This window comes from Anaerosporobacter faecicola, assembly GCF_012070565.1.
Lineage (GTDB): Bacteria > Bacillota > Clostridia > Lachnospirales > Lachnospiraceae > Anaerosporobacter > Anaerosporobacter faecicola.
Map to the genome: position 1 here is coordinate 57,672 of NZ_JAAQRO010000042.1, position 46,656 is coordinate 104,327.

The 46,656-nt window shown below is 37.0% G+C and carries 39 protein-coding genes and 1 tRNA gene (1 of these 40 cut by a window edge); 6 read left to right on the forward strand and 34 right to left on the reverse strand.

From position 1 onward, the window contains the following. Together HBB17_RS17325 and HBB17_RS17330 are read right to left on the reverse strand one after the other, a co-directional pair. Positions 1-682 carry the 5' portion of an aminoglycoside phosphotransferase family protein gene (locus HBB17_RS17325; RefSeq protein ID WP_167958749.1) on the reverse strand. 29 nt of this gene lie to the left of the window's left edge, so 682 of the gene's 711 nt are visible here — the first part of the coding sequence; it begins with the start codon at positions 680-682; its stop codon lies off the left edge, out of view. Further along, positions 660-836 carry a hypothetical protein gene (locus HBB17_RS17330; RefSeq protein WP_167958750.1) on the reverse strand — a complete coding sequence of 59 codons (177 nt, stop codon included), beginning with the start codon at positions 834-836 and terminating at the stop codon, positions 660-662. Before HBB17_RS17330 ends, HBB17_RS17325 begins: the two co-directional genes overlap by 23 nt. 170 nt (positions 837-1,006) lie before the next feature. Between HBB17_RS17330 and HBB17_RS17335 the strand changes: the two genes are divergently transcribed. The 3 genes from HBB17_RS17335 to HBB17_RS17345 all read left to right on the forward strand — a co-directional run bounded on the left by HBB17_RS17335 (position 1,007) and on the right by HBB17_RS17345 (position 3,480). Continuing rightward, positions 1,007-1,090: transfer RNA gene (locus HBB17_RS17335), tRNA-Leu, on the forward strand. Positions 1,091-1,387: 297 nt separating this feature from the next. Then, a complete protein-coding gene (locus HBB17_RS17340) occupies positions 1,388-2,479 on the forward strand; it encodes a PfkB family carbohydrate kinase (RefSeq protein WP_167958751.1) in 1,092 nt (363 codons plus the stop codon). Positions 2,480-2,553: 74 nt separating this feature from the next. Then, entirely contained in the window at positions 2,554-3,480 is a 927-nt protein-coding gene (locus HBB17_RS17345) for a pseudouridine-5'-phosphate glycosidase (protein ID WP_167958752.1), read from the forward strand. A 218-nt stretch (positions 3,481-3,698) separates the two neighbouring features. Here HBB17_RS17345 and HBB17_RS17350 read toward each other — a convergent pair whose 3' ends face one another. Beyond that, positions 3,699-4,130: a DUF523 domain-containing protein gene (locus tag HBB17_RS17350; protein ID WP_167958753.1), complete on the reverse strand. Its 432-nt coding sequence runs from the start codon at positions 4,128-4,130 to the stop codon at positions 3,699-3,701. Positions 4,131-4,616: 486 nt separating this feature from the next. Here HBB17_RS17350 and HBB17_RS17355 point away from each other — a divergent pair, with 486 nt between their 5' ends. Together HBB17_RS17355 and HBB17_RS17360 are read left to right on the forward strand one after the other, a co-directional pair. Further along, positions 4,617-6,677: a sulfatase-like hydrolase/transferase gene (locus HBB17_RS17355; protein WP_167958754.1), complete on the forward strand. Its 2,061-nt coding sequence runs from the start codon at positions 4,617-4,619 to the stop codon at positions 6,675-6,677. Between the two features lie 500 nt (positions 6,678-7,177). Continuing rightward, a complete protein-coding gene (locus HBB17_RS17360) occupies positions 7,178-8,062 on the forward strand; it encodes an AraC family transcriptional regulator (RefSeq protein WP_167958755.1) in 885 nt (294 codons plus the stop codon). Between the two features lie 131 nt (positions 8,063-8,193). On the opposite strand, the gene HBB17_RS17365 is transcribed toward HBB17_RS17360, so the two are convergent. The 24 genes from HBB17_RS17365 to HBB17_RS17480 all read right to left on the reverse strand — a co-directional run bounded on the left by HBB17_RS17365 (position 8,194) and on the right by HBB17_RS17480 (position 32,696). Beyond that, a complete protein-coding gene (locus HBB17_RS17365) occupies positions 8,194-8,664 on the reverse strand; it encodes a cupin domain-containing protein (RefSeq protein ID WP_167958756.1) in 471 nt (156 codons plus the stop codon). Positions 8,665-8,739: 75 nt separating this feature from the next. After that, entirely contained in the window at positions 8,740-9,831 is a 1,092-nt protein-coding gene (eutH, locus tag HBB17_RS17370) for an ethanolamine utilization protein EutH (RefSeq protein WP_167958757.1), read from the reverse strand. Then, positions 9,828-10,400, reverse strand: a complete 573-nt coding sequence (locus HBB17_RS17375) for a BMC domain-containing protein (RefSeq protein ID WP_167958758.1) — start codon at positions 10,398-10,400, stop codon at positions 9,828-9,830. The genes eutH and HBB17_RS17375 overlap by 4 nt, the downstream gene beginning before the upstream one ends. A gap of 63 nt (positions 10,401-10,463) precedes the next feature. After that, the gene (locus tag HBB17_RS17380; RefSeq protein ID WP_167958759.1) at positions 10,464-10,739 is read right to left on the reverse strand and encodes a EutN/CcmL family microcompartment protein; all 276 of its coding nucleotides are present in this window, start codon (positions 10,737-10,739) and stop codon (positions 10,464-10,466) included. 15 nt (positions 10,740-10,754) lie between these two features. Continuing rightward, positions 10,755-11,435, reverse strand: coding sequence for a hypothetical protein (locus HBB17_RS17385; protein ID WP_167958760.1), 681 nt, complete (start codon positions 11,433-11,435; stop codon positions 10,755-10,757). Between the two features lie 14 nt (positions 11,436-11,449). Then, entirely contained in the window at positions 11,450-12,082 is a 633-nt protein-coding gene (gene eutD, locus HBB17_RS17390; protein WP_167958761.1) for an ethanolamine utilization phosphate acetyltransferase EutD, read from the reverse strand. 86 nt (positions 12,083-12,168) lie between these two features. After that, positions 12,169-12,963, reverse strand: a complete 795-nt coding sequence (locus HBB17_RS17395; protein ID WP_167958762.1) for a cobalamin adenosyltransferase — start codon at positions 12,961-12,963, stop codon at positions 12,169-12,171. A gap of 6 nt (positions 12,964-12,969) precedes the next feature. Continuing rightward, a complete protein-coding gene (gene eutM, locus HBB17_RS17400) occupies positions 12,970-13,269 on the reverse strand; it encodes an ethanolamine utilization microcompartment protein EutM (protein ID WP_167958763.1) in 300 nt (99 codons plus the stop codon). Positions 13,270-13,410: 141 nt separating this feature from the next. Continuing rightward, positions 13,411-14,895, reverse strand: a complete 1,485-nt coding sequence (locus HBB17_RS17405) for an acetaldehyde dehydrogenase (acetylating) (protein ID WP_167958764.1) — start codon at positions 14,893-14,895, stop codon at positions 13,411-13,413. Positions 14,896-14,906: 11 nt separating this feature from the next. Further along, on the reverse strand, positions 14,907-15,638 hold the full coding sequence (locus tag HBB17_RS17410; protein ID WP_167958765.1) for a BMC domain-containing protein: 732 nt from the start codon (positions 15,636-15,638) through the stop codon (positions 14,907-14,909). 3 nt (positions 15,639-15,641) lie between these two features. Beyond that, positions 15,642-16,298, reverse strand: coding sequence for an ethanolamine utilization microcompartment protein EutL (eutL, locus tag HBB17_RS17415; RefSeq protein ID WP_167958766.1), 657 nt, complete (start codon positions 16,296-16,298; stop codon positions 15,642-15,644). A 123-nt stretch (positions 16,299-16,421) separates the two neighbouring features. Then, a complete protein-coding gene (gene eutC / locus HBB17_RS17420; RefSeq protein WP_167958767.1) occupies positions 16,422-17,309 on the reverse strand; it encodes an ethanolamine ammonia-lyase subunit EutC in 888 nt (295 codons plus the stop codon). A 14-nt stretch (positions 17,310-17,323) separates the two neighbouring features. Continuing rightward, complete coding sequence (locus HBB17_RS17425; protein ID WP_167958768.1) at positions 17,324-18,688, reverse strand: ethanolamine ammonia-lyase subunit EutB; 1,365 nt, start codon at positions 18,686-18,688, stop codon at positions 17,324-17,326. Between the two features lie 82 nt (positions 18,689-18,770). Beyond that, the gene (gene eutA, locus HBB17_RS17430) at positions 18,771-20,204 is read right to left on the reverse strand and encodes an ethanolamine ammonia-lyase reactivating factor EutA (protein ID WP_167958769.1); all 1,434 of its coding nucleotides are present in this window, start codon (positions 20,202-20,204) and stop codon (positions 18,771-18,773) included. 42 nt (positions 20,205-20,246) lie between these two features. Then, positions 20,247-20,693 (reverse strand): EutP/PduV family microcompartment system protein, encoded by a 447-nt coding sequence (locus HBB17_RS17435; RefSeq protein WP_167958770.1) that lies wholly within the window; start codon positions 20,691-20,693, stop codon positions 20,247-20,249. Between the two features lie 12 nt (positions 20,694-20,705). Continuing rightward, a complete protein-coding gene (locus HBB17_RS17440) occupies positions 20,706-21,062 on the reverse strand; it encodes a BMC domain-containing protein (RefSeq protein ID WP_334297192.1) in 357 nt (118 codons plus the stop codon). A gap of 18 nt (positions 21,063-21,080) precedes the next feature. Beyond that, complete coding sequence (locus HBB17_RS17445; protein WP_167958771.1) at positions 21,081-22,211, reverse strand: 1-propanol dehydrogenase PduQ; 1,131 nt, start codon at positions 22,209-22,211, stop codon at positions 21,081-21,083. A 275-nt stretch (positions 22,212-22,486) separates the two neighbouring features. Beyond that, positions 22,487-22,975 (reverse strand): restriction endonuclease, encoded by a 489-nt coding sequence (locus HBB17_RS17450; RefSeq protein ID WP_167958772.1) that lies wholly within the window; start codon positions 22,973-22,975, stop codon positions 22,487-22,489. Positions 22,976-22,995: 20 nt separating this feature from the next. Beyond that, complete coding sequence (locus HBB17_RS17455) at positions 22,996-25,287, reverse strand: CDP-glycerol:glycerophosphate glycerophosphotransferase (RefSeq protein WP_167958773.1); 2,292 nt, start codon at positions 25,285-25,287, stop codon at positions 22,996-22,998. Positions 25,288-25,289: 2 nt separating this feature from the next. Next, entirely contained in the window at positions 25,290-26,780 is a 1,491-nt protein-coding gene (locus HBB17_RS17460; RefSeq protein WP_167958774.1) for a TRM11 family SAM-dependent methyltransferase, read from the reverse strand. 225 nt (positions 26,781-27,005) lie between these two features. Next, positions 27,006-28,133, reverse strand: a complete 1,128-nt coding sequence (locus tag HBB17_RS17465; RefSeq protein ID WP_167958775.1) for an aldo/keto reductase — start codon at positions 28,131-28,133, stop codon at positions 27,006-27,008. 354 nt (positions 28,134-28,487) lie between these two features. After that, a complete protein-coding gene (locus HBB17_RS17470) occupies positions 28,488-28,688 on the reverse strand; it encodes a hypothetical protein (protein ID WP_167958776.1) in 201 nt (66 codons plus the stop codon). Between the two features lie 436 nt (positions 28,689-29,124). After that, on the reverse strand, positions 29,125-30,618 hold the full coding sequence (locus HBB17_RS17475; protein WP_167958777.1) for a glycoside-pentoside-hexuronide (GPH):cation symporter: 1,494 nt from the start codon (positions 30,616-30,618) through the stop codon (positions 29,125-29,127). 11 nt (positions 30,619-30,629) lie between these two features. Beyond that, positions 30,630-32,696: a glycoside hydrolase family 3 C-terminal domain-containing protein gene (locus HBB17_RS17480; RefSeq protein ID WP_167958778.1), complete on the reverse strand. Its 2,067-nt coding sequence runs from the start codon at positions 32,694-32,696 to the stop codon at positions 30,630-30,632. A 10-nt stretch (positions 32,697-32,706) separates the two neighbouring features. On the opposite strand from HBB17_RS17480, the gene HBB17_RS17485 reads away from it, so the two are divergent. Next, positions 32,707-33,075 carry a helix-turn-helix domain-containing protein gene (locus HBB17_RS17485; RefSeq protein WP_167958779.1) on the forward strand — a complete coding sequence of 123 codons (369 nt, stop codon included), beginning with the start codon at positions 32,707-32,709 and terminating at the stop codon, positions 33,073-33,075. 81 nt (positions 33,076-33,156) lie between these two features. Here the strand turns inward: HBB17_RS17485 and HBB17_RS17490 are convergent, their stop codons facing one another. The 7 genes from HBB17_RS17490 to HBB17_RS17520 all read right to left on the reverse strand — a co-directional run bounded on the left by HBB17_RS17490 (position 33,157) and on the right by HBB17_RS17520 (position 46,134). Next, a complete protein-coding gene (locus tag HBB17_RS17490) occupies positions 33,157-35,538 on the reverse strand; it encodes an LTA synthase family protein (protein WP_167958780.1) in 2,382 nt (793 codons plus the stop codon). A gap of 275 nt (positions 35,539-35,813) precedes the next feature. After that, a complete protein-coding gene (locus HBB17_RS17495; protein WP_167958781.1) occupies positions 35,814-36,239 on the reverse strand; it encodes a hypothetical protein in 426 nt (141 codons plus the stop codon). A gap of 142 nt (positions 36,240-36,381) precedes the next feature. Then, complete coding sequence (locus HBB17_RS17500; protein ID WP_167958782.1) at positions 36,382-38,487, reverse strand: EAL domain-containing protein; 2,106 nt, start codon at positions 38,485-38,487, stop codon at positions 36,382-36,384. A 329-nt stretch (positions 38,488-38,816) separates the two neighbouring features. Beyond that, positions 38,817-39,710 (reverse strand): nucleotidyltransferase domain-containing protein, encoded by an 894-nt coding sequence (locus tag HBB17_RS17505; RefSeq protein WP_167958783.1) that lies wholly within the window; start codon positions 39,708-39,710, stop codon positions 38,817-38,819. A gap of 25 nt (positions 39,711-39,735) precedes the next feature. Further along, on the reverse strand, positions 39,736-42,591 hold the full coding sequence (gene uvrA / locus HBB17_RS17510) for an excinuclease ABC subunit UvrA (RefSeq protein ID WP_167958784.1): 2,856 nt from the start codon (positions 42,589-42,591) through the stop codon (positions 39,736-39,738). 61 nt (positions 42,592-42,652) lie between these two features. Next, positions 42,653-44,113: a helix-turn-helix transcriptional regulator gene (locus HBB17_RS17515; protein ID WP_167958785.1), complete on the reverse strand. Its 1,461-nt coding sequence runs from the start codon at positions 44,111-44,113 to the stop codon at positions 42,653-42,655. A gap of 308 nt (positions 44,114-44,421) precedes the next feature. After that, a complete protein-coding gene (locus HBB17_RS17520) occupies positions 44,422-46,134 on the reverse strand; it encodes a methyl-accepting chemotaxis protein (protein WP_167958786.1) in 1,713 nt (570 codons plus the stop codon). Between the last annotated feature and the right edge of the window lie 522 nt (positions 46,135-46,656).

Below are 46,656 nucleotides of genomic sequence, written 5' to 3' on the forward strand. Positions count from 1 at the left end.
GAATAACATGGATATATGGTTCTAATTCCTCTAGCGAAACTTGCATCTTGCTTAGATACATCTTTCCCAACAGGATTCGCATTTGCATTAGTTCTTCCTTATTCGGAACATCTTCTGGTAACTCCCCATCTGTTAATAGAAAATAACTACGTGCAACGTCGTATTGCCATGGTCCATAACAGATATTCATAAAATCAATGATCCGACATTCTCCATTCTCGCATTGATACACATTACCTGGATGATAATCCCCATGGCAAATGGTATCTCCATCTGGTAGCGCATCAATTTCATTCCAGAGAGGTGCATCCTTTGGTAACCGATTTCTGATGAACCCTCGCAAACTCTCCTTGTATGACTTACCTTTTCTTGTATGACAAGCTAACAACAGTTTGTGAAGGTCAACCATTTGGTCCATTATGTAGTTTACATCGCCTCCACTTGTTAGCAAATCCAGTAGTGTCGTTCCATATAACCGTTCATATATGATCCCCATTCGTTGATCCATATTTCTCAATTCATAAACTTTGGGTATCGGCAACTGAAATTCTTGTACAATCATTCCATTATCAAACTCACCTTTGATCGTACATTCCGAAAAACCTTCATAAAACACTTTCCATACTTTCTTGTCATCCAAAGCAAAAACTTCTGCTGTATTACCCCTTCCGATTAACTCCATTTGTTCTTCCTTTCTGTTGTCGATTCACGGTTTGAAAAGGAATACTTTTCTTTGGTTTCAATGTCTGATCGAATACGATATGTTCTCTTTTCTTTTTCCCCATGATGACCACCGTACCTTTCTCAAGATTAAGAACCTTTGTAAAACGCAACACATTATAGCTTCATTTCTTACTTATTTTATCTCATAATTTTACCACAATTTCAGAAAAAATTCTAACCAATTGAAGAAAAAATTTGAATTTTATGAAAAACAAGATTGCTTTTTCTTTGGGTTATGGTATAATATCGTTGTTGTTATTTGCAACAACGGATTCAATCCTATGCAGTTGTGGCGGAATTGGCATACGCGCATGATTCAGGTTCATGTTCTCGCAAGGGAGTGTGGGTTCAAGTCCCATCAACTGCATACTAGAATGAAAAAGTCTTGATTTTACTGTATTTACAGTGATATCAAGACTTTTTTTTATAATTTTTTATAACTGTCCTTGTAATTGATCGTACATGACCACTACAAGTATCATAACCACTCTTCTCCTTATAATCATATAAAAAAACACACTTATGCATCTAAAATACAAATGGAATAAACCTCTTTGTACTGCGGAATTTTTTCCAAAAATTTATTGACATTTTCTCCTTTATGCTCCATAATATAAACATAAGATTGCTTGAGTAAGCAAATATTTAGGAGGTACAATCTTACATGACTCGAAGAGAGAAACAATTGTTAGAATGGATTGAAGAAAACCCCTTAATATCACAACAAGAATTAGCTGATTTAGCAGGTATTACCCGCTCTTCTGTTGCAGTTCATATCTCCAACTTAATGAAGAAGGGTTTAATCCTTGGAAAAGGCTATATTGTTCAAAAGAACAATTACGCTGTTGTGATTGGTGGCGTGAATATGGATATCTTTGGTAGGCCATATAATCCTCTGATCTATAAGGATTCCAATCCTGGACAAGTACGTATGACATTTGGTGGAGTTGGTAGAAATATCGCTCACAATCTGCGTCTTCTTGGTTCAAATGTAAAGTTAATCACTGCATTTGGCGAAGACTTGAATGCACAAAAGATTACTAAAAATTGCATGGATCTTGGAATTGATACGACCAATTCATTAACTGTTCCAAATGGTGTTACCTCAAGTTATCTGTTTATTACTTCAGATGATGGTGATATGGAATTGGCTGTGTCTGATATGGAAATATATCGCTACTTAACTCCTGATTATATTTCCAGTAAAATGGACATTATTAATAATGCATCCATCTGTATCATCGATACAAACTTATCTGAGGGCGCGATCAATTATTTGGCTCAGTATTGTACCGTACCAATCTTTGTTGATCCAGTGTCTACAACAAAAGCTAGAAAACTTCTTACTTCTCTTGGACGCTTTCATTCCATTAAGCCAAACAAGATTGAAGCAGAATTGTTAACTGGCATACCAATTACAGATGAAAAAAGCATGAAAAAAGCAACCAAATACCTTCTTGATCTTGGTATTGAACAAGTCTTTCTTTCCCTTGGCAAAGACGGCGTATTCTGTGCAAATAAGACAGAGTCTGCTTTATTGCCATGTATGAAGACTAATTTGGTGAATACAACTGGCGCAGGAGATAGTTTCATGGCAGCAATTGCATGGGGATATCTCAATGGACTTACGCTTACGGAAAGCACTCAATTAGGACTTGCTACATCAAGTATCTGCTGTGAAGGCAAAAACACGATTAACGAATCTCTTACCATTCAGGCTGCTCTTACTAGAGCCAGAATTGATATGAAGATATAGTAACTCACCCAAAAGAAACCAGTCATGCACTGGTGATGCACAACAATCAAAGATAAAGCTAGGAGGCTATCAAAATGAACGAATTAAATAAATATTTAGATGTCGCACCTGAAGTACAACAAGCACTTGCAGAAGGAAAACCAGTTGTTGCTCTTGAATCAACAATTATCTCTCACGGAATGCCATATCCTCAAAACGTTGAAACTGCTCTTGCAGTTGAGAAGATCATCCGTGATAATGGTGCTATTCCTGCTACAACAGCAATCATTAAAGGTAGATTAAAAGTTGGTATTTCCAAAGAAGAAATCGATTATTTAGGAAAGAAAGGTTTAGCGGTAACAAAGACAAGCCGTCGTGATATTCCAATTCTTGTAGCAAAAGGTGCAGATGGCGCTTCTACAGTTGCAACTACAATGATCCTTGCTTCATTAGCAGGTGTTAAGATTTTCGCTACAGGTGGTATTGGTGGTGTTCACCGTGGAGCAGAAACTACAATGGATATCTCTGCTGACCTTGAAGAACTTGGAATGACAAACGTTATGGTTGTTTGTGCTGGTGCAAAATCAATTCTTGACCTTGGCTTAACATTAGAATACTTAGAGACAAAAGGTGTCCCTGTTCTTGGATACCAAACAGAAGAACTTCCTGCTTTCTATACAAGAAAGAGTGGTTTCAAAGTGGACTATCGTATGGATACACCAAAAGAATTAGCAGATGCATTTACAGCAAAATTAGATCTTGGATTACGTGGTGGTATGTTAGTAACAAACCCAATTCCAGAAGAATATGCAATGGATTATGATACAATCAATAATGCAATCAACGAAGCAATTAAGAAAATGAATGAATTAGGTATCAAAGGAAAAGAAACAACTCCTTACTTACTAAATGAAATTCAATTAATTACTGGTGGAGATAGTTTAAAATCTAACATCCAACTTGTTTACAACAATGCAAAACTTGCAGCTCAAGTTGCATGTGAAATGTGCAATAACAAATAAGTTCTTTAAAAGTTCCCCAACTTTTGAATAAGACACAGCTGTTTCCATAAAGGGAAATAGCAAAAACCTCTTCTTAAGCAAGATATATATTCATACTTAAGAAGGGGTTTTTATTATTATCTCAACCTTCGCACATCAAAACCTTTCATCATCTACTCATTCAAAACATTCAAAGGCGAAGTTTGTGTTATTATTCTATTGCTTTATGTGATGGGGCTTTATTTGAACTTTTCCTTATAATTCTCCTCATTCCATACTTGAATTCCATTCTCACAGAATAATTCAGCTGTCACCCCATTCCCAGGAACTTTGTTTCCAGTAAATGTTCCATCATAAATCATACCAAACCCACAGGAAGGGCTATTCTTTTTCAATATGGCATCTTTACAATCGAATAATTTACTTATATACAGCGCTTGTTCTGCTCCATTGTGAAATGCTTTCGTCACGTCTTGTCCTTCTTTTCCCACAACTTGTTCTCCTCTTCGTTCTGAAGGAACACGTGGTGTTGGTAATCCGCCTAGTTGCTCTGGACAGACTGGTACAAGATGGTGTTTCTCCTTTAACTGTATAATCTCTTCTTTTTTGCAACTGTCACCACAATAACGACAATCCACTCCAAGTAAACATGCACTAACTGCTATATTCATATGGCTTCCTCCTTGTTTATTCCTTTTTTCTTGTGTTTTTCTCTTGTTTTTCCCTTCTTCCTACGCCTCATACTTCTCCTTTCCCCTTGGTTGGTTAGAAGATCGAGTAACTTGACTTAGGAAGGATATTTCTTTTCCCTCATTATACCATGATGCTCTAACGAAAACCATGGTTGACACAAAAGTTTTCCTTTACATAAAGCATCTAAAAAAAGGCTCAAATTTACCAAAATTTTATTTGTTTTTAACATTGAAAATCCTTGTAAAATGTTATATCATAATACGGCGAACGCTAATAAATTCATCGAATTTGTCCTTTTTCTTATATTTGAAAAATGATAAATATTTTTATCTTGTAATTTACCTACCACAAACTTAACAAGTTTATTACTTTATAGTGAACGGTTTGTGTATTTGGTTTTAGATTTATATAGATACTTAGGGGGATCGTACCACCATGTGGTACAGAAAATGAGGAGGATTACCATGCTACAGAAATTGAAAAAACTTTTTCCAAAAGAGGATTGGAAGAATTTAAGCCATTATGTCTTATTGGCATTGGCCATTAACCTATTCATTGAAATTCTAAACCGTTCCTCTCTACTCGAAGCACTCAAACATGTCGTTACCAATCCATTTGTATTTTTTTATAATTCAGCAATCGTATTACTCACCTTGTCCATCGCTTTTCTTGTAAAACGTAGATGTTTTGTAGTTACGATTGTATCTATAATTTGGATTGCATTTGGAATTACGAACGCAGTGTTATTGTCTTTCCGTGTTACACCATTTACAGCAGTTGATCTATCCTTAATGGATGAAGCAATACCAATGATCGACATTTACCTTACAAAATTTCAAATTACCTTGTTAATCGTTGCGGCAGTTGTGGTAATCATCGCCGTTATCTTGTTATTCATCTTTGCTCCGAAATTCAAAAAGCGTATCGCCCGTATTCGTAATGCGATTTGCTTAGCATTATTGTTTGGTTCTATTTTACTAATGACTAATTTAGGAATTCAAACCCATGCACTTGCAAAGAATTTTGGTAATTTAGCTGATGCATTCAAAGATTATGGTTTTGTATACTGTTTTACGAATAGTTTAGTTAATACGGGAATTGATAAACCAAAAGACTATTCAGAAGAAAAGATGGAAGAATTAGCAACTGATACATTAACTACACAACCTGAAGTTGAGCAAGCGGAAAAAAAGACACCAAACATCATTATGATACAGCTAGAATCTCTTTATGATGTAACGTTAATGAAAAACTATACCTATTCAGAAGATCCACTTCCTAACTACCATGCTCTTCAGCAAGAATTTAGCCACGGATTCGTAAATGTTCCTTCTGTTGGAGCGGGTACTGCCAATACCGAATTTGAAATGATCACTGGCATGGATTTGGATTTCTTCGGACCTGGAGAGTATCCATATAAAACCATTTTAAAAGAAAAAACTTGTGAAAGTATAGCATATGATCTAAAGGAACTTGCTTATAGTACACATGCCATTCATAATAATGATGGTACTTTCTATGGTAGAAATCAGGTTTTCAAAAACCTTGGTTTTGATACCTTTACTTCCATCGAATATATGCACAATGTTGAATTAAACCCTATGGGTTGGGCAAAAGACAACGTACTAATTGATGAAATCATGAATACATTAAACTCTACACAAGGTCAAGATTTCATCTATACCATCTCTGTACAGGGTCATGGCAAATATCCTGGTAGCGAAGACGACTTCAATGTACAAGACAGCGCCATGTTATCTGGTTCAAGTACAGCACAACCACCTCAATACACATTAAAAGAGGGCTATACCCCTGGTATTGGTGCAATCACTGTAAATGGAATCAGTGAAGATGACCGTTGTCCATTTGAATACTATGTAAATCAAATTCATGAAATGGATGCCATGATCGGTAAACTGATCACAGAATTAGAAAAAATCGATGAAGATGTTGTTTTGGTTTTCTATGGAGATCATCTACCAACTCTAGGTATTGAACCTACCGACCTAAAAAATGGTGACATCTACCAGACCTCCTATGTAATCTGGGATAACATGAACCTTCCTGAGATTGATATGGATATGGAAGCTTACCAATTAGGCTCTTCCATCTTGAAACGACTTAACATTGATAATGGATATATAAACAAACTTCACCAAAATGAAGTCAATACGGACAATTACTTAGATGAACTTAAATTGTTACAATATGATATGCTCTATGGCGATCAGGCAATCTTCAATGGGCAAAATCCATACAGCCCAACAGATTTACAGATGGGAATAACCCCAATTACTGTAAATGGTATTATCAATGGTGGAGATGTCACATATATCAAAGGAACCAACTTTACAGAATATAGTAAAGTGTATTTCAATGATTCTGAGTTAGAAACCACCTACGTGGACGAAAGCACCTTATCTATTAAGAAAACAGATTTCCAATCTGGTGATTCTCTAAAGGTTGGACAAAAAGGCGATGACAAATATGTATTAAGTTATACAGAGCCATATATCTTACCATAATAATGAAAGCCCGACAAATCCCTTATAACATACGTCAATGCAGTAGGGATTTGACGGGCTTTTTACATTATCAATATCGATAAATACAGTAGAAAGAAACCTCTTTGAATAAAAATCAACACAACTTTCTAAAAGGAAGGGGCTATCAACTAGTGAAGCCCCTTTTGGATACAAGTATCCGCCATAGAATCATCTATATTATATAAATGACATTCCTATTGTAAGTATACAAATTGTTACAATATATCGTATTATGAGGGACATAAGATATTAAACCACTCACTTGAGAAAATCATTTTGTCAAATGCAGGGATACACTTGAAATTTTTATTCAGACATTTATAATAAATATAGATGCTTCCAATTGGTAAATCCATAATTTCTTATGTATTTACATCGGATTACTAACATTATAAATCATAGGGAAAGGATTTTCTTTCATAATATAAATATTTTATAATACAATATTGCTACTTTATATGAAAAGGAAATGGTAAAATATGAACTTACAAGAATACTTGAATTTACATGAGAATAAAAATCATGGAAGCTATTTACTTCCGATTAAGCTTTATCATACCAAAGTACCCGACATTTTCACAAATCTACATTGGCATGAAGAATTAGAAATTACGCTTGCTACTCATGGTAAATGTATGTTTCGAATCGACCTAAAAGACTTCCCTGTTGTTGAAGGGGATCTGGTTATCATGAATCCATATGTTTTGCACTCTTGTACCCCTTACAAACAGGAAACTTTTACAGGAGAAACTTTCGTCATAAACATGTCCATGCTTGACACCATTCATGACAGCTGTTCAATTAAGTTCATAAACCCGATATCAGATAATAAGATTACATTTCCTACTATCATAAAGCCTAACATGCCTGGATACCAAGAGTTGAAGGAATATTATCTAAAAGCCACCAACACCTATATGGAAAAGAAGAAGGGATTTGAACTAGAATTAAAAGGATACCTCTTTCTTTTTCTACATACGCTTTTTACAAACATTCCAGTGGAGATTCCCGATCCACTCAATGTTGATGATGCCGTAACTGGGAAAATTAAAACAATTCTAAAATATATACGAGAAAACTATACAGAACAATTGACCGTCAAAGACATGGCTGAACAGTTGAATTTCAGTGAATACCATTTTATGCGCTTTTTCAAAAAGTATCTAGGTGTTACCTGTATTGAATATATTAACAACTATCGTCTAGATGTTGCTGCCAGAAAATTATGTACAACGAATCATTCGATTATGGAGGTAGCACTGGAAACGGGATTTAATAATATCTCCTACTTTAATAAATTATTTAAAGAGAAATACAAATTAACACCAAAAGAATTCCGAATTTCTGTTTCTAATCAACCATAATAAATACGCTTTGCGAGTTTATCAAGTGATCGCGGCAGTCGCCAAGGTCTCAAGTAAACTTGGACTTTGGCTCGTTGCTCGCGTAAATAAAGTACTGTTCTTCTGCTCAAGCTATGTCATACCACAAAATACTATCCTTGGTTTGCCCAATCAGCAGGGTAAGTAACATAGATAAACCTTGCATAATTCGGTACTGAGAATTTGATGGAAGATCCTTTTGGTATTAACACCAATTCTCCCGGACCAGCTACAACCTTCTTTCCATTAATGATGATGGATAAGGTTCCTTCGATCACGTAATCTACTTCATCATAATTCAATGTCCAATCAAACGTTGTTTCCTTCATCTCCATAATTCCACAACCCAGTCTAGGACTTTCCTCCAAAGAAAATAGATCTTTGGTATAAACGACATCTCCAGGTTTTCCTGTATCCATACGATCCTCTTCACCTACACGAATCTTTGGAACATGAACACCAATTACACCTTCTCTGGTTTTTTCTCTATTACAGTCTAATCCATTGCCGCTAGCCAAACCTGATAATTTTTCATTTAATATATCACGAATCATTGACTCTATTGCATTACGATTTACTTCCATGCTCACTGTACTCCTTCTTATTCCTATTTCTTTTGACTCATCCCTTCATGCGTTAATCATGCGAAAATGACAATGTTATGCTTCTTTTTTTCCTAATGTCTTGTTTGCAATAAACATTGCAACAATTACTGCAGTAACACCTGCTACTAATTTACCGATGATCATTGGTACGATCATGGTAGAGTCAAAGCCTGCTGTGAATCCCAAATGATCACCAAAGACAAATGCCGCAGATACAGCAAATGCAACATTTAAGATTTTTCCTCGATCATCCATATCTTTCATCATACCAAACATTGGAATGGAGTTTGCTAAACTTGCAACTAAACCTGCTGCTGCAACGTCATTCATACCTAATACTTTACCAAGTGCCATCAATGGCTTCTTGAAAACTTTTGTAATGACATAAACAAGTGGAAATGCTCCTGCTAATACAATTGCGATATCTGCAACAATTTCAAATCCTTCACTTAATGGATTCATTCCTTTGATCACTACTATACCCGTAAGTTTTTCCACGATACCAGCAATTAAACCAATCGTGATTACCGCTACAACGATTTTTCCAAATACCGTAAATCCCTTAATCATACCTTCCTGGAATTTTAATAAACCAAGTACGATCAAGACAGCAATTATAATGATTGGAATCAAGTTCAAGAGAACCATCGTAATAGGAAATCCTGCAACTAAACCACCAACAAAAGACCCAATTGGAATTGTAACAACACCAGCTAACACACCTGTTGCAAGGTATTTTCTATCACCAGGGTCAATGATTCCAAGTGCTACTGGAATGGTAAATACAATCGTTGGTCCAAGCATCGCTCCCACGATCAATCCACCGAATTTACCTGCTTCTTCACTTAATGCCAAGGCTTGTGCTAATGGTGCACCACCCATATCATTGGCTAGAATGGTTCCTGCAAACATGGCAGGATCGGCTCCTAAGAAGCTATATACTGGTACAACTATAGGTTTTAAAAGGTCTGCCAATACTGGTGCAAGAGCTATAATACCAACCATGGAAATTGCAAGAGAACCTATTGCCAGAATACCTTCTTCGAATTTTTCACCAATACCAAATTTGTTTCCAATAATACGGTCGATTGCACCAAGTACAGCGAAAACAACCATAATGTAAACAATTATTTCATTAACGCTCATTCATTTCCCTCCTTCTTTCCAAACACCAACTGCTGTAAAACTTCTTCACTTGGAGATGGAATGATTGCGATATTCGCACTCTCATATTCACTTAATAGTGATTTTCCTTCCTGGAAAGCATATTCAATGCTACTTACAGAACCTGTCACCAGAAAAACCAATTTTCCACCTATTGCAAATGCCATATAGATCTTAATCAGTGAAACATCCGCTGCCTTCAGAACAAGATCAAGTACTCGAATTCCTGTACACACTTTTCTTGTTTCAATGATTCCAACTGCATCGATATAGCTCGGTCGGTTATATCGATTTCGAAACCCATCTATAATTTCCGGTGACACGTTATGGACGCGAAAACTATCTACCAGTGTTTTCTCTGCTAAATCTTCACCACAATCAATGGCTTCGTCTATCGCGTCCTCATCTCCTGATATGATCACTAAGAATTTACCTGGACAAATGGTTCGAAAATAGAGGATCTCTACATCTGCTTTTTTTACGATCGCATCTGCAATATACATTCCTTTGCTTATGCTTTGAAATTCCAAAGCTCCGATACTCTTACTCATGTTACTAGCCATGCCCTTTCAAAAGTCTACCGATTATGTGCTTACAGATTGTTGTGTGAAGACTTACCTTTTACACTCCACTTCAATCGAATCTACGATACCAACGATTGCTGCATCAATAGGAGTATCACAGCTTTGAATCGCAAAACGTGCAGATCCACCTCGGACAACTAAGACAGTATCTCCAACTCCGGCACCAACAATATCTGCAGCAACTGTAACCCGATTTGATTCATCTTCTTTCTCATCAATACTTTTTATAATCATCAGCTTTAAGCCATTCAAACTCTCATTTTTCTTCGTTGCCCAAACACTGCCTACCACTTTGCCAAGTTCCAATCTTTGTCGCCTCCGTTATCCTCGTTCTATTTGGATCTGATGCTCCCTTATATAATCTCTTGCCATCGGTGTAATAATGCAATCTTGTGAAATCCATACAATCCGTGAGGTGTCAATTCTTCCATTTACAAAATCTTTTTCCAACAAAAGATGTTTTTTTCTCCAATCAACTCGACCAATCTTATTCTTTGGCAGTGCTTTTGGTTCTATTTTACATGAATTCATTAAAAATTGATATTGCCTATTTCCTCTTTCTTGTAAAAGTTCACTCACATCATCGATGATCTGTAAACCATAGTTACAGAGCATTATTTCATAATCCTGATAAAGATGATAGTATGCTTTAAAAGCTGTCTTCTTGTATTGCTGGTATAGAAAAGCATCCCGTAATACATAGACATTCTTTCCTTGTAGTAATCGCATCTGAATCATCTTTTCCTCGGTGCTTTGTGCGATTCCATTGGCAAGGTTAGCCATCATACATGGTGACATTGCTGTTATTAGTATCTCATCTTCTTCCGGGTCATATGAAGATAAGGGAATCCGCTCAAAATCCTGACATGTTGCGTATGGTTGTTTCCACTCTCCAATGATACACACTCGTAAGGAACCTTTATTTTCAGTTTTCCACATTTCCTTTGACAGTCGATTCAGCAATTCAGAAACTATTTCTTCTATTAATCTGTCTTTTTCCATTGTTTTCCCTCAGATTATGATAATAAAAGTCCTTTGGTATTTTTTCCATAACCACAGGCATTTGCCTCATCATAATCAATGTGCACTGCCGTACGGAAGTTGTTATTCACTCGTACATCTAGGTCTTCTAGTATCACAGGACGTTCACCAAATACCTTTACTTTGATTATTTGTCCATTGGTTACCCCATACCGTTTGGCATCCTCTTCTGACATATGAATATGTCGTTTGGCAACAATGAGTCCACGATCAAGAGTGATGCTCCTTCCATTCGCTGGATTTGTAATGACGATTCCTGGTGTATTATCAATATCACCGCTTAATCGTACCGGGGCTTTTATACCTAAAGCCAATCCATCGGTTAGAGAAATCTCAACCTGTGATTCTGGTCTAGTTGGTCCCAGTATGACAACATTTTTCATGGAACCTTTTGGTCCAGTGATGGTCACTCGCTCTGCACATGCATATTGTCCTGGCTGCGAAAGGTCTTTTACAGGTGTTAATTGGTACCCTTCGCCAAACAAGGCGTACAGATCCTTTTGACTAAGATGAACATGCCGACCAGATGCTTCCACCATGACAAATACTTTTTCTTGTAGTTCTCTGATCACACTCTCTACGATTGTTTCTATATCACAAGTATTCATCGTTCTCCTCCCTACTTCAATTTATCGTTTTTTATTTGCACACGCGTACTCGCATGTATTTCATTAACATGTCTAGGTTTCATATCCTATTCCTTATATTTTCCTGTCATATACTTGAACATCATAATCCAGAATAATGACGATAACCGATTAAATGCTCGAATAATATCAACTCGATCGACTCTATTATCCTCCGAACGAAACGCACGGAATGCAATTAACTCGGTTTTTCGAGTCAAGGTTCGTAGATGATTCAGGTGTGCTACCATCTCTCCTTGTTTATAGGAAGGTAAAAAATGTCTTATTCCAAAGTATTTACTTGGATGATAGGACTGTTCTCTTATATCTGCTGGACTTAGACCTTGCAAAGAGAACTCAACAATGGGATCACCTGTTATCTCACTCCGTAGTAATTTTCTTATAAATCGAATAATTTCTTCTAGATCATCAATAAGCTTTGTTGCTCCTTCTTTTCCCGCAATGATCTGTGTCAAGATAATTTGAGCCTCTAAAAAATCAATGGCACCACGAAGAGCGATACGGGGATGATCTTTGAATACTAAAAGATTTCCTCTTAGGTGGGTCATATGCTCTGGTTTTTCCTTCATGGTTATACCAAATAAGGTCTCATATACTTCGTCTACATTTTCTTTTGTTGGTTCCATTTTTCTCTCATCTGTAATCCTAACATCTGTTTGTTTCCCTGTATTCATTTTTGTTGGTTCGATATGGTCTGTTCGTATGATGATATTCTTATCCGCAAGATAGGTTTTTGCAGAAGGGGTGAGTATCATATCCTTCTCAAGGAAAAACTCCCCCTTCTCCATTAAAACTTTTTCATTGAACAGCTTACGGATATCATTTTCCGTTAATAAAGCCATTGATTCCTATGCCTGTGGTGTTTGTGATTTTCCATGAGGTAAGATCACATCTACTTCAGAATGTGGTCTTGGGATTACATGAACAGAGATTAATTCTCCCACACGTTCTGCTGCTGCGGCACCTGCATCTGTAGCTGCTTTTACTGCTCCAACATCACCACGAACCATAACTGTTACAAGTCCACCACCAACTTGTTCTTTACCAACCAATGCCACATTAGCAGCTTTTACCATGGCGTCTGCTGCCTCAATCGCACCTACTAAACCTTTTGTTTCAATCATTCCTAATGCATTTGTATTTGCCATGCTCTGATACCTCCTATTTTCATTCGTCTATTAACGAATATCCACTGGATGTATTGGAAGCAAACATTCCTTCTTCCTATACATCGTACATTTATTATTCTACAAAATCTAAAAATCATGCATACTACCCCATAAGTAGGATTAGATTAATTCCTGCATAATCTTCTTAACTAACGTATCTACAATCTGTTCAATTTCCTGTGGTTTTGTATTGCAACAACAGCTACTGGTATTATCTACTATTGCTGCTTCCTGTCTTAATTGTTCCATATCTTTTACTCCATAAGCTACACGTTTAATATTGATCAGATCCATTGGACCAATATTATTAGAAGAGGAACTTCCTCCAACAGCACCACAACCTAGCGTTAATGCAGGGAATAAATTTGTAGTTGCTCCAACTCCACCTAAGGATCCCAAAGTGTTGATTAGGATTCTTGAAGCTGGTACTTTAAGACTGAATCGTTTTACCAGTTCTTCATTCTTCGTATGCATACAGAATGTATGACCCATACCTTCGAAATATAGTATTTCACAGATTCGATCCAGTGCTTTCTCCGCATCATCTTCGATATAGAATGCAAGTATCGGTGCTAACTTTTCATGAGAATATGGAACTGTGTGTCCAACTTTACATTCTCTAGCAATCAACACTCTTGCTTGATCAGGTACTTTATGCAATCCTGCCAACTCTGCAATCTTCTTTACCGACTTACCAACAATTTGTGGATTCATGGTCCCATTGGCACGTAAAATAAAGCTTCCTAATTGTTTTGCTTCCTGCTCGTCTAGGAAATACGCACCTTGTTCTTCGAATTCTCTTTGCACGTTCTGTGCCATACATCTCTCTACTACTACTGATTGTTCGGATGCGCAAATTGTTCCATTATCAAACGTTTTAGAATCCATGATTCGTTTTACTGCTTGTTTTACATCTGCCGTCTTCTCTATGAATGCAGGTCCATTACCGGCACCTACTCCAATAGCTGGTGTTCCAGAGGAATATGCCGACTTAACCATCGCATATCCGCCTGTCGCGAGAATCAATCTTGTAATATCATTTCTCATTAATTCCTGTGTAGCTTCCATGGTTGGAATCGTAATACAAGAGATTGCTGCCTCTGGACAACCTGCTGATTTTGCTGCTTTTCTCACTACATCTACTGTCTCAAGAATACAGGAAAGTGCCCCGGGATGAGGGGAGAATACAATACTGTTTCCTGCTTTGATCGAAATCAAAGATTTGTACATGATTGTAGAAGTAGGGTTTGTGGATGGTACGATACCAGCAATTACACCCACTGCTGTACCAATATCAATCGTCTTGTTTTTTTGATCTTCCTGTAAGATTCCAACGGTTTTTTGATCTTTGATTGCCTCATATATACCTTGAGAACCAAATACATTCTTTACAACCTTATCCTGCCATATACCAAAACCAGTCTCCTCATTTGCCATCTTTGCAAGACGAACCGCATTCTGTAAACAAGCATCGGTTATAGTTTTTACGATATGGTCAATCTTCGCTTGATCGAAGGTAGCAAGAATCTTCTGCGCCTTCTCAGCTTCTCTTAATAAGGTTCGAACCTCTTGTATCGAGCGTAGATCTTTGTCTTGATTTTCCATTGCTGTCTCCTTTATTTTCCTTGTTCCTTCTCATATGCAAGTAATACCTGAATCAGTTCCTGTTTCTTCATGGACTTCAATCGTTCTGTCGGAATCGGGATTCCTTTTGATACGATCATATTACGTAGATTGGCATTACTTCGTTTGCTTAATAGTTCTTGCCCTTGTAAAGGTTTTTCCTGTACTTCTTTTTTCTCTTCTATTTTTTCTTCTTTTATTCTCTCTTGTTCCGTCTTCTCTCGATCGACTTTGACTTCTTCATCTTTCACTGGTTCATTATTTCGTTCAGTATTTTCTACTTCTTTATATTTAAACTCTTCCGTTTTTTCATTGTCTTGTATTCGTTCTTCTTCTTTTCGTTCTTCTTTTCGTTCCTCAATATCTTTTTGTTCTGTATTCTTAGATTCACTGAATCCTGGATTGATTCCTGTTGTTTCTTTCTCCACAGGCTTTACCTGATTGTCCAAGGTATGCTCATAAGGTACAACTTTCCCTATTAATTCTGCTTCTACTCGTGGAATGACATGTCTAGCTCGAACCAATCCAATCCTAGCAGCACTTCGGGCAGCTGCATCAACTGCTGAAGTAACTGCGCCCACATCTCCTATGATCTCAACTGTCATAATACCCGCATCTGCTTTTGCAATACTAAGTAACGTAACATTGGCTGCCTTCAATGCTGCGTCCGCCGCTTCAACTGCAGGTGGATATCCGACTACCTCAATTAATCCAAGAGCTTGCATGAACTATTGATAGTCCTTCGGACGTTCTGCAACACTACGAACAGCTTCTGCAAATGCAGAACAAGCAGCATAACAAGCAGATTGAGATCCCGTTAACAAAGCACCACCAAAGTTCGTTTCGGAAGGAGGTCCAAAGAACTCACATAATTTCACATCTGCAGCTTTCATCGCTGCATCAAGTCCATATATTGCTTCCATTGGTGGAGCGATTAGATAAGCAAGTGCTGCTCCTTCTTCTACCCCTGCGATTTTAGACAGATAGGAGCCTGTTCTTGAAACCGTATGGGCATAGTAGGAGATGGAATCATCTTCATTGGCACTTACAAAATACGCATCATTTTCCATAAATGTGATGCAAGCATTCAGTCCACTTCGTACTTCTGCTGGACTAGGCCCTGCCATAATACCAATTACTTCTCCTGCTAATTTTGTTGATGCATTTGCAGCACCTGCGTACATTGATTTTGCATAAACCACATCTACGTCTGCAGCTTTTGTAGCCTCATCTAATCCCGTATACGTTACATCATCAATGTCCGCTGTTATGATTCCAATACTCTTATGACGAGGCCCCAGTTCTAATCTGGCTGCTAAATCGGAACTCACATTAGAGATTATACGAACGGATAAGATCGTTGGTCGTAATTTATCGTTCTTCATCTTTCCCTCCATGCTTTGATACCACCAAGAATCAGGGTGATATTGCCCTTATAAGGTCGAAAGAATGGCAAGCATGGCTCCTTTCCTTTATTTCGTCTCTTTCAACCCTTGTTGATCTATACTCTATTTCAAATCGATACCAGATACTTTCTTATCTAACATCTTCTTGATCAATTCTGCCGCATGTGCTCCTGCTTCTACTGGAGTTGTACCACCTTTGTGAATATTACTGATTACTGTACGTTTCGCTTCAGCTAATCCGTGTTTTGGTTTATATGCGATATAAGCCGACATGGATTCTGCCGTAACCAGACCTGGTCTCTCACCTACAAGCATACAGATGACATCTGCATCCGTTACCTGACCAATATCGTCCATTGCTCCAACTCTTGCATATTTGATAAACAAGATCGGAGGAATGGTAATACTGTGCATTGAAAGACCTTGTTTAATTGCTGGTATCATATCTTCCACATTTGCTTCGATTGCGGAAGAAGACAAACCATCTCCAACAATGATTAGTACCTTCGGATTATGACCACATGTTTTTTTAATCACTTCTATTTCTTCTGGTGAAAAACGTCTTCCTAGGTCCGGTCTTGTTAGATATTCATCTTTGTCCTTACACAATGTTTTCACTGGAACGAAATTATTCTTCTTAACAAATTCCTCTGAAACATCGGAGAATACCGCATCCTGTGCTGCTGCATGGTCTGCTCTTACACGTAACATACTCATCGTCTTATATCTTGCACCAGCTTTACCGCAACCCAGACGTGCTGGTGTTTTCGCCTTCATCGCAAGATAGCCTTCTTTGTCTTTCGCATTCTCGATTAGAAATTGTTTTCTTAAATCGATCTTCGTTATATCCGGAAGGCACTCGTTACTGATCATGGTACTAGAACCAGTATCTGTTGTCTTTCCATATGCTACAGAAGTATGGGAAGCATCTTTGTTCACCATTTGTTCTACCATCTGTTCTACCATTTTTCTTAAGTCTTGCTCGTTCATGTTCTTCCCTCCTTCTAGAATAAGATTGAAGCATCACCAGCACGCTTCGTAAGTTTACCCTTTTCATCTACAAATCCCATGTTCACTAACCACTCATGGAATGGTTTGATTGCTGTCAATCCGAACATTTCACGCAGCGCTGCTGTTTCATGGTATCCCGTCGTCTGATAATTTAACATAACATCATCTCCATGTGGAATACCCATGAAATAGTTACAGCCAGCTGTTGTAAGAAGTACCGATAAGTCTTCAATCGTATTCTGGTCCGCTTTCATATGGTTGGTATAACAAGCATCACAACCCATGGAGATTCCTGTTAATTTACCCATGAAATGATCTTCAAGACCTGCACGGTTTACCTGTCGACCATCGTACAAATATTCTGGTCCAATGAATCCAACAACCGTGTTAACGATAAATGGATCATAATGTTTTGCAAAACCATAACATCTTGCTTCCATTGTTACCTGGTCTGCACCATGATGTGCTTCCGATGATAATTCTGAGCCTTGTCCTGTTTCAAAATACATAACGTTCGGACCTTCTGCCGTTCCTTCTGCTAATGCTAATTGTCTTGCCTCTTCAATCGTTGAAGCATTGAAACCAAACGCTTCATTTCCTTTTTCAGAACCTGCGATGGATTGGAAGATCAGATCGGTTGGAGCACCTTTCCGAATTGCATCCATTTGCGTCGTTACATGGGCTAATACACAAGTTTGTGTTGGTATTTTGAATTTCTGCTTTATGTCTTCAAAACGTTTTAAGACACGAACAACACTTTCTGTAGAATCATCTACTGGGTTCAATCCCAATAAGGCATCTCCAGCTCCATAGGTTAATCCTTCTAATAAGGAAGCCATAATACCATCTGGGTCGTCTGTTGGGTGGTTTGGTTGCAGACGAGAACTTAATGTCCCCGGTTCTCCTATGGTTGTATTACAATGTGCCGTAATACGGATTTTACTTGCACCATAGATCAAATCCATGTTTGACATTAATTTTGCTACGGCTGCTACCATCTCTGACGTTAAACCTCTACTGATTCGGCGAATATCACTACCTTTGGTGTCTTCATCAAGGATCCATTCTCTTAATTCAGCTACTGTCCAATGTTTAATTTCACCATAGATTTTCTCATTGACATCATCTTGAATGATACGCGTTACTTCATCGATATCATATGGTACCACTGGATTCTCTCGTAATTGCTCTAAGGTAATATTCGCAAGTACAATCTTGGCTGCAACTCGCTCTTCTGCTGATGTAGCCGCAACACCTGCAAGTAAATCTCCTGATTTTTCTTCATTTGCTTTAGCCAATACCTCTTTGAGTGACTTAAACTCATACGTATGACCAAATAACAGGGTCTTTAGAATCATAATACGCCTCCTAATTTATCAATTTTTCATACTGTAATCTTTTTAGCTTTTCAAGGATTATATTCTGCTTTTTTTCGTTCCTCTATTCATTAAATACAAGTGTTTTTACAACAACCGGTAATACAGTTCCTTCCGCTATCGGTTTTCCTATATCGATGTAATCCCCATTATCTAGTTTTATACTATCTAAACAGACTACATCCTTTTTGTATGCCAATTCATGATACATCGCTTGCCCTAATGCCTTTGCCATATCCTCTTCTACAATTAAAACAAGTGGTAATTCTCGATTGATCAGTTCTTCTAGCCCATGAACCAACCCCTTCGCATACTCCACAATTTGTAAAAAAGAAGGATTTTGCACCCCTTCAATGGCAATTGCTACTCTCTGTAGATCACCCTCCAACTTAAACCATTCCAACTTTTTCTTAATAGATGTCTCTAGCATTAAAGCATCTTGCTCCTCCTCTTTTCGTAACTTTAGGATGGGCAAATTCTTAATTGGAAAGGGATTACTCGTATACGTGATGGTACTTCCACTAATCTCTGTTGTATGGGTTCCCGCTCCAACTACCGTCGCTCGAATGGTTTCAATACTTGGTATCAGATGTAATTTTGTGCATAGATCAGACTCACGAATGGCTTCTCCAAGTAAGATTCCCATATCGCCATAAGCGAAATAATCTTTGCCAGCCCGATCATGATACACATAATCCGCCACGCCACCAGAGAAACAGATATGGTCAATCTGATGTCCCTGGGCTATACTCTTATTGGTGATCATAATATCAAAATCATCATCAATTGGTGCTAATCCAACACTTTGTTTTATTCCTTTCACCATTAATGCAATTATCGGTTGAAGATTTTCTTTTGTGGCAATCATACCAAGATGAATCCCAAGACCATGTTTTTGAATCAATCGCTCTACCTTCTTTGAAAAATAGGTGATTTTATGGGTTTCTGGGTCTATTTTGATCAAACGTCCACCGATATCCAAGCATCCCGTATCGATGATCTCTCCTCGTAAAAATAAAGCAAGATTACTTGTTCCTCCACCAATGTCAATATTCACAACACTCGTGGAATGTTCCTTGGAATAGGCATGGGCACCTGCTCCCTTCCCTGCAATGATACTCTCCAAATCTGGTCCAGCAGTGGCCACAACAAAGTCTCCTGCAAAACCGCTTAAGGATTCTAATACTTCTTTTGCATTTTCCTTTCTAGCAGTTTCGCCTGTGATAATGACTGCTCCTGTATCAATCGCTGATTTATCAATCCCCGCTCGTTCATATTCCTGTTCAATCATTTGCCTTACACGAGGACCGTCTATTTCTGTAGGGGATTTCAGCGGGGTAAAATAAATCTCACTTCGATAGATGATCTCTTTATCAACAATAACGATCCTAGGAACAGAGTAACTGGATGCCATATTTTCTATATATAATTTTGAAAAAACTAATTGGGTAGTACTTGTCCCAATATCAATTCCTACACTTAAGAGCTCTTCTCTCAACTTCTCACTTCCTACTCCTAAATTATCTGTTACGTGCTATGATCAATGTTTGTCAATTCGTTCATGGATGTATTGAAATAACTCTTCAATTCCATCACCATCTACGGTATCTACATAGAAGATTTTTCGTACCCCTGCCTGTCTCAATTCATTTTCTGCTTTTTTTAAGGTAAGTGGATCCTTTACTAGATTCATCTTTGTAATAATTCCGATCAATTCCTTTGCAAAGGTGCCTGCAAAAGCAGGTGGTATAAAATTGTCTGAAACCGTTGGATCGGCTAATAGTGCAAGCAATCTAGCATCTACCGCGGTATTGATCAATGCTCGGTAAAATGTACGATTTTCTAAGTACTCTCCAGGTGTATCAATCGCCTGGTCATACAATTCCACTGCCTGCGTTTTCTTATATTGAAGCTCTAGTTGATCCAGTTTTTGACACAATGTCGTCTTTCCACAGCCCGTTCGACCCATAAATATGATCTTGCCCAAGGTTTCACCTCCTTACGTTCTGGTAATCCTTGCTTCTGTAAATTGAAGTTGGTCATGTAATACAGACACGATGTCCTTGATTCCAGCTTCTACAGAACTAACATCCCCAGTAATCACCAGAGCTCCACTAAACCGATCAATAAATCCTAATCGAATGTCTGAAGCTTTCGTAGCAATATCCGCTGCAATAATAGCTCCTTCACTTGGCGTAATGGTCATAATACCAATTGCATTCACTTCCTCTGTAAGAAGTCCTAATTTCTGATAGATCTCCTCTGTGGGATTTGCTATGATATGCGCCAACGTAATCTGTTTACCAGGAACGAATTCCTGTATAATTCTTTGTTTTTCTTCCAATTGTATCGCTATTTTACTCACCTACTATCCTTATCGAATCTGGTGCAGGATCTCCAGAACATCGGAAAGAGTCGCTTCTCTTGGGTTTGTATCCATGCAGGCATCAAGTAATGCTCCTTGTGCAATCTCCTTCTTGTTTTCTAGGTAAACCTCTTCTTTTACACCACATTCCTTAATGGAGGATGGCATCTTCATCTCTCTCTCTAAACGCTGGATTTCTGAGATAAACCCTTTCACCAATGTCCTTGTAGTCGCACCCTGTATTCCACACAACTTTGCTAATTTCGCATATCTCTTAGCAGCATAGGTATACGTCCTAGGGTTGTACCCTTCCATCTTACTGTTATATTCCATTACATATGGCAAAAGGATTGCATTCGTTCTACCATGTGGAATATGCAGTTTTCCACCTATGTTATGCGCAATGGCATGGTTCAGTCCTAGGGAGGCTTCATTGAATGCCATTCCTGCTAAACAAGATGCTGCATGCATCTTTTCTTTTGCTTCAATATCATCACTACTTTGATAAGACCGTAAAAGATATTCGAACACCAAAGTAACAGCCTTCTCTGCTAATGCATCAGAAAAATCTGTGGCTTTCGTGGAGACATACGCTTCCACTGCATGTGTCAGAACATCCATACCAGTATCAGCAACGATGGCACTTGGTAGACTGCGTACCAACTCCGGTTCTAAGATTGCTACTTGTGGTAACAGTTCACTTGAAACCAATGGGTACTTTACTCCTTTTTGCTTATCTGTTATGACAGCAAAATTCGTCACTTCTGAACCCGTTCCACTTGTAGTTGGAATTGCAATAAACTCCATATCCATAAGATTGGCTGCTTTTTTTGAAAAATTCATGATTGCTTTTGCTGCATCAATTGCTGAACCTCCACCCAAAGCAACCACTGCATCTGGTCGATATGCAGTTACCTTACTTACACCTTCCACAACCAGTTCCATAGGGGGATCTGGTACAACATCTTGAAATATTTCGTAATTTCCGGTAGTTAACTTTGATGTGATTCGCTCGATCATTCCCGACTTTACCATAAAAGGGTCTGTAACGATAAAGACTTTCTGATCTTTCAGCGTAGTCAGGTAACCTAGCGCATCTTCACCAAATACTACCTTTGTTTTAATCTCAAATGTTTTCATTTGTTTTCACCCTCTTTTATTCATTCCGCGGTTACTCAGTTAGAATATGTACATTTTGAATAAATATTCTTGTTTTTGGAATCAAAAGACTATATTTATTTTTTAATTTTTCTCTTTATAAATGGAATTGTACATATCAGGGCGTTCACAAATCCTCTTAAAACCGATTTTGTGCTTTCATCTGCAAAAGAAAAGAAACAGACCTATAACGGTCTGTTTCTTTTCTATCGTTCATCAGATAATTCAATTTTTATACTACTAAAAATCTTAATGCACTAAGGAAGTAGGATTTTGTCCTCTTCTAGCATACGTTCCAATGCATTTCGCCCCACTAACATTATCCCATTTGACTTGGCTAACACATACGCACTTTGGGTGTAGTAGCTATTGGTGATCACCATTCCCTGTTTTGCTTTATAGTAAGCCATGGAACCAATCACTTCCTGCACTGCTTTAATTCCCACACGATCACGGTACCTTTTTGCCTGAATCACAATACGTTTTCCATATTTACGAATTACCAGGTCTGCGCCATAATCGTGGGTAAATGGTGTCAATGTTACACGACACCGATGTTTTTTGTAATAATAATAAAGGAATAATTCAAAATCTTCTCCTGACAGTTGGTCGATGTCATATATATTGCTACGCAATAAGCGTTTTTTCTTATGTTGTTTCTTAGCAATCTTTAAAAAGAAGATTATCGCAACAAGCATCGCTGTCAGCAGGATTAGTTCTTCCCCATGTTGCGTTAATAAGTCCATTCTATCTTGTGTATTCCCTTCTAAACACTCTTTTTACCGCGAAATACTCTCTCTACAATCCTTTTTGATGCATTACCGTCATCTACATGACAGAAACGTTCATAGAATTCATCGTATTTTCCTTTGTAATCTTCTTCAATCTGTCCAATATTCTTAATGGCATCTAACACGTCTTCTTCTGTGAAAAGTAATGGTCCCGGCATCTCTTTCTCGATATCCAGATAGAAACCACGTAACATATCTCTGTATTTTTCTAGGTCATACGTAAAGAACAAGATTGGTCTACGTAGATTCGCGTAATCGAAAAATACGGAAGAATAATCGGTAATCAATAAATCGGAGATCAGATACAATTCAGAAATATCATTGTATTTGCTCAGGTTAAATGCAAAATCTTCCAATCCAGTTATATCGATTGAATCCGCAATATAATAATGGGTACGAAGTAAGATTACATATTCCTCACCCAATTGCTTCTTTAGATTCTTAAGGTCTAATTTCAGTGCAAACTTATATTCTCCCTTTCCGTAATACTCATCATCTCTCCAAGTTGGTGCATAGAGAATGGTTTTCTTGTCCTTAGGAATCCCTAATTTATCTTTTAATGCAAGTATCCTTGCTTCTTTGTCAGGTGCATAAAGTACATCATTCCTTGGATAACCACACTCCACGATTTCATTATGAAATAAAAATGCTCTCTTGAACGTATCTGTTGAGAAACGGTTGTCTGAAATCAGATAATCCCAATCTCTTGATTGACGATAAAACTGTTGTTTATGAAGAGGAGAAGCTCCACAAACCTCTTCCTGATCAAATACCAGACGCTTTAATGGTGTTCCATGCCATGTTTCTAAGAATACATTTCCTTTTCGTTTCCTAATCCAATTTGGCTGTCTTACATTAAGAACCGTATATTTACAACGTGCAAAATAATAAGCATATGCAATACTGAACCGTTTTACTTTTTTTGCACCATAAGGGATTTCAGTATGTTTATCATTGATCACCCATATACATTTATACTGTTTTGGATAAGCTTGACTCAGATATTCATAGATATATTTTGGACTATCGGAATAACTTTTTCCAAAGAAACTCTCAAAGATAACCCAGTTTTCTTTCATCTTTAACTTTGTAAATACATGGAAGTATAGATAACATGCAAATGCTCTTGGATTCGAACGAATATTTCGTATCTTTTTTGAACCCAAATGTATATTTACCATACGCTTTGTGGCAGCTAAATTCCCTTTTACTAATTGTTTTACCAACTTTTTCTTATATGGTTTTAGACTTACTCGCACCTCTTCTGGTATAGACTCTACCAACGCACGCATTTGAGTGAAGCGTTCTTCTCTCCAGTAGTCTTGTTCGCTTCTTCGAATCTTTGTCGTAAAATAATTGGTGTAATAATTCAGCAACTTAAATGCCAACAGTTCAGAGATGGTATCTTGTTTACCAAGCATCTTCACCGTTGTTTCATAGGCAGTCAGCATATTATTGAACTTATCTTCCACCTTAATCTGTGTAATTGCAGGGTAGTGAACGGGATCGTTGTGTTTTCTCTTAACATATTTTGCATCAGGAACAGATACTACATTTGTAAATGTTTTAAGCACACTAGCCACAAACGATAGGTCCGCATAAAATAAAATCTGCTCATTAAAAAATAGTTCATTCTTTCGTAATCGTTCCACACGTATCAGCAGATTCAATGCAGATATTGCCACAAGACCTCTCTTTTTCCCCACCAAATCAATAACTGCTTGGGAAGGTGCTTGTTCTGTGATGAGCTTCTTACGATAATCTTCTTCATCATCACCTTCTGTCGCATTCCTTGTTGCTTCTTCAGAACTTGTATCTACTTGCTTTGTATCTTCTTCATACGTATCAAAGAAAACGAGGCGCTTAAACCAAGTATCCACAATCGTACCATAGGCAAGATCACTCTTCGTACGTTCCGCTTCCATTACTAATTTTTCTAATGTATCATGAAACAGATAATCATCGCTATCAAGAAAATAGATATATTCCCCCGTTGCATTAGCAATTCCAATATTACGAGCCGCACTAACGCCCTGCGTAGTCGTTGTATGATATACACAGATTGGGAAAAATTCTTTATAGTTATCCACAATCATGGTAGGATCTTCCACATCTTTTACATTCTCAACTTCTGTTAGATACGGATTAGGTTTATCCTGAATCAACAATACCTCGAAATCATTCCATGTCTGATCCTTAAGACTCTCTAGACAATCCTCTAGAAAATGTGGACCATTCACATAAGGTATTACTACACTGATCTTCACAATTATTCCTCCTTCTCAAAGATCATTACATACGTTCCTTCTTTTCTGGAAATCTCATATTCTTTCAATAGTACAAAGCCAGCTGCTAACCCATTGCGTTTTGCTAGCTCACGATTATGACAATACATAATGATAATTCCATCCTCTTTCAAATGAAGGTAAGCCTTTTTAAAGAAACGTCCATATAGATCAATGATCGTTTGTTCTTGTTTTGCTGAATTAGTGAATGGCATATCCGTTATAATTTCATCAAAGAGATATTCATGTTGAAAATCAAAGAAGTCACGATTTACATAGTGAATAACTTGTCTTGCCGCCTGGGTGTTTTCTCTTGCAGCTTCAATAGCTTCTCCATAGATATCTAGTCCATAGGTAGAGTATGCTTTTACTTGCTTATGCCGCTCAATCAACATCGTTCCCACACCACAGAAAGGATCTAATACCTGTGCATCTTCCTTCATATACTCTTTTGCTAACGCTACCGTAAGTGCAGCATTCACCGGTCGAATACTGGAGGCAATTGCCTGTTTCCGATAGGCAAAACGATTATCCTTTATCGTAAATAATTTTAATACAATATTAAAATTTCCATCTTTATTTTCAATAAATCGAATCTCCACTTCATATTGACTCGTGGAATTAATCATTTTTCTTTTAGTGAGACGCTCCAATTCACTGGCAAACTTCTTGGCAAATTCACTTTTTTTACTTAGTTCCATCTTACTTTTTACTTCTACACGAAAATAAAATGGAGTTGCTTCCCTATGTCTTTCCTCAAGGTAGGAAACTACATTTCCCTCACTCACCATCTTTGCTGCCTGAATGGGATTAACAGGACAAACACTTACCTGATCCAGTACAAACAGCATCTCTTGATACGTACGAATTGTTCGTATCTCTTCTAGTTCATCTGTCTTCACCATTACCCCCGCATTGAAGGCTTTGGCTGTTGGAGTGATCTGCTGAACCTGCGTTAACGTAACTGGAATATGATTTCGGTTTGTTAATAACAACAGCTTGGATTTCTTATGATCTCCTGTGAATGTGTGTTTCCGAACTCCTTCTATGGTAACGATTAACGATGTTAATTCACGAATCTCTTCTTCTATATGTTTCCGATTCTCGTCCACTAATTCGATGGATAACAGCTGCTCTAAGCATTCCTTCAGGTAAGGCAGATATTCTCGATAATCAAAGTTTCTTAATGCAACAAGGTAAGAGCTCTTTACAAATCGTTGTGTCTCATTCTTATACCCTTCTACAATCCATGGGAGATATTCATCAAGTTGCAGATCTCCCATTAATAAAACTGCATTCTTTCTTGTCTTTGCATCCTCATGTTTTAAGAAAGGTGGAAGAAGCTCTTTCTTATCGGAAAGGTAATATAATAAAGCAACTCGATTTTCTTCCTCTTTGATCTCTTGTCTTAATTTACTCAGATTCTGTCTTACTTCAATTTGATTAATAATTGCATCAAATGTATCACGTACCATTCTATTCTCCTTTAGCAGCTTCTTTGCTCCAATGACACACAAATATGCTCTTGTGCTTCATAATTCAATACTGTTAATTATAGCTTTTTTTAATTCGATTGTAAACTCTAACTCTGTTATGTTTCTGGCTAACTCTGGTATTACCGATTCTTGTGATTCAAAAAACTGGACACGTACAAGACGAAAAAACACTCTTTGCATTCACAAAGAGTGTCTTTATTCTTTCTATTGAAGGCTACCTAAATCCGTTGCTACCTTTTCCAAATCTTCTCTTATGGATATTTTTTGAGGACAGACTGTCTCACATTTTCCACATTTTATACAATGGTCTGCATGGTTTTCTTCATTAAAATTCTTAAAGTAATCCCATTTTGTATGTTCATCATTCCCATACATGGCATGTTGATTCCAGATTCGGAAGTTTCTTGGAATATCTACACCTGCTGGACATGGCATACAATACCGACAACCGGTGCAACCATTCTTAACTCGACTTTTAATTGTCGTTGCAACTTCATCTACAACCTTTTCCTCTTCTACAGTTAATGCTTGGAAGGAAGCAAAGGTATCTAGATTGTCCATTACTTGTTCATAGGTTGACATTCCACTTAACACCGTCTTTACATTAGGGTGACTTGCAACCCAACGTAATGCCCATGATGCAACGGAAGCTTCTTTATCTGCTTTTTTGAAGATTTTTGTAATATCTTCAGGAAGAACAGCTAACGAACCTCCTTTGATTGGTTCCATAATGATCAATGGAATTCCTAATTTTTCAGCCAAATCATATCCTTTGTCTCCCGCTTGTTCCTCTGTATCCATGTAATTATATTGAATCTGGCAAAAATCCCAATCCCGATATGTAATGATTTCTTCAAATGCTTCATAATCATCATGAAATGAAAATCCCAAATAACGAATCTTTCCTTCTTTTTTTAATTTCTCACAGAACTCTATAATTCCTAGATCTTTCATCTTATGAAACCGACCACGATCAAGGGCATGTAGAAGATAGAAATCCACATATTCCTGTCCCAATCGATTCAATTGTTGGTGAAAGATTCGGTCAGCATCCTCTACAGAATTAATTTCCCAACATGGTAATTTCGTTGCAAGATAATAATCCTCTCTTTTATGCTTTGCTAACACCCGTCCAACAAAAGGTTCACTGTCTCCATTGTGATAGGGATAAGCTGTATCAATGTAATTCACACCTTCTGCCATTGCTTTCTCGATCATCTTCTCTGCTTCTGCTTCATCAATCTTCCCATTCTCTAACAGCGGAAATCTCATACAGCCAAAACCAAGTAATGACGTTTCAATTCCTAATCGATCTAATTTTCTGTATTCCATACGAATCCTCCTTAATTGTTCAAGTGATCTGCATGATTCCATACTAGCAGTTGCATATTCTCCCGTCAATCCCTAAACCAGATATTATATAACAAAGTGTAATTCGTACACTCTTGCGTTAATAATCGCTTCAAAGTACACTTTGTTCTCCGCCCCGAGCACAGTCAGCTTCTGCTGACATCTACCTTATGTGTGAGTGCGCATCCCACAGTGGATTTATATATTAGGAAAGTCGAAGGACTTTTATATAAAAAAAGAAGCTGTCACACTCGGTTTTATTCTAACAGAGTGTGACAGTTTCTAATAACTGTTTTCTAATTTTCCCCCTCGATTTTCAAAGTGTTCCATGGGACTCTATATCTCATAGAAATATAAATCTCTCTCATAGTTATTCAATTGATTCTCTAAACTCTTCTTACAAGATAGTAAGTATTTTAAAGATTCCAAATCAATAATTTCTTTACATGACAATTCATGAATCGAGTTTATTACATCTCTGTATTCCCCTGTTAAAACTCTCTTCCAATCGTCAAATTGTCTAGCAGATATACCCATACTATCACTCCTACTCTAGTCAGAAAATTCTCATACAGTTATGGTTATATTATAGCATAAATTGCAAAATAATCAATTATTTTTCGGAATATTATCATAAATATTGCAATTTTATTGAATAATTGTTAAGCAATCTCAACAATTTCCTTCAAACTATTTTGTTTTATTTAATTATCTGTTTATGCATGTAAAAATCTTTTATAATTATTCAAATTAGGACTAAATACTTGCATACTCATAATTTTATGCATTTATTTTCCTCTCTATTCATATTTGTTGTAATATTATTATATTTTTCATTTCTTTACATTTTGTACTTTTTTTAACTTTTTAACTTATTTTGATAAATTGACGTATTGGAATTATACTTATGCAAAATCTAGATAAGTAGCATCCCCCCGATGGGTTTCTATAAGAGGACACTCCTTCTTTCGTCTTATTTCAGCTTTTTAGCCCCTTCATTTTGTTTGCTATTTATTTCCCTAACCATATTCTCATACATCTCCTCATCAATTTTATATTTCTTATGAATTAATATATAGCAGATTAGGATTGCCACGATTGGTATTACAACCATACCCAATCGCAATTCAAAGGTCTGCTTCCAACTGGTTTGCTCAATGTAAGATGCTGCCCGTTCCAAAACTTCCGTTTTTTCTAATTCTCCTTTTCCTGCTAAGATCTCCAGATTGGTGATTTTCTGGCTAATGGCATAGATTCCACTCAAGATTAATACCAGTGTTACAATCCCCTGGTTAACAGCACTTGCTAACTTAACAGCAAAGGAACGAACTGCGGAGATAATACTGTCATGCCGTTCCTTGTAACGGTACTCATCATATTCAATGGTGTTATTTAACATGATCACGATAACCATATTAAATAATCCTTGGCTAAAAAAGATTAAAAAACCAATTCCATTCAACAGAATCGTATTCTTTGGAAGGACATAATCAAATAATAGAAGACCTATATAACCAAGTATGATGAAACATGTTGTCGCAAATAGTAAGGTACTCCGTTTAAACTGTTTTGCAAGTAAGGGAAATACAACTTGCGAAAGTAATGTACCTAACCCATACATGACCGTAAATAAGAAGATTAAATCCCCACCTTTTGTATAGCCAAATTCAAAATAGAAGAAATTCATACCAAAGATCAAAAGTAATCCACTGGCAACATTAAAGATCAACGTTCCAATTCCTATAACAATCAGTTGATCGTTCCGCGCAAATATTTTGAACATATCTCGTAAAGATAATTTTTCGTTTTGCGGTTGCAGATCTCTTGGTCGTTCCTTTACACCGAGAAATGTTAACGTCTGAAACACAATAAAGCAACAAGCAATAACCAAAGCAACCGTACGATATGCTTTAACCGCATTTCCAGCAACAAGCATTGGGATTGCACCTGCTGCTATAAACTGACCAACACAGCTGAATACACTCATGGTAGTTGCTAAACTATTACGCTCCAATGCATTACTGGTCAGGCTAGGAAGCATTCCCCAATATGCAATATCGTTCATGGTATACGTCATGCCCCATAATAGATATCCAAATCCGAAGAATACTACAAAACTCCACCCTTGTAAACGTACAGAGAACAACAGACTAATTACAATGGCATTACAAATCGCACCTGTTATAATCCAAGGTCGAAACTTTCCATGCTTCAGTTTACTATTTTCAATAATAATTCCCATAAGAGGGTCATTAAAGGCGTCCCAGATCAAACATACAATGATGATTCCAGAAATGGCACTAAATTGAGCAACCGTAAGCTTCATCGTATATTGAATATAGGTAATTAAGAACATACTGACCATAGCATATGCCATATCTCTACCTACTGCACCAATACTATAGGTCCATTTGGTACGAGAATCTAGTTTTTCAGTCTTTGTAATCTGATTTTTCTGTTTTCCCATAATCATTCACCTCATTTTCGTAATAATCGTCCCATTGCTTTGAAACAGTGTCCGTTTGCAATTAATACTAACGCTTCCCCGATCCTTAGCGGAAACATCCCGTCACTTGCACATATTACACAATCCAATGGTCCCTCGCATAATGCACTAATGATCATCTGTACACCTGGATCCGTCTTGGGTTTTCCTTTGTTCATTCTGTAATAAAGTGCTTTGATCAGTCGTAATGCAAGTCGATTTACTTTTGAATGCTTCCCTAAGGTCTGTAAGGAATGATAGATGGTATACTCTCCTTTTTTAACAGCATCAAACTGACTAAACGGTTTTCCATATAGTACTTGGAATGCATTAGATTCAATGGTTTTACCTTTCTCTTGCTCCAATTGAAAATACGTGGCACACTCCGTTCGTTGGTCAACATCATAGTGCACGCCTTCTACTTGAATCTCCTGTTCCAGGCGTATATCCTGGCTGGAAGCGCCTACACAGATCTTATATTTGCCACTTGGCATAATGTATTTTCCTTGTTTCACATCGTATAAGCAAAAACTATCTTCAGGTAATACGATCTCCACAACTTTGCTCTCTCCTGGCTTTAGCTCCACCTTTGTAAATCCTCTTAGTTCTTTATGGGCCCGTAGATAGGTAGATTTTGGATTGACTACATAGACTTGCACAATCTCTTTTCCTATATAATCACCTGTATTAGAAATGGTGCACCGCACCTTCAGCGTTCCTTGTGTATACATTGTCTGCTCTACCTCTAATTGACTGTATGCAAACGTTGTATAGGAAAGTCCATATCCAAATTCAAATAAAACCGGTACATGGAACGTATCATAATACCGATATCCTACAAAGATGCTCTCTCTGTATTCAACGTCATCGCTATCCGGTGCATAGAATTCCTTGTTGGGTACATCATCTAAACTTCTAGGAAATGTCTCGGCAAGTTTCCCACTTGGATTCACCTGTCCTAGCAACAACCTGGCACAAGCCTCTCCTACTCCTTGACCCCCTAGATACATATGCAGTACTGCTTTTACTTTAGGTAAAAATGGCATAAGCATTGGTCCTCCACCCAATGTCACAACAATAATCTTGTTATTCACCGCATATAATCGATTCAATAGATGAATCTGACATTCTGGAATCTGTAATGTTTTCCGATCATACCCTTCCCCTTCCACTTGTTCTGTCAAGCCACCAAAGAATAGTATGGGCATCTGCGCACGAGCTAGTCTAACTGCTTCTTCTTCCAACTCTGGAATTGTCTCATCCTTTTCTTTGTCATATCCTTTCACGTAGGCAACCTCAATTCCACTTTCCTTTAATGCTTCTACTGTATTTTTCGTTTTTGCTGTGGTGATATGACTACTTCCTCCTCCTTGAAAACGCATATTGACTGCAAGATCTCCAATTACAAGCACAGGGCATTGTTTATCCAAAGGTAACACACCCTCATTTTTTAAGAGCACTGCTGATTCACATGCAAGATTGACTGCTATCTCATGTTGTTTTTGATAATCAATGGTTACTTTCTTTCTCTTTGGAGCAAGGGTGGTAACAAGATTTACTACTTGATCAACTGCTCGATCAAGTTCCTCCATCGTAAGTGTTTTCTTCTTAATGGCATCTAAAATCTGCTTCGTATGGATTCCTAAACTATCTGGCATTTCCAAATCCATTCCCGCCTTAATGCATTGCACCACATCTATCGCAGCTCCCCAATCTGAAATCACGGCACCTTCAAATCCCCATTCATTTCGAAGAATATCCGTTAATAGAAATTTGTTCGCACAGGAATACTCCCCATTTACCCGATTATAGGAAGCCATAACCGTCGTTGGTTTTCCCTCTTTTACTGCAATTTCAAAAGGTTTTAGATATATTTCTCGTAATGCCCGATCGTCTATCTGACTATTCATCGTCATTCGTCTTGTTTCTTGGTTATTGACTGCAAAATGCTTTAATGATGTACCTACCCCTAATTGTTCCATTCCCCTTATATACGCTGCAGCCAGTTTTCCAGCTAAGTATGGATCTTCGGAGAAATACTCAAAATTTCGTCCACACAAAGGAGAACGTTTGATATTGACACCGCAGCCCAAAACAGCCGCAAGTAAGATTCATGAAACATACTCTCTTCCCATCAGGCAATGCCTTCATTACATACATCAACATTTACACAATAAAATAACCGTTGCTACATTAGCAACGGTCTGTAATCTCTCCGTAGATTATTGTTCCCTTTTATTCAAAAAAGAAGTAGGAAAAACCATCTCCTCTTATATACGTACCGCAAAACTAGAAGCCACCAAAGTCCTACTTACTACCAATTGTAATTATAGTACAATCTGCTATAATTATGGCTTCTGTTCCGAGTCCTACTATATTGCCTGCTTTAAGAAGGAATATGGCGTCACACCAAGGGAGTATGTTGCTTCTCATACATAAGTTCAACATACATAAATTTAATGATAAATTCAAAAATTTCATTAAGTTCTCAACACGATAATTTTGATGTGAACCCGCTTCTTATTCTTGCACTTGATAATACGCTTTTTTCTTATACTCATCGAACATACTATTATACTGAATAATTTTATACTCTTTGATTTGTTCCGATACCGTTGTAGTTTCATCAAAGGCATGCCATATTCCGTCATTTTTCATATAACCAAAGGCATTAATTGCGGATACATCCTTTTGCAAATTGCGTAGATAATTCGTATAACTTGTTCCTTTTACCCCTGCTTGCTCCAACAGATATGCTCCTAGATAATTCGCACTCATATCAATGTTCTGCTCTTCTCCTGTATATTGGTTGGACCAGATTAGATACGGAACGGTGTATTTTTTCTGACAGTCCTGAATGCTTGAGGAGAGTTCACTATAGATATATTGGCTAGTATCTGTCCTAAAATGTGGCTGATGATCTCCAAAGAAGCATATGATCACCGGTTCATCCACTTCACGAAAATACGCTAACAAGTCTTCTAGCGCATTCACAGATTCATTAATTACGGTCAGATACGTAACAAGGTCAGGATACTGGGCAATTTCACTGGATACCTCAAGTCGTTTAAGGCTTCCTAACTTCGTAATGTCATACCCGCTGTGGTTTTGAATCGTTACATTGAAGATGAAACCTGGTTCTGTCATCGCCTCATATTCCTCAATTACCTTATCGTAACAGGATCGATCACTTACAAGATTTCTGTACTTAACAGGGTTATCAAAATCTTTCAGTGACAGGAATCGATCGAAAGTAAAGTTACGATACACATTCTTTCGATTCCAATTTCTTTCTGCAGCCGGATGAATTGCCAGTGTCTCATAACCATTTTTATGAAAGATTTGTGCAAGATTTGATATACCTTTCATATTGTATAATTCATAAGGATTGGCTCCATATGGCAGGTTACCAATGGTATTCCCCGTTAAGAATTCGAATTCCGTGTTACAGGTTCCACCACCAATTGTTGATACATATAAATTACCCTTTGCCATACAGTTGGTTATGGCATCCCATTTTTCAAAGCAGTCTTGTTCAAGTCCCTTCTCCTTCAACACGGCAAGATTACTAAAGGTCTCATTCATAATGGCTATAACTGTTGGCTTTTTGTATTCCTCTTTTTCATACTCTTCTGTAGTTGTTTCTGCCTGATTCGCATAGATTTCATCGACTACTTGACTGGAGTAATTCGCAGGTTCTTTCACTTGCATATTCTGGAACATCGTTAAGAAGGATAATACAAAGCCACTTCGATAATAGGTATAACGAGGTGTCCAATAATCCATCTTAACTTTAAATTGATCTTTGAAACTAACAGAATGGAAACTAATTACAACAAGAAGTATTGCACCAATGGCACATCCCCTTCCAACCATTCTTTGTTTCTTTGTTCGATGATCTTTGGGAAGCATCTGAATGATTACTAGACAGGCAAGAAACAAGAGCACAACTCGTAATACCGTATCATCCCATGCAAAGTTATAGTTTCCAGCGACCTGGTACGCGGTACCAAGAGAATAAAAATCAGGTGGTACAATTGGTTTCCCTCGAAAGATATAGATGTAATGATCTGCCAGACCAATGAGCAATGCTACCGTATAGTACACATACAGGCTGCCTTTTCGATGTCCAATCAGATTCACAAATATAAAAAGTGCAATGGAAAACAACACCAGATTAATATGTATGTAATAGCTCGACATCTTATTAAGATCCGGATTTGTTACATATTCCACTAGATACATTCCAATAATAGGCGTGATCAGGTAGAACACATAGGGAATTCCACGAATCTTCTTTATTATTGCCAAATTCTGAAGTCTCTGAGGGTAGATCCAACAAATCGCGAGAAACGCAAAGATAGCAACCGCATAGGTAAAACTCTCCGTGCTTTCCTGGCAAATGTTTTCGTTCCTGTAATTTACTTTCATACCATACAGAAAGAGCATTGCAATAAGTACTTTTCCAATCTTAAGGCAGTGGTCAATCTTTTCTCTGTTGCTGTTCACTCTTTTTTTGTTCTTATCTTCTGCTCCCTTTTCGTCTAAATCTACAGGCTCTACAGACTCTGTTATCTCTTTGTCTATTAAATTGGCGTTAATTAATTCGGCGTTCGTTAATTGGACGTTCTTCCTGTATCCACCAGTTTCCTTACTCATAAAGAAAAAGAACACGTATAACAAAATTGCAAGAACATATTTTAAAACGGATCGATTCGTTCCAAATAATGAAAAAAATGGACTCCATGTTTTGTTAAAGATAACAGCAAACAGGATTGCAAGTAAACTCCATTGGAGCATAATTTGAACAATTCTCTTTCGCCGCTCACCCGTGTTCTCTTCTTCTCTTCTTCTCTTCTCAATGTATGCAAAGCAGATGCTTGGACATATAATCAATACCATCAGATCTAGTACACAAATCATTCTTCTATCACTTTCCTTTACCTGTATCATGAATCATAAGATTAGCGCGGCAAATGCCTATTTATGCTTTTCGAGGAATATACAGTAATTCTATTCGTTGAAGAGTTTTTATGTGCATCTATGGTTATTGATACGTCTTTTTTATTCAGACTAGATTATACATTTCTGACTTACATATGTCAATTGTTGTCGATAGCCCCTTTTTAAATTGCACTTCTATAGCTTGGCTATAGCTTTATCTCACTGCTTATTGTTTATTTCTTTAATGCTTGGTACTTCAACATCACTTCTTGTGCTAGTTCTTTATGTGTTTTCCCTAGATTCATTAAATAAGCCACAGTATTCCCAGGATATTCAACAATCTCACCTAAACCAGCTACTTCATAACAACTTCGAACTACATTGATCACGCAATCATCTGTATGATCACTATTACAATCATGGCAAAGAGTAAGCATCAGCGCTACTCCTGTCGTGATCTCATCTTGCTCATAATGCTTCGTGTCCAAAGATGGTATATCATCTGTGGAGATTCCTATCCCTTTGGCCTTAGCAGCAAGACACTTCTCTCTATAGTCTTTCGCAAATGCCATTGCACAGTTTGATGTAGCACATGATAAATCACAAGTGGTACAATCACAAGTGTTCTCAATGCTTTCTTTAATCGTATCAAATATCATTTTCTTTCCTTCTGGAGTCATATTCTCTACCTCACTTTATCATTTGTTTGTCTATTCGAAACAAAAATAAAACAAAAAGTTTGCAATGCATACGATTTCAAGCTTTCTTTTATAGTAGCATATTGGCAGTATGGTGTCAAAACTAACATGGTTCTATACTTGCTCCTATGCCCGACACTACACCTGATGACGTTACATATTTGCTAAACGCTCTTTCTTCATACTCCTTCACAGGCATCGGCTTTGCATAAAAGTATCCTTGGATCATATCACATCCTTTACCTGCTAAGAAATCCACTTGTTCTTTCGTTTCAATCCCTTCTGCTACCGTTCGCATATTGAGGCATTTTGCAAGTTGTATTGTTTCTCCAACGATGATATCACCACGTTTTTCTTGATCTTCTCCGCGGAAGAAATCTGCATCGAGTTTTAAAACATCGAGTGGAAGATCCTTTAATGTATTCAAGGATGAATATCCTGCACCAAAATCATCCATGGATAATTCGAATCCATACTCTTTTAATTTCTTAACTGTATGAAGCAGTACTTTCTTATCATCAAAGAATGCACTTTCCGTTAACTCAATCTCAATCACTTCATGTGGTGTCTGATAGTAATCCACTAGCTCACAGAGATGTTCTGCCAAATGTTCTGTTGTAAAATGTGCTCTGGATATATTAACAGAGACTGGTACAACTGTTTTTCCCTCCTTGATCCATTGTGATTGTAGTTTTGCAACATGAGACACCATATAATCGTCTAACTTCATAATAAACCCATTGTTTTCAAAGATCGGTATAAACTTGTATGGAGTAAGGAACCCCTTTTCTGGACTATTCCACCGAACCAATGCTTCTGCTCCAACAAGCTGATCATCTTTTGGATCGTATTTCGGCTGAAGATATACTTCGAATTCCTCATTAGCCATTGCTTTCTCCATGGCATTCTCAACCCAATTGACCCATTGTTGTTTCTCAACCATTTTCTGGTCAAATACTGCTATTGCATTCTCTTCGTTCTCCTCTAGCGAAGCCCTTGCTTCACTGGCGTAGGTATAACTTTGTGCAATGTCAACATTCGTACGTGGATAAAAACGTCCCGTATCCTTTCGTTGAACCGAATAATTCATATAGATACCTGCATGAAACGATAAATGATTTTTCATCGTAGTCATCGATAGCTTACTTATCAAATATTCGACCCGCTTCTTACATTCTTCCTCATTGTTACATGTAAGCAATAATGCAAAATTTGCCTTCGCATAGCGAGCACATAACTCTTTCTTATCAATCTCTTGATTAATGGTAGAATTGACCAGTTTTAATAGTTCTTCCCCTGCATTTACTCCATAACAGGAACAGAAGCTTCGATATCTTTTCAGTTGCAGATCAATAATTGCATATGTTTTGGCTGCTTGCCATCTTGAAGTAAGAAGTTTCTCCGCATAGTGAAGAAAATATATCCAATTCTTCCCCTTGGTAACCGTATCATAGTAAAACAATTGATACATCTGATGTTGTAAACGTATTCTCGATATAATCTTAATTACTAAGGATATCGCTAGTACAGTAAAAAGAACGAGAAACATAACCGCTAAAGCAAAAATACTGACAAAATCTTCTCCCGTTATGATTAACTCACACGGAACCAATAGGCGTTCCTCAGATGATGCCACTTCCACATCTGTCCAATACGATGCACTGTATACTGGCTGCTTCAACCAGCCTTCCTCTTTCTCACTAATATTTTTCATTACTGCTTTCAGAATCTTTTTCACAGAAACATGAAATTCTCCATCATCTGAAATCCAGTTTTGATCTCCGTTCGTATCAAAGTAATAGGTATTATTCGTCTGTATATAAATTGACATTTCGTTATGTAAGTCAACTGTTATGTCACCATGACTTTCAAGAATCGTATGATCCTTTCCTAATAAAGCAAGGCGATTATAACTGGAATTATTCGCTGCAAGATCAGACAATACTTCTTCTTTACTGGAATCTGATGAAATTCTAGAATCATATAACTTTCCTATGTATTCGGCTTCTGTTGTCGCTTCCTCGAACTTTGTTTGTACAATATCCTCTACAAGTTTTACCGTGCTAACACAGAATAGAGCATTTAGTAGTGCTATATAGAATAGAAATGTTAGAATAGACGGCCATATATGTTTCTTTTTCAGTTTGCGGACTTTATTTATTTTTTGTGTGTTATTCTGTTTCATTTTAAATTTATCTGTTGTATTCACCCCATTGCTCCTTTTCCTTTGTTTTATTCAGATTCCTATGTTCATCAGCAATTGATGTACTAGTCCCCCTTCTTTGGTTAATATTCTACAATAAAACATTGTTAATTTCCACTATTTCTTATTTTCTTACAATTGGCATGATCTCATTCTTTTGTTCTCGTCCTACTAAAAAAACATGGAGAATACAACCGATCTGTATCCATGCAAAGCCGCTACTGCCTTGGGCAATAAACACAATAATAGTAAACAAAAAGAATCCCACGGGGGCGACCGTGGAATTCTTTTTGTTTTACTACCATCATTCGTTGTTTTATAATCAATTTTCTCTATTACTCGTTCTTTAAGCGATAATCTAATCGATATACCGGTTCTTTGCATATCGGTATTTTTTCTTGAATACCATATTGTTCAACAATTCCTACTCTCACTAACCAATCAAAATTCAATCCAAATCCGTGGGGTCGCGTATTATATGTAAAATGCTCCAAATTGCCATGGATCTTCAAATAAGATAGCACTGGTTCATATACTTGTTCTGTCATTGATTCAAGATACTCCACGCAACAATCCAAAATTGATTGCAGTACTTCCTTGGTAACAACCTTATGATATAGCGGATCGTAGATTTTCTCAAATAAGTCCGGATTCAATGCTTTTCCTTGTGGAATCAGCTCCCGTTCAGGAACGAACTTCCTATTAAATATCTCAATCCATGCGATGTTCTCAGCAATCTGTGGGATAAAATATAGCACATTCTCTAAATTATCTTTCACATAGAAGTTCTTTTCTGCTTTGTTAAGATAATAGACGGCTCCAGAAAACCCCAATAGCATCTCTTGCTGTCGCATTACATCGCCAATATAAAAAGCATCCTCCATTAAATCATCTAATAATAAATCTTTTGAAAACAGCTTCGTACTTTTACTAAAAGCTTTCCAGATATAATTATCCGCATCCTGATTTTGAAGAAAGTCTTTAAAAGAACTTAGGGTAAATACGTTCAATATCACATTCATACCTTCATCTGCTAACGGATAGCATGATTTTCCTTTATAGCCATCGTCCAAGATTACAGCAATTTGAATGTCAGACCATTTCCATATCTGGTCATGACTCATACTTCCCAATAAAAACGCTGCAATACATTTCTTATTCTCTAATAGACGATCTTTCACTCTTTCAATAATACGAATACAGTTTTCTCTCAGAGCTGTATTTTCCATATATCGATTCACCTGCTTTTCTATCCTATATATTTAATTGGTACTGTTCCTTTACATACTTCGCTGTTCTTGATTGTGCCTTCCTTAAAAGCTCATAAGGTGTTCCAGAAAACATGATATGTCCACCACATTTTCCTCCCCCGGGTCCCATATCAACAATGTAGTCCGAATTCAAAATGATATCCGTATTATGTTCAATGACAACCACAGTGTTATTGTTTTCTGTAATACGTTTCATTATAGCAAGAATATATTTTACATCCTGTGCATGCAATCCGACTGTTGGCTCATCAAATATGTAAAGAATATTCTTTCTATTTTTGTATCTTGTCATCTCTTTCACGAGTTTCATTCTCTGCGCTTCTCCACCCGATATTGTACTGAGTGGCTGTCCTAACCGCATGTATCCCAACCCCAAATCACAAGCAAGCTGTATTTTCTCATGGATCCGTTGCTGATCGCTAAAAAACAGTAGTGCTTCGCTAAATGTCATATCAAGGACTTGTTTGATATTTCGATCATGATACTTCACTTGCAATACTTCTTGCGTATATTGCTGGCCTCCACATTCTGAACAAACATTTCTAGACTCCCCAAAATATTGTATATAGTTTTCTATATACCCTTTCCCTTTGCACAACGGGCAAGCACCCTTTGAATTAAAAGAAAAATAGGATTTCTGATTCTGTAGCTCATTTCCATCTTCAACATTCCTTGCAAAAAGTACACGGATTGCATCAAATATACCAATATAGGAGGCTGGTATTGAGGTATTCTTCCCATTTAGTTGCGATTGATCAATACAAACCACATCTTTTATTTCTTCGATACCACGAATCGTTTTATATTTTCCAGGAATCACTCGATGATCATGGAGTTGTGCGTACAATATTTTATATAACACATCATACACAATGGAACTTTTGCCAGAACCCGATACACCAGTGAAACAGGTGATTTTACCGGTTGGTATCTTTACACAACCATTCTTTACATTGTTTTCTTCTATTCCATCCAATTGAATCGCTGGGCTTACTGAAAGTGGATTCTTATTGATATGATATACTGGCTTTTGGGTTAAGTATTTTCCTATAATAGAATGTGGATTCTTTTCTATCTCTGAAAGTGTTCCACAAGCTATGACTTCTCCTCCATTCTCCCCTGCTCCTGGTCCCATCTCAATGATATAGTCTGCTGTACGAATAATATCAAAATTATGTTCAATCGTAAGAACTGTATTACCTTTGTCCACCAGTCTTTGAATAATGCGGATCACTTTCTTAATATCTGACCCATGTAACCCGTCGGTAGGTTCATCAATGATATAGGTAAGTCCTACCAGCCCGGAACCCACTTGGTTTGCAATTCGAAGCCTCTGGTATTCTCCCCCAGACAAAGTATCGATCCGTCGTTCAAAAGATAAATATTCCAATCCAATCTCTTCTAATAGCTCTAGACGCTGGTTTAATGCTTTGAGAATCGCTTCAGACATACTATTTGTTTTTATGTTTTGGATAAAATTCTGTAAATCTGAGAATTCCATCTTCCCCAAGTCAAAATAGGTTTTTCCATTCAGCATGGCATATTCTTTTATCTTTTTTAATCTCGTTCCTTTACATTCGGGACAAACTATCTCATGCATATAGGTATTAAAAAACTGTATCTGTGCAGGTGTAAGCTCCGACTGTTGCGTCCAACGATACATATCTTGAATATGATCTAGCACTCCCTGGAAACTAACCAGATCTCCTACTTCACCACGATAATTCGGTATGGTTTCTTCATATCCATCGGGTCGCAACAATGGAAATTTTTCCTCTTTTGTCCCATACATAATGTGATTTTTTGCTTCCTGCGGCAACTCTTCATATGGTTGTTCAAAAGAATAACCATAATGACAGCATAGACTATATAGTAGCATATAATTATACGGATATTTTACTGAATATACTCCCTGAAAGAAAGGACCCTGACATAAACTCTTTTTTGGATTTTGAATGACCTTGGATGGATGAGGAATTCTCTTGAAGCCACTCCCCTTACATTCCGGGCAGGCACAAGATATATCATTGTATGAAAAATCGGAAGCTTCAAGAGTAAGCGTAATCATATGATGTTCTTTACATCCATATTTTGCATAGAATGCTTGGATATTCTCACTGTCATCTCCGATTAGATGAAGTCCAATAAAATGATCTCCATGTTCACTGGCACTTTTTAGATAATTAATATCGCTTTTCTTTAATCTCTTGGCTGCTAGGAACTTACTTTCTACAACCATAATAAATTCGATGGAATCATCAAGCTCAATAAAGTCTCGTAGACTATGTTTTACTTGATCAATATAGATCGATTGATATCCCTTTTTTCTTAACATATCTACTTGTTGCATACGTTCTGTGTTTTTATCAAAAAAGTAAGGGAAGGAGACTTCAACGATGGTATTCGAATTCAAAGCTTCTAGATCTTTTATTAGTGTATACAGATTACTTTGTTCATAGACCTCACCACAATATAAGCATTTGCATTGCCCGTGAACCGCAATCAAACTTCTTAAGTAGGATCCGATGCTTGTATATGTACCGATTGTTGATCTTGGATTATGATTTGGGATTACTTGCTTCAAATTAATTACCGTCGATAAGCCTTCGATTTCTCCTACATCCGGAGTTTTCATTCTAGTAACCAATCCTCTTGTTTGGTCCGACATACAATCCAATAGTTTCTGTTGTGCTGTCGCATATATTACATCATATGCAAGCGTCGATTTTCCTGATCCGCTAACACCGACGATTGCCGTGTGTTTCCCATACGGTATTTCAACATCGATATTTTTTAAATTATTCTCACACACGTTATGTAACTTAATTGCATTTGCCATTTAATCTCCTTTCATTCGTACTCTTTCGTAGTGGCTACTTCGTTCGATTGTTTTGTTCTTTCTACAATGTTACGGTTTTTAAAATCTTTAATGCCTTTTCATCGGAATGCTTTGCTTTTTGAATTAACGAAATGATCCTTCTTCGATTATCATATTCCATAAACTTTTGAATCAGGTTCTTTTGGTTACTCCCTCCACCCAGAACTTCTGCAATCTGCTCTACAATTTTGTAGGTATTATGGAAGATCTGAGATAACTCGATAAACTCCTTATGATGCTCCGTTTCTGTACTAGCAAGTTGCTTAAAGTAGTTAGAAGCAGCCCTTCTGCCATCAAGAAGGCATATAATTGCATCATCATGCGTATATAGCTTTTCAACCATTAAGGAAAGATTACTTGTATCCTGAAATTCCTTCTCATTCATTAAAGCATCTGCCCAGCCATCATACGCAAAGAGTCCTTTCTTGTAGGAACCATATTGATGACCGTCTAAAATCTTGACTGCATTTTGAAGAATTTCCTTCGTACATATTGGCTTTTCGTTTTTCTCTCCCATACAGAATACAGCCTTTGTATCTGTATTCTCCCACCAGTTATCGCAAATATAGTATCCATTCTCTGCAAGCTGTACATCTCCGCCAAATATAGGATCTTCTTGGTAGAAATTCCACCCCATCAGAATGTCTCCGTCTTTTTGATATCCTGTAATAATACCTGCTTCTGGTGGTCCGATGATCCCCAATGCTATGCACGGAAACCCTCGATCAATGTGAGACTTTATAAACTGTTTAAATTCCTCTTTCGTGGTTTTTTGTGTCCGTTCCAATTTCTCGAGTTTTCTACCAAGTGCTTTTGCACCGACCTGATATACATATTCTTCTTCATCAAATGTGTTGGAAACATCCACATTTCCCATATTCCAACATGAAATATCCCATGTTAACCGAAACGCTGCACCACTTGCAGCCATAATAAATGGATAGTCCACATCTTCACCAAGATAGTTTGACACCGATTTTAAACACATTGGATAGGGAGTAAGCCCTTGTTCTCCATGTTCTATCTTTGGGATTCCAAAAAGCACGGTTTCAATCCCCTGTCTGTTTCCGTTTGCCTTGCCAATTGTTGTACTCCCTTTTACATTCTGTAGATTGATCCCATAAACACCATCATAAAGTTCTTCCACTGAAGTATGTGGCCGTAATTTTCGATACTCCATTGGAGTTATGCCTGTAATTCTTCGGAAGGTACGTGTATACGTCTCATGATTCATAAATCCATACTTTACTGCTATATCAAGTACTCGATCCCTCGTATAGAGTAGATCAAACATGGAATTCATAATCTTTCGAATCTGTACATATCTCACCAATGGATATCCGGTTGCTTTTTGGAATATATCACGGATATGAGCATAAGAAAATCCTAGTGCCTGCTCAAAATCATTGATATCTACTTTCGGCTGTTCAATATGTAGTTCAATATACATGACTGCAGCTTTCATTACGGCATAATATTGCAAATGATCCATCTCCTTGTTCTTTAATAAGTTCTCTTCATAAATTAACCTAAGTATAGCACAGCTACTACCATAATTCTTGACGATTTTAAGGAAATAGCAAACGATATTTAAATTACAAAAATTTCCTCGTATAAAGCAAAAAAGGCAGGGGAAATCCCCTGTCTTCGTAAATGCTGCTTGTGACATTGGAATACAACAAAATACCTCCGTGAAAAAATATGTTTCCTATCGTTAGCAAACGTATTCTTATCACGGAGGTATTTACAAGATCTCAAAACTAAAACCCCAAAAAAGCAGGATGCCCTTTATTAATACTTAAATTTATTCATCTCATTATTTAGGTCATTGATTAACTCCATATTCGTGTTAGCCATAGTATGATTGTTATTAATCATATTGCTTAATTGAATTGTTGTATCTGCCACTTGACCAATATTCTTTGTATTTTCTTCAATTGTTTCAGTAACTTCTAGAGTCGCCTGATTTATCTCATTCATACCATCTTCTAGTAGATTCGCTTTTTGTTTCAATTCCGTATAAAGTAACTGAATATCATTGGCATTGTTTTGATACTGATTTCCAACATTCAGTAATTCATTAAATCCACCGATTGTTTTCTCTGAAACAAACTTAATCATATTATCTGACTCTGAGGCTAATTCTTTTACTGCCTGAATAACAATTGCACTTATCTCTTGAATCTCTTTTGCTGTCTGCGCTGAATTATTTGATAATTGCGAAATTTCTTCTGCTACCACAGTAAATCCACGACCTGCTTCACCTGCTCTTGCAGCTTCAATCGATGCATTAAGTGCTAATAACCGTGTTTGGTCTGCTATTTCTAAAATTCTGTTAGATAGTTTTTCAATTTGGGTTACTGCTCTAGATTCTTCTATTTTACTATTCACAGAAGAAGTTATCTGCTCTGTTGTTTCTTTCATTTCTTCTGTTTGTAATTTTGCATTTTTTACTATTGACTCCGCTTGCATTAAAATATCATTTGCTTGCTTCTGGCCATCATCAACTTGTTGATAGATGTCTGCAACATTCTGCTTCATTACGGTTATTGAAGATGCAATTTGTTCTATACTAGCATTCGTTTGTTGCATCATCGCACTCATTTCTTGCATAATTGAAGATACATTTTCAACACCTTCCGTAGATTCTCCTGTTGATTGTTCCAAACTTGTCATTGAATCTTGCAGTTTTTCTGATACTCCTGATATGTTCTTAATAACATCTCTTATATATTCAAGCATTTTATCCAGTTCTCTACCAATTTTTCCAACCTCGTCGTTTGAATTAATATTAACCCTTTGCGTTAAGTCCCCATTATTACTTGATAGATCTTCTAACTTATTTCCTACTGTTTTTAAGCGTCTTAAGATTTTATTCAATATTATAGTGACAATTACTATTGATATACAAGAAACAACAATACAACTTATTGCTAATATCAAGGATAGATGTTTTCTTGCATTTACTACATCCGTTGCATCAAAATCAACTTCTAATATTGCAATAACTTCTCCATCTGACGAATATACTGGCACCGTTGCTGATAATAAAGATCCAAAATCGGTTTTGTCTATCTCATAAGAAAAGTAATCTACATCTTCAAATACGGTCTTAGTAAAATCAAGGTACTCATCGTATACTGGTTCAAATGCTGTTTCATCCGTATCTGTTGTTACTACAAGATATCGAAAGCTGTCATCCATCCTTCCGATGAGATACGCATATGTTATATCCGTTACTTCTTCGGTATAGGCCAGTTTATTAAATATTGACCAGTACGTATCATCTCGTTTTAGATTTTGCGATACGTGTTCTATATCTTCAACTGCTATATTTCCTAAAGTATATCTCGCAATCGACAAAGCCGCGTCTCTTTTCGCGTTAATTAGTTCTTTACTCACACCTCTGTAGACAGATACCCCCATAAATACAAAGGCAAACATATTAATGATTACTATTGGGATTAATAATTTTGTTCGAATGGTTTTTTGCCGTTTTTTCATATGTAACGCTCCCTTTCATCCTATGTAATTCTGAACTATACTTCGTATTTTACAAGTATAATTCTATTCTTTGGTTGTTTAGCCAAATCTTCTTATTTTGTAAGACTATTGCATACAAATATATACTATTTGACTTTCATCACTATGTAAGATATTTGTATATTATACCATATATATTGTATAGTTTCAATATATCAAGCTTCACAGTCCATGCATTTTTTGTATATTATATACAAAAATATTTGTATATTGGTACTAATATGTAAATAATTGATATATCTGATACACCCATACTATTTTATACAATATATACTATAGTAATTCTTGTGTGGCAAAAGCCGTCTGTCAAGACTGACAGGTGAAGCAAAACAAAACACGAAAATAGCGAAGTGGATAAATGATATGATTCCCCTTAAGTAGACAAGGTAAATAACCAAATCTACTTAGGGGGAAATTTTTATGTCCAAATATACGACAGAAATAAGGCTAGCAGCATGCAAAGAATATTTTGATGGAAAGTTA

What these genes read in the sequence shown, in the direction of transcription:
- HBB17_RS17460 (WP_167958774.1), bottom strand. Translation starts at nt 26,780, where the DNA reads ATGGTACGTGATACATTTGATGCAATTATTAATCAAATTGAAGTAAGA.
- HBB17_RS17355 (WP_167958754.1), top strand. Translation starts at nt 4,617, where the DNA reads ATGCTACAGAAATTGAAAAAACTTTTTCCAAAAGAGGATTGGAAGAAT.
- HBB17_RS17450 (WP_167958772.1), bottom strand. Translation starts at nt 22,975, where the DNA reads ATGGACTTATTAACGCAACATGGGGAAGAACTAATCCTGCTGACAGCG.
- HBB17_RS17410 (WP_167958765.1), bottom strand. Translation starts at nt 15,638, where the DNA reads ATGCAAGCTCTTGGATTAATTGAGGTAGTCGGATATCCACCTGCAGTT.
- HBB17_RS17375 (WP_167958758.1), bottom strand. Translation starts at nt 10,400, where the DNA reads ATGAGTAAGAGTATCGGAGCTTTGGAATTTCAAAGCATAAGCAAAGGA.
- HBB17_RS17365 (WP_167958756.1), bottom strand. Translation starts at nt 8,664, where the DNA reads ATGGAAGTAAATCGTAATGCAATAGAGTCAATGATTCGTGATATATTA.
- HBB17_RS17385 (WP_167958760.1), bottom strand. Translation starts at nt 11,435, where the DNA reads ATGGAAAAAGACAGATTAATAGAAGAAATAGTTTCTGAATTGCTGAAT.
- eutC (WP_167958767.1), bottom strand. Translation starts at nt 17,309, where the DNA reads ATGAACGAGCAAGACTTAAGAAAAATGGTAGAACAGATGGTAGAACAA.
- HBB17_RS17350 (WP_167958753.1), bottom strand. Translation starts at nt 4,130, where the DNA reads ATGAATATAGCAGTTAGTGCATGTTTACTTGGAGTGGATTGTCGTTAT.
- HBB17_RS17425 (WP_167958768.1), bottom strand. Translation starts at nt 18,688, where the DNA reads ATGATTCTAAAGACCCTGTTATTTGGTCATACGTATGAGTTTAAGTCA.
- eutD (WP_167958761.1), bottom strand. Translation starts at nt 12,082, where the DNA reads ATGAATACTTGTGATATAGAAACAATCGTAGAGAGTGTGATCAGAGAA.
- eutL (WP_167958766.1), bottom strand. Translation starts at nt 16,298, where the DNA reads ATGAAGAACGATAAATTACGACCAACGATCTTATCCGTTCGTATAATC.
- HBB17_RS17520 (WP_167958786.1), bottom strand. Translation starts at nt 46,134, where the DNA reads ATGAAAAAACGGCAAAAAACCATTCGAACAAAATTATTAATCCCAATA.
- HBB17_RS17405 (WP_167958764.1), bottom strand. Translation starts at nt 14,895, where the DNA reads ATGGAAAATCAAGACAAAGATCTACGCTCGATACAAGAGGTTCGAACC.
- HBB17_RS17475 (WP_167958777.1), bottom strand. Translation starts at nt 30,618, where the DNA reads ATGGGAAAACAGAAAAATCAGATTACAAAGACTGAAAAACTAGATTCT.
- HBB17_RS17495 (WP_167958781.1), bottom strand. Translation starts at nt 36,239, where the DNA reads ATGATATTTGATACGATTAAAGAAAGCATTGAGAACACTTGTGATTGT.
- HBB17_RS17395 (WP_167958762.1), bottom strand. Translation starts at nt 12,963, where the DNA reads ATGGCTTTATTAACGGAAAATGATATCCGTAAGCTGTTCAATGAAAAA.
- HBB17_RS17505 (WP_167958783.1), bottom strand. Translation starts at nt 39,710, where the DNA reads ATGGAAAATACAGCTCTGAGAGAAAACTGTATTCGTATTATTGAAAGA.
- HBB17_RS17340 (WP_167958751.1), top strand. Translation starts at nt 1,388, where the DNA reads ATGACTCGAAGAGAGAAACAATTGTTAGAATGGATTGAAGAAAACCCC.
- uvrA (WP_167958784.1), bottom strand. Translation starts at nt 42,591, where the DNA reads ATGGCAAATGCAATTAAGTTACATAACGTGTGTGAGAATAATTTAAAA.
- HBB17_RS17465 (WP_167958775.1), bottom strand. Translation starts at nt 28,133, where the DNA reads ATGGAATACAGAAAATTAGATCGATTAGGAATTGAAACGTCATTACTT.
- HBB17_RS17360 (WP_167958755.1), top strand. Translation starts at nt 7,178, where the DNA reads ATGAACTTACAAGAATACTTGAATTTACATGAGAATAAAAATCATGGA.
- HBB17_RS17490 (WP_167958780.1), bottom strand. Translation starts at nt 35,538, where the DNA reads ATGGTATTGATTATATGTCCAAGCATCTGCTTTGCATACATTGAGAAG.
- HBB17_RS17445 (WP_167958771.1), bottom strand. Translation starts at nt 22,211, where the DNA reads ATGAAAACATTTGAGATTAAAACAAAGGTAGTATTTGGTGAAGATGCG.
- eutM (WP_167958763.1), bottom strand. Translation starts at nt 13,269, where the DNA reads ATGGCAAATACAAATGCATTAGGAATGATTGAAACAAAAGGTTTAGTA.
- HBB17_RS17470 (WP_167958776.1), bottom strand. Translation starts at nt 28,688, where the DNA reads ATGGGTATATCTGCTAGACAATTTGACGATTGGAAGAGAGTTTTAACA.
- HBB17_RS17345 (WP_167958752.1), top strand. Translation starts at nt 2,554, where the DNA reads ATGAACGAATTAAATAAATATTTAGATGTCGCACCTGAAGTACAACAA.
- eutH (WP_167958757.1), bottom strand. Translation starts at nt 9,831, where the DNA reads ATGAGCGTTAATGAAATAATTGTTTACATTATGGTTGTTTTCGCTGTA.